This is a genomic window from Deinococcus roseus, from assembly GCF_014646895.1.
Classification (GTDB): Bacteria; Deinococcota; Deinococci; order Deinococcales; family Deinococcaceae; genus Deinococcus_C; species Deinococcus_C roseus.
On the sequence record NZ_BMOD01000016.1, the window covers coordinates 1 to 56,017 of the forward strand.

Below are 56,017 nucleotides of genomic sequence, written 5' to 3' on the forward strand. Positions count from 1 at the left end.
CGTTCGGTTGTCAAACAACTCCGCCTTCGTTTCTGCGTTTCCGCTTCCTCTCGGGCGAAGAAAAGAATACTACCAATAGGCACTTATGTCAACACTCTCCATACGCCACCCAGACGAACCCTCTAAGCTTTTCGTCCTAGACGGGAAAAAAGCACCTCAAAACGCCCAGACAAAACCCCAGTTGTCTATACGGATTCTGGAGAAAAACCCCCGGCAAAGAAACCAAAAAGCAGAAGGAGGCGAAAGCCTCCTTCTGTGTGCTTGCTGTGAATTTGCTTCCCTTATATATATGTCAGTCGGTTCTGAACTGACCACTTTGCCTGCGAATGGCTTCCAGCACGTCAGAATCTCTGGTGATCTCCCGCAGCAAGTGCGAGAGCTGGCTGTTCATTTCTGCAGGGGACTGGGCCAGGTGCTGGAAAATGCCCTGCAGGTAACGGGTGCGTTCTGCCTGAACTTCCTGCAGCACGGTTTTTCCACGGGAAGTCAGGCTGACCTGGATGCGGCGGGCATCCATGGCATCCCGGTAACGCTCTGCCAGACCCCGATCACACAGGCGGTCCACAGCCTTGGTGGCAGCAGGATAAGAGATGCCCAGCCCTGCCGCAATGTCCCCCACCAGGGCAAATTCCACACTGTCCAGAAACCTCAGGGTGCGAAGCTGGGCTCCGGTCACCTCTTCTTCTTCCCCCAGCACAGTGGCCAGAGGACGGGCAATCAAAACCACCTCTAAAGCAGTCAAAAGCTGCAAGAGGGTCTGGTCCAGTGCCTTGAAGGGGTCGTCGGAGGGAAGTGGGCGTGTCATCTTTGCTGGGTCATCTCTCGATGGTGACGGTCTCCTGAACAATCAGGCCCTGGTCCAGCACTTTCCTGGCCACTTCTCTGGCATGTTGCAGGTCGTGGTCCCGGTAATTGCCGCATTCCAGTTCACTGACGCCAGGAATGGTTTCTCCGTGGGAAGCCACATTCTGCAGGGATTTTTCAAAAGCCAGACGCACCTCTTCAGGAGCAGGCTCAGCAATGACCGCCATGTACATGCCCGTGCGACAGCCCATGGGGGAGACATCCAGCACATCTTGCAGGTGGTCCCTCAGGTAGCCTGCCAGCAGGTGTTCCAGGGTGTGGAGGGTGGCAGAATCAATGGCTTCCTGATTGGGTTGCGTTAAACGCAGGTCATATTTGGTGATGGTGTCCCCTTTCGGGGTGTGTTTCACGCCAGCAATTCGGACATAAGGAGCGCGAACTTTGGTGTGGTCTAAATCGAAGGACTCCACTTTCGCCATGCGTTTAATCTAACATTTTTGTTCTGACGGAAAGTTGCTTTGTACGGAATTGCCAAAAACCCTCTCTGTGCACAGGAACAGGAATCTCCCCTACCTGTTTCATTTTTGGCTCCGTTATACTTCTAGGGATGCCTTTAGCTCTGATTGTCTTCGCTGTGCTGATGGGTCTGGACCAGTGGCTCAAAGCCTGGTCGGTGACCCATCTGCAACCTTACGTGCTGAAACCCCTGATTGAAAATGTGCTGTCCCTGACGCTGGTTTACAATACCGGAGCTGCCTGGGGCATGCTGGGTGGAGCCACCAAAATTCTGGCGGTGCTGCGGATCGTGGTGGGTCTGGGCATTCTGGTGTACCTGTGGCGTGAAAAGCCCAGAGGCATCACCTTCTGGTCTCTGGTTTTGATTTCTGCTGGTGCTGTGGGCAATGCAATTGATGGCATCCGGGCAGGCAAGGTGGTGGACATGTTTTATTCCCACCAGCTGTCCTGGATCACCCAGAAGATCCAGCATCAGGACTTCCCCATCTTCAACATTGCGGATTCCTGCGTGGTGGTCGGAACCATCTTGCTGATTGCCTCCAGCCTGTTCACCAAAAAGCCTGAGCCCAAGAAGCAAAGCACTCCTGAAGCCTGAAGCCTGTTTCAGACCTTTCAAACAGCAGCTGGAGGGAAACCTCCGGTTTTTTTATCTCATTTAAATCTTGGTTACCATGCAGCATGCCGATTGCAATTGTGATCTTTGCTGTGCTTGTTGGTCTGGACCAGTGGCTGAAAGTCTGGTCTCTGGGCCACCTGCAAACCGACACCTATTTGCCTGTCATTCAAAATGTGCTCTCTCTGGTGCTGACCTTCAACACGGGAGCAGCTTGGAACACGTTTGCTGGAGCAACCACCCTGCTTGCTGTTTTGAGGGCAGGGGTTGGACTTGGAATTCTGGTTTACCTCTGGAAACAGAAGCCCAGAGGCCTGGATTTCTGGCCCCTCCTGCTGATCTCTGTGGGGGCCATGGGCAACGCCATCGACATTGCGTGGTATGGCAAGGTCATCGACATGTTTTATTCCCACCAATTGTCCTGGCTGACGCAGAAGATCTACCATCAGGAATTTCCCATCTTCAACATTGCCGATTCCTGTGTGGTGGTCGGGACCATCCTGCTGATTGCTTCCAACCTGTTCAGCAAAAAACCCGAAACCAACAAGCAAGGGCTTCAGGTATGAAGCCTGTTTGTGCCTGCTGCTCAACTCTGGCTGGAGGGAGACCTTCAGCTTTTTGTGTTCATGCCTGAGATGCAGCCCTCTGAAACAGCCGATCCACCTTGCGGTAAATTCTGCGCCAGATGCGAATAATCCTCTCCACATGGATTTCCCGGGGTTTCTGATCAAAAAACACGTCCATGATGGTGCTTCGCATGTACCCATCATCTTTCACAGTGCTGTTGCAGAACAGCAAAATATCATCACACAGGTTGCAAAGGTCCATCAGGCGGGCCTGTTCTTTGCGGTCCAGTTGATCCACCTGGGTGACCAGATGAGAGGCCTCTTCCATGTTCAGGATGAAGATGTCCTCCTCGCTGAAGTCATAAAAGTCCACATCGATGGCCTGAAATTCAAAGATTTTCTGGGTCAGGTGGGAAGCAGAGTGATGCAGCGCCGCATGTTCACTTGCATACAGCAGGATTCTGTTCTGGTCGATGAATTGAAAATTGTCTTTCTATTCTTCATTGAAAAGCACCCCATAACCCTGCTTGCCGAGAGAGATGTACCTGAAAATCCAGCATCCCACAGCTTCCAGAGGGGTTTTTTTGATGGTCATGGTTGATCCTTTCCACATCACAATCAAAAAAGCTGCCCCGAATCGTAGCCTGATTCGGGGCCAAAGTTTGCTGCTCATTTGCGCACGTCAACACGTTTAAACTTCTGGTTCATTCTTGAGGTTGCTGTGCCTTACCGTTAGGCGACCGGCCCAGGATTGGCGGGCCAGATGAGATTTGAACCCATATGCAGCAGGTTTCGACCATCAGCGTTTGATTTGACGTTCAGCAGCGAATGCCAAGTCTGGAGCAAGAGCTTGAACTTGGTTTTGGAGTCGGGTGCGCCTCTGCCTTTGGGCCACCCTGCCATCGTGGCAGGGGCAGGACTCGAACCTGCACTGGACACCACGCTCCGGTCAGACTGAAGCTCAGATTGAGCCTGGTACTCCGGAAAGCATTATAAAGCGCTGCTGAATTTCAGGCATCCACCAAAGGGCCTAGTTCAGCAGCAACAGATCAGCCAAACAGATAATTGAAGAATTTCTCTCCGACTTTCTGCTCTTTTGCTTCTACATTGTTGGCTTCCTCGCGGGCAAACTTCACAGCCTGCTGGAGTTTTTGAATGCGGCCCAGGAGTTCATGCACCCGCTGGGCAGGGAGTGCCCCCGAGAATTTGAGGGTGCGCCAGTAACCCACGGTCACATCTTCGTAGTAGACCTCCACCTGGGCAGGGTGTTTTTCGGTGGCCTCTGCCTTGACGTGGTTGCGGGGGATTTTCTTGGTGCGCACGGTCTGGATGGGTTCGGTGGCGTAGCAGTCCGCACCCGGATCAAAAGACCAGCTTTCTGAGGCGTCCAGAACAGGCAACTTGCGCACAAAGGTGTTCAGATCCACCAGTTGCTTTTCCAGGAACAGCAGGTAGCTGACCGGTACGTCTTTCAAAAGCACCTGCTCACCCACCACCACATCTGCACGGGCCTCGCAGTTGGTCCAGTCTTTGGTGGCGGTCACATCAAAGAGGTTCGAGAGGATGCGGGCGGTGTTCTGCACGATCTCCTCTGCCTTGACCTGCACCCGGGTGGATTCGGGAGGCAGTTGCTCGCCTTCTTCGTCTTTGGGACGGTAGGTGCGGGTGATCCCGGAAAGCAGGGCAGGTTTCTGCAGGGCGTGGTGCGCCTCGGTGAGCTCCTGAAAAGAGCGGCTTTTGACAGATTTTTCCACGGCAATGATTTGGTTGAGTTTTGGCATGTTCCATTTTCCTTTGCTGAATTTTCCATTTCAAGCATAAAAAAAACCGCAGACTTGCACATCTGCGTTTTCATTTATTTCTGGGTAGGCCCAAAAGTTTAAGCCTCACTCCAGGGATCTGAAAGTGAGGCTTTTAAGATGACCGCACCCTTAGAGGGTGTGGGCGTTCTTCAGGCACTTGGTGCAGACGCGCAGGCGCAGCACAGCTTCACCGCGACGCAGGGTCACGCGTTGCAGGTTGGGCAACTGACGGGTTTTGGTGATGCCGGTGGTCTTTTTACCTACCCCGCCATCTTTTTTTGCTCTACCGCGACGGATGACACTGTTCACCACGACGGGTCCTTTTCCGCAAAGTTCGCAGACTTTAGACATGTTCGTAAGCCTCCTTGGAGTCCTGAGCTTTTTTGGCCCAGAATAAGCCTTGCAATTATAGCACAGAATCTAGGAAATGGAGGGAAGCCGAGGGCTCTGCGCCCAGAGCCGGGGGCAAGGTGCCCAGGACGGAGGTTTTCTCTGTACAGTCTCAGATTTTCAAACCTCAGAAAGACGTGCTGAACAGTCCTCATGGTCTCAAGCCATCCCATCACAGATGCTTTTTGCTCTCAGGCCTCGGCACAAAAAGTCTTAACCCCACTTTGACCCCTGACCCCTTATACTGACCCAAACGTCATGAAACGCTCTCCTCTCCTGCTGCCTTCCCTGCTGTCCGTCCTGATGTCTACTGCTGCTGCTGCACCACTGCGGGGTTTGTGGGTGGATGCTTTCGGCTCCGGGTTCAAAAACGAAACCGAAATCAAGAAACTGGTGCAGGATGCCCGCACCCTGGGCCTCAATGCCCTGTTTGCACAGGTGGTCCGGCGGGCAGATTGTTACTGCCTGAAAAGCACCTTCCCGGTGACCGAGGACATCAATGTTCCAAAAGGCTTTGATCCTCTGGAGGTGCTGATCCGGGAAGCGCACAGTGCAGGACTGCAGGTGCACGCCTGGGTGATTGTTCATGCCATGACAAGCAGCGAGGTGGCCCTGCCCAGAAATCCGCTGCATCCCATCAATGCCCACGGACTGGATGAATTTGCTGACACCTGGCTGACCTTCAACAATGCAGGGGAAGCCCTGGTCAGCAAGGATTATTATTTTGATCTGGCCCATCCCGGGGTGGTGAAGTTCTTTGCCGATGGCCTGAGGAGCCTGGCCCAGAATTATGCGCTGGACGGCATCATGCTGGACCGCATCCGCTACCCGGACCCGGTGAAGATCAGTGCGCCCATCTGGGGGTACAACCCTTATTCCCTGTCCCGCTATTTCCGGGAAACCGGAGCCACCCGCATTCCCCTTCCGCAGGATCGCAAATGGATGGATTGGCGCAGGGATCAGGTGTCTTTGCTGGTCAAGCACCTGTACCTGGAAGTCAAGAATGCAAAACCCAGCATTTGGTTCAGTGCAGCCACCATCACTTATGGGCCACCCCCAAAGACGCAGGAAGGCTTCAAAACCACCCGCACATATGCAGAAGTGTTGCAAAACTGGCCCCAGTGGCTGAAAGAAGGCTTTCTGGAGCTGAATGTGATGATGAATTACAAGCGCCAGAGCAAAGCCCCCCAGGACCAGTGGTATGCAGGCTGGGTGGATTTTGCAGCAAAGCAGGCAGGGGTGAATGCTTCTGGCATTGCCTGGTACCTGAATGATTTTGCTGGCATTCAGGCCCAGACCCAGAAAGCTGTGAACACACACATGGGCTGGGCAGGTTACTCCTACCGGTTTCCCAACCTGGGGAATTACACCTCCAACCCTACCGTCACCACAGAATATGAAGCCCTGAAAAACCTGTTGCCTTCAGGTGAAGCCTTCGATGGGGCTCCTCTTCCCAGCACTTCTTTAAAAGGCCAGCTGAAAGGGAAAGAGGTTTCTGGGATTGCTGTGGAGCTCTGGAAATCCGGGAAATTGTTGGCCCGCACCGTCACGGATGCCACCGGGTATTTCGGGTTCACCCAGTTGCCTGTGGGCAGTGTGGAACTGCGGGTTCTGAAGGTGCGAAAGACCCTGAATGTGCAAGAACGACGGGTCAATGATGCTGGAGTATATTGACCCTCACCTCGCTTGTTTCACTTTGCTTTCCTCTCCCTGAGGGAGAGGACCGAGCGCAGCTCGTGGTGAGGGTCAGAACCCCAGTCCAATCAGCAAAAGTCCCAGCAGCCCAAACAGCACCTTCCAGCCGGTTCTGGCCCGTCCAAACAGGGTCAGGAGCAGCAGCGCACCTGCAATCCACCAGAAATAACCCAGGGCTCTGGCAGGATTCTGAATGTCCTTGCCGTCTATCACGGCTTGCAGGGCTTCTTCAAAAGGCCGCAACGGGTGAGGAGGCACCGTGCTTTCTGAAAGGGTGAGGTCTGCGTAGATGGCTCCAGACTGGTACTGGTTTTCCATGGGATCTTTTGAACCTGCTTTGAGCTTCTCTCCCAGTTGCCTCAGGGTTTCAGGAGAACCGTCCTCCACCCAGGGCATCAGAGCGAGAAAGCCCGCTCTGGGCTCGGTCATGATGTAAGACTGCTGCTGTTTGAAGGTGTCTGCTTTGCCCACAATGGCACTCTGTCCATCAAAGCTGACCTCAAACAGGTTGCCCACCACCATGGGATTGACCGCATACTGGATCACCTTGCTGTTTTGCACCACGGCCCAGCTGCTGTCCAGCCAGGCTTCGGGCTGGGGTCGCCGGGTGGAGGTGCCGTGTTCGGTGCCAGTCCATTCGGTGGCGTTGGCATCAGGCTGCAGGAAAACGGTGGTTCCAGTGCGTTCCAGCTGCGCAATCACGTCGGGTTTGAAGGCGTCCAGGCTGGTGGCCACCCCAATGTCTCCCACAGGGGTGGGAACGGTGATGAGGTCTTGCAGTTTGCCATCCACCATGCCCAGCGGGTATTCATCTGCAGTGAGGTGCACCTTGTCCCAGGCCCCCAGCACCTTGCCTTCCGGGCTGAGCAAAACCGCCTGATTGTAAAGCTCAGGAGAAGCCATCATGACCCGGTTGTTCTCTTGCTTCAGGTGAACATGCACACTGCTGCCGCACAGCAGATACACCCCATGTTCTTTTGCCAGTTCAGCACAGGTCCTGAGGTACAGCGGCATGTTGTCCGGGGCCAGAGAGAGCATCAGGCCCTGCACGATGTTGACTTTCTGGGTCAGGGCAAAATAGGCGCTTTCCGGGAGGTGTTTGATCAGGCTGGCCACCAGAGCAAGCTGCAAACTGGGGGCTTTCTGGGCCAGCACAGACCCGCGCACAGCCAGGGGCAAACCATTGAGTTCGGTGAGCACCACCAGATTGGGATGCTGGGGATCAAAGTTGGTCCGGGCCAGCACCAGTTGCGAATGCATCCACTTCTGGAAGGTTTCTGCGGACTGGTACACCGGGACATCCCAACTGGGTTGCAGGGCATGAACCCTGAATTCTCTGGCCTGAGCTGTGCCCATGAAAACCCCCAGGGTCAATAAGATTTGAATTGCACGCACACCTTCAACATAACAAAAAACCCACCCCGAAGGGTGGGCAAAGTTTCCAAAGAAACTGAATTTTTAGACTGACTTGACCCGGTTGACTTGACCCGGCTTACTTGACCTGGGTGTGACCGCGGCGGATGCCCAGTTTGTCGGTGAGTTCAATGTAACCATTGAAGTCACTGCGCTCCAGGTAACGCAGCAGGCGGCGGCGCTGGCCGACCATCATCTGCAGGCCGCGCTGGCCGTGCTTGTCTTTCTGGTTGACGTTCAGGTGGCCAGAAAGGTTGTTGATGCGGGCGGTGAGGATGGCGATCTGCACTGCGGTGCTGCCGGTGTCGCCTTCTTTGGTTGCGTACTGCTGGATCACTTCGGTTTTGTTGATGCTCATGGTTGTTTCTCCATATTGTGAAGTCTCGACATGCAAAGCCCGCCAATTGGCACCCTGCAAGCGACAGGAACAAAGGTAACATGAATCCGATGTGCTGTAAAGGGTTCTGTCCGGCAAAACACTTAGACAAAAAACTGTCACCCCCAGGGTACCGGTACCCTTCAAGCAGCGAAAAAGCCCTCCTCAGGGCTTTTTAATTCGTCTCGACAGATTCCCTGATCTGGTGACAGATGTAACTCAGGTGTAACCCAAAGCTTCAGAAAAATGCGTGCCTTGCTGCTGATCGATCAGGCGGATGAGCAACGGATTGGGAGCAGCCTGTTTGCGCACCTTCCTGAGGATCTGCACCAGTTCACGTTCGGGTTTCTGGGGATCCAGCAGGTGCATCACCAGCAAAGCCACCGCAGTGGAACGGCTGGTGCCCACCTGACAGTGCACATGCACCTTGCGAATCCTGGTTTTTTCTTCTTCCAGAAAAGCTTTTACTGCTTCAAGGTGCTGCACAGTGGGTGGGTCACTGCCCGCCAGATTTTCAAAAGTGTCCGAAAATTTCAGAACCATCACTTCTGCATTGCTTTGCAATACTGCTCTGGGGGGCGCATGGTCTGGATCATTGATGGAGATGATGTGGCTCACCCCCCTGAGTTGCAGGTCATGGATGCCTGAAACACTGATCTTTTTTGAAATGGGCAGGGCTGAACGTTTCCAGAACATGGCCTTCCTTGTCCATCAAATGAAGCTGTGATTTTCTGCAATTTCACTGTCATGGTGCAGAAATAACCCGTATTGCTTACAGCTTGACAAAAAAGCAATTTGTACATATCATACTTCTTGCCCTGCCGAGGTGGCGGAATTGGTAGACGCACTACTTTGAGGGGGTAGCGCCCGTTTGGGTGTAGGGGTTCAAGTCCCCTCCTCGGCACCAGAAATTTCAGGCTCCTGCAAAGGGGCCTTTTTCTTTTTATGTTCTTTCAGCAAGCTTTCTCAGACAGAAAGCGGACCGATTCGGCCAAAGCAGCAAAGCCTGAAAAACCAGCACCTACACTGTGTTCATGAAAACCGTGGGCATCTACATTTTTGACGAAGCCGAAGTGATGGATTTCAGCGCCCCCTTCGAGGCTTTCAGTGTAGCCAACCGCCTGAAAAATCGCCTGGGAGAACCTGAACCCTATCAGGTGTTGCTGGTTGCTGAAAAACCCGAAACCATTAAAGCCAGAAACCTCTTTCAGGTGTTGCCTCACTTTGATTTTGCCAACCATCCCAGACTGGATGTGCTGGTTGTGTCTGGTGGGGTGGTCACATCTGAATTGCAAAAACCCAGGGTGATCCAGTGGATCCAGGAGCAACACCAGCACACCGAAACCACGGCTTCCATTTGCACAGGCGCTTTCCTGCTGGCAGAAGCAGGCCTGCTGGACGGTAAACCTGCCACCACCCACTGGGAAGACCTGGCAGATTTGCAGGCCGCTTACCCCCAGGTGCAGGTCCAAGCAGAGGTGAACTTCACCCAGGAAGGCAAGGTGTTCACCTCTGCTGGAGTTTCAGCAGGCATGCTGCTCAGCCTGCACCTGATTGGACTGGACCACGGGATGGATTTTGCTGTTCGGGTGGCAAAACAGATTGAATTTCCTTTTGAACCTCAAAGGGAAACCGCTTAAAGCCGGGCCAGTTCGTCCATCAGTTTCAGGCCAAATTCGATGCCCTTTTCAAAGTGGGCAATCACGATGTTCTCGTTGGGGGCATGCACCCGGGAAGCGTGGTTGCCAATTCCAGCAGCAATCACCGGCAGCCCAATCGCCTCAATAAAAGGATGCATTGGGCCGCTGCCTGCACTGCTGGGGTGCAGCACCGCTTCCTTGCCATGCACCTCTGCAGCCACTTTCAAGGCCAGTTGCACAAAAGGATGGGCCACATCGCTGCGGGCGGGGTGCTCATGGCTTTCCAGCTCAATGACCTCAATGTCTGCCAGATTGTGATGTGCCAGATGGGCTTTTAAAAGTTCCAGCACCCGCTCTGGGGTCTGGTCGGGCACCAGGCGGAAATCGATTTTGGCAAATCCCTCTGCAGGAAGCACCGTCTTGCTGCCTGCCTCGCCGTAACCCCCATGGAAGCCGTTGACATTCAAGCAGGGCTCGAAGACCAGACGCTGGTAGTAACCTGCGCCAGACACCTCTTGCAGAAAGCCTTTGATGCCATAAGCCTGCTGGACAGCTTTGCTTTCATCGGGGATGCGCTGGACCGCGTCAAGATCTGCTGCTGAAGGTGCCCTCACATCGTCATAAAAGCCGTCGATGGTGACTTTGCCGGTTTCATCCCGCAGGCTGGCAATCGCTTTTGAAAGTTTGTAGAGGGGGTTGTCCACCACTGCACCCAGACTGGAGTGCAAATCTGAATCAGAGACTTTTGCCCTCAGTTCCAGGCAGATGATGCCCTTCAGGCCTGCATAAATCACAGGTCTGCCCTGTGGGTCAATGCTGCCAAATTCCCACCAGCACCCATCGGCCCCCAGTTCCTCTGCATGGGCATGCACGAAAGGAGACAGGCTGGGGCTGCCAATTTCCTCTTCGCCTTCCAGAAGCCATTTGATCTTGAGGGGGAGTGTGCCCCCATGCTGGGCTTTCAAGGCCCGCACTGCAGCCAGACGGGAAATGAATTCTCCCTTGTCGTCGCTGATGCCCCGACCATACAGCCGTCCATCCCGCTCGGTGGCTTCAAAAGGAGGGGAATCCCAGAGTTCCAGCGGGGTTTCGGGCTGCACATCGTAATGGTTGTAAATCAGCAGGGTTCTGGGGCCTTCTCCGGCCTCTGCCACCAGAATGGGAGCCACCTCTCCTGGGTAAGACTGCACAGTGAAGCCTTCTGCTTGCAGCAGTTCACCAACATGGTGGGCCGTTTCGGCCAGCATGCGGCCCTGGGCTGAAACGGATTCCAGACGGACCAGATCCGCCAGATCCTGGCGGGCCTGATCGATGAACGGTTGCAGGTCTGGCCTGCTGTCTTGATGGTGTGGGTTTTGCATGGCCGTAGCATAACCCCGTGCAGCAAGCTGCACACATGAGCTAAAAAACCTATGGACGGCAGGCGTGATCGGGTGGTAGCAAATTCACCGGGTTGCTTTTTGCTCTGGCTTTCAGTTCCTCGGTGGCCTGGTCTGCCCGTTCGCTGCCCAGCCAGGGCACCCAGTAGGCATGCATGGTGTCCAGCACCCACTCCAGCGGAAAAACCTCATGCAGATTGGGGGCGTAGATCAGCAGGTCCATGCTGGTGACAGGGCCTCCGTCCGGGCCACCCACAGGCTGGTGGTATTCGATGTCCAGTTGTTTGAACCCCATCTGGGTGAACACCTTGCGCCGCCCGCAGGGATCAAAACCGTAAGCTTTCTCCTGGGCCAGTTCTTCTTCTGTCAGGCGCTCAGGGGCCACAACATCAATGAAAACCGCTCTGGGTGGGGCCTTTGCCACTTCGGTGAGGGTGTCCCAGCGGGCCTGGTGCAGGGCTTTTGCCACCCCTTTGCCACGGGCCTCTGCATCCACGGCCATGATGCTGGAAAAACCAGCGTGCGCTGGCGGCAAGTAATGAAAGACCGATCCTCCCAGCACTTTGTCATCTTCCACGGCCACCAGCAAAACATCGTTGCGGTGGGGACTGGGGTTTTGCATCATCTGTTTGATCACCCACATGGGAATCAGCATGTCCGGGTCAAAGTAAGCTCGGGTTTGCAGTTCACCAAATTCGTCAATTCTCGGATCGTTCCAGTCAGTGATTCTGACAATTTCCAACATGCTCTAAAAGTACCTGAAAGGCTTCAGGAAGATTAAAGGAAAAACCCCAATCGAAGGAGTACCGTAAAGACCAGGTGAACAAATGAAGCAAGATTCCCCACAATTACTGGTCGGTTTACTCTTACTCAGCATTGCCCTGGTCGTGTGTGCTTACATCGGGGTGTCGGGCTTCAGGGACATCAAAAAAGCAGACGACATCATCACGGTGACCGGCTCCACCAAAAAAGACATCACCTCAAATTATGTGATCTGGGATTTTTCAATCAGCAACCAGGGCACGGACCTGCAGGCCCTCTACAGCGAACTGTCCACCAGCATCAAGGCCGTGGACGCTTTCCTGAAAACCCAGAACTTGCCCACCGAAGAACTGGTGCAGGATGCCGTGTCCACCGAACCCACCACCTTCTACAACAAAGATGCCAATGGTCAGGACATCAGCGTTGCCGGGTACATCCTGCACAAACACTACCAGTTGCGCTCTTCTGATGTGAAAAAAATCGTGTCCATCAACCAGGCGGCCAGCAGCCTGATTTCCAGAGGCATTCCTCTGGTCTCCAGTCCTTTGCAGTACCTGTACACGGACCTGCCCACCCTGCGCATGAACCTGCTTGAGGAAGCCACCAAAGATGCCAAAGAGCGGGCCATGGCCATGGTGAAAAGCACCGGGAGCCAGCTTGGGGCCATGAAAAGCGCCCGCATGGGGGTCTTTCAGATCACCCCCCGGTTCACCACCCAGGTGGACGATTACGGTTCTTACGACACCACCAGCCTGGAAAAAGACGTGACTGCAGTGGTCACGGTCAGCTTCGCTGTGCAGTGATTGCAGAGCGGTCAGCAATCAGCCGTCAGTAAAAAGCACAAAAGCACAAAAGCACAAAAGCATTCTGAAACAGACCATTCAAAAAGAAGGAGGGAAGCATCCCTCCTTTTCTCTGCTGGGCAGTTTCAGGTTGTGCAGCAGCAATCACTGCAGTTCTTGCCACAGGAAGCTGTAGACCAGGGCCTGCCAGTGGGCCGTCTGCTGGTTGTTGGCCGAGCCTGCGTGTCCTCCCTCGGTGTTCTCGTAGTACAACACATCATGGCCTGCTTCTTTCAGGCGGGCCACCATCTTGCGGGCATGGGCAGGATGCACCCGGTCATCGCGGGTGGAACTCAGGTAAAAGGTGCGAGGGTAAGGCTGCTCTGCAGCCGTTTTGACGTTGTGGTAGGGACTGTACTGGCTCAGGAAGTTCCAGTCCTCGGTTTCAGGGTCGCCGTATTCTGCCACCCAGCTTGCCCCGGCCAGCAGCTTGTGGTACCTGAACATGTCCGTCAGGGGCACCTCCGACACCACCGCTTTGAAGAGTTCCGGGCGCTGGGTCAGCATCACGCTGGTCAAGAGGCCTCCGTTGCTGCCTCCCCGAATGCCCAGGTGCTCAGGTGAAGTCACTCCACGCCGGATCAGGTCTTCTGCAATGGCAATGAAATCTTCATAGGCTTTCTGGCGGTTTTCCCGCAGGACAGCCTGGTGCCACATGGGGCCATATTCGCTGCCTCCACGGATGTTGGACAGCACATACACTCCGCCTTTGCTGAGCCATCCCAGGCCCAGTCCTGAGCTGTAACTGGGCATCAGGGCGTGTTCAAATCCGCCATAGCCATACAGCAAGGTGGGATGCTGACCCGTAAGGGGCAAGTGGGCTGGAGCCACCTGAAAATAAGGAATCTGGGTGCCATCCTTGCTGGTCGCGAAGTGCTGTTCCACCACCAGACCCTGGGTGTCAAAACGGTGCGGGTTGGATTTCAACACTTCAGCATCCCCCTCCGGGGTCATTCTGAGCAGGGTGGTGGGGGTGAGGAAACCCGTCACGGTCATGAAAAAAGCATCGCTGCTGTCTGGATCCTCTGCCCAGAGGTTGATTCTGGCGAGGGCGGGCACCTCGATCTGCTGTCTGTTCCAGCCTTGCAGGGTTCTGGAGAAAGCATGAACCTCGCTGCGCACATGGTGCAATGCCGTGATCAGGATGTGGGTGCTGGTGGCGGTCAGGCTTTGCAGAGACATGCCTGCAGGTGGAGCAAAAAGCAGATCATAAGCAGGGTCGGGCTGCAGGGCTTCTTGCAAAGGGGTAATGATCAGGCTGCCTGCCGTGAACGTCTGGTCCTGCTGGGTCCAGTCTTCTCGCAACCAGCACACCACCAGGTCATGAAAAAAGATGGACTCTGAACGGGGGGGTTTGTGGATGCGGTGCACCTGATTTTGCCAGTTGATGTGTAGTTCTGCATCAAAAAAGTTCACCAGTTGCCGGATCACCTGGTACTGGTGGCCTCCGGTTTGCTCGGTGTAGGTCCAGATCCCTGCATCGGTGGGCTGGCCAGTGTGCACTGCTGTGGCTTCCTGCAGGGGCTGTCCCCTGTGCCACACTCTGGTGATGTAGGGATACCCGGCCAGGGTTTTTTCCTGTTCATTCAGGGCACAGGTGATCCACAGGGTGTCTCTGTCCTTCCAGCTGGCAGATTGCTTGTTTTCGGGGGCAAAGAAACCTTCTGCAAGAAAAGTTTTGCTTTGCAAATCAAATTCCCGCATCACAGTGGCATCTGCTCCACCCCTGGAAAGAAAGACCAGCGCACGGTCTGGATCATCGGGACAGATCACGCTTTCTTGCCACACCCAGCTTTCCTGTTCCTGATTGGCCAGCACATCCACATCCAGCAACACTTCCCAGTCGGGTTGCTCCTGACGGTAAGACTGTGGGGTGGTTCTGCGCCAGATGCCTCTGGGGTGCTGGGCATCTTTCCAGAAGTTGTAGAACCACCCGTGGTGACAGTTCGGAATGGCAATGTTGTCGTTGCCATTCAAGGCTGTTTCAATCCTCTGCTGCAGGTTTTGAACCTCAGGCTGTTGTTCCAGCCAGGCAAGCTGCTGCCTCTGGGCATTCACCCACTGCTGGGCATTGGGGTCTTCAATCTCTTCCAACCATAGATAAGGATCGTGCAATTCATTCATCAAAACCTCGGGGACAGGGAGTGGCTTTCAACATACCGTTTTTCTGAAGGTTATCAACGACCCACGACCAACCTTTCACAAGGTCTGATCGGGGTTTGCAACTGCACTCCACCGCAGTCCGGCGTACCTCAAGAGGCGTACCGTTTTGGCTTCAGCGTGCGTCACGTCAGGGGTGGTCGATAAGCACCCCGTAGCCTCCCAGTCCTGCCGGGAAACCAGCGCTCTCAAAGCAATGTTTCTGGAACCCAAGAGGTCAGAATGCACTTCGTATCCGCAGTTCTCACACACAAACATCAGCCCAGCTTTCGGTCTGTTTCCCTTGCTGGTATGGCCGCAGCAAGTACACGCTTGGCTGGTGTAGTTCGCATCCACTTTCACCGTCATCGACCCATTCAGCGGTGCTTTGTAAGCCAGAAAGCTTTGCAGTTCCGCAAAGCTCCACTGACTTCTACGGCGTTTGTGGGTACGCACTTTTTTCGTGGCTTTGGGGTTGTTTCTCCCCTCAGTACGGTCACGGATGTTCGTCAAATCCTCAAGCCCAATGAAAGCATGAGGGAAACGTCGAAGAATGCGTTGGCTTAACTTGTGGTTCCAATCAGCGATAAACCGTCTTTCTCGCCCACTGATTTCCGTCAAACGACGGGTGGCGGAGCGAGTGCCTTTACGCTGAAGGTGTTGACGCAAGCGGGCAAAATGGTCTTTCCTTTGGCGGGCCTGCTTGCCGCTCTGGAAAAGAGCATGGTTGCGGGTGTTCGAGACCACAGCATGGTAGCGTTGTCCCACATCCACACCGATGACCTGTTTGTGGTGCTCTGGTCTGGGTTCGGCAATGTCAACGTCCAGAGAGACCAGGAGGTAGTACTGTTTTTTGGACTTCTGGTAATAGAGCTTTGCGGCCCCGACTTCACAGCCTTGCTGGATGTAGGCAAGGTGTTTGGAGTAACCGTCGTAGGGGATGACTTGACGGCCTTCGAGGGTTTGCACACTGACCTGTTGGTTTTTCTTCCAGGAGTAGTCACGCCCAAAGTTGTAGGTCAGGGTGCGACTGACGAACTTGCAGGGGTGATCCAGTCCCTTGTAACGGCGTTTGGTGTGACCCAAATCTCTGGCTGCCTGATTCTGGCGGAACTTGGTCCACTGAACCTTGTAGCTACTCGCCACCTGGCGAGGTGCATTACAGGCCATTTGAGAGGGCAAGCCAAACTTTTCCCGCAAGTCCTCGTAGACCATCTTCTGAAGTTTTGCTGCCTGAGACATTTTATTTTCGCCATGGGCAACTTCAGAGGCGAAGTTCAACGCATCACGGTAGGCCAACGTCACGGCATCCAGAGCGGCTTTCTGCTCTGGGGTGTGCCGCAACTTCAGCTTGGCAGTGAGGGTGATCTTCACACGAAAAATATACTACATCTCTGTGTGAATAAATAGGAGGCATAAACTTATGGATCAGGCTTGAGTACCCCGCCTGAACGGGCGGGTGAGCTACCCCTCCCCCACCAAACCGCAAAGGGCGCGGTTAGGGTAGGGGACTCCCGCCCAGACCCTTCAGTTGAAAGATTTGCCAGTGCTCACCCCTCTGGTGAAACCAGGCCAGCATCCGGACACCAGTCTTGCAGATTTTGCCCTGATCTCAGGTTTTCAATCAGCACAAAGAGGGGCCTGCAGCCTGGTGCACCACTGCCTCTTGTCAAAACAGCTGCAAAAGCCTAAGATTTGAACATGTTCAAATCAGATGCCACAGACCCCCTTCCCACCCGCGACAGGATCCTCCGTGTTGCCCTGGACATGTTCAGAGAACGTGGTGTAGATGCCGTCACCATGCGGGAAATCAGCAAGGTCGCAGAGGTAGCACTGGGATCTGCTTACTATTACTTCCCCAGCAAAGAAGCCATTGTCTCGGCCTATTATGAACACGTTCAGGATGCCCACCATGCCCTGGTGCTGTCCCAGGCCCTCAAAACGCCAGTGCTGGCAGAACGCATGAAGATCCTCTTTCACAGCAAATTCGATGTGATCCAGCAGGACAAAAAACTGCTGGGTACCATCTTCAAATATGCAGGTGAACCCGAACATCCCCTCAGCGTTCTGGGACCAGGCACCCGAAATTTACAGGAACGGGGCCTGGACACCATCCGCCTGATCCTCAAAGACCAGAAAATCCCTGCAGACACCGAAAAACTGCTGGTGCTGGGGTTGTGGGCCTTGCAGATGGTCTTCATCATGCACTTCATTTACGACGAAACCGAAAACCAGCAGGTCACCCGTGAGATGATCGACCAGACCCTGGATCTGGTGGCCCAGGTGCTGAACCTCAGCACCTTTCCCATGCTGAAACCCATGATCCAGCCTTTCCTGGAGCAGGTGATGGCCATTGTGCAAAAAACCCAGGTGGGACCCAGCGTGAACGGATGATTTCAGCCCTCAGGGGTTGTGAAACGTAAGTGTGAACTTAAAGGAGGTTTGTATGACCGAAACCGTGACGTACCTGATCTACCTTGCTGTGAGCCTGTCCCTGACCATCTGGGTGGCAGGCACCCTGCACAGAAACGGCAGGATCTTCCTGCTGGATGCCTTTAACGGCAATGAACAGATGGCAGATTCCGTGAACCAGCTCCTCAAAGTGGGGTTTTACCTGGTCAACATCGGATTTGTGGCGCTGTTCCTGAACTTCAGAACCCCACCCGAAGCCCTCCCAGACACCATCAAATACCTTTCTGCCCAGCTTGGGGTGGTGATGCTGGTGCTGGGGGGCATGCACTTCTTCAACATGAAAAACATCGCTGGCATGCGTTCCAGAGCCCTGCACCGCCAGCAGGCCAACCGTGGCCCAGATCAACTTCCGCAGTTTCCCCATTAAGAAGGAGCTTTATGCCTGCACTCAAATGGATTGGACGCAAATTGATCGCGCTGCTGGGGGCGGCCCTGGTGGTGTCGCTGTTTTTCGCTGGCTCCGAGTTGTGGAATGGCCGCAACAATGAATTCACTGCTGTTCCCAGGTTTTTTGAAGGGCTGCTGACTTTCGCTTTTTTCGCTGTGTATTTTGGGGCTTTGCCTGCCCTGATCACCACCGGAATTTCCGACCTGATCAGCCCCAGGCTGGGTTCCCTCAGAAAACCAGCCGCCCTGGTGATCCATTTGCTGGGCAGTTTGATCCTGATTTTCATGCTGTTTGGAGGCAACCTGCGCATTTCATCCAGCGACTGGCTTTTTGTGTGGCTTTCGGTGGGAGCAGCACTGGTGTTCTTTCTGCTGGATGAGTTTTTAAAAACCCGGTTTTACCGCCAGAGCTCAACCCAGAGGATCTGAAACCACAGGACCTGAGCCAGCAAAACCTGACGGGACATTTTTCCTTAGAAACATACCATACCGTATGGTATGTTTTTTTCATGAAGAAGACCCGTGACGACTGGTTCATGGCTGGCCTGCACCTGATGGCCAGAAACGGGGCCAGCAGTCTGAAAATCGACACCCTCTGCAAAGACCTGCAGGTCACCAAGGGGTCGTTCTACCACCATTTTTCGCACCTGGAAGATTACCAGCAGCAACTGCTGGACCATTACGAACAGATCTCTACGCTGGACATCATTGAACACCTGAAAAGCATTGCAGATCCCAGAGAGCGCCTGCGCACCCTGGTGAAAACCATCACGGCTTATGATCCATCCCTGGAAATCGCGTTGAGGGCCTGGGCCAGAACCGACCCCCGGGCCAGGGACCTGCAAAAACGCCTGGACACCATCCGTGAAGCGTATGTGCTGGACCTCGTTTCACAGATCATTGCTGAACCCGAAACGGCAGCACAACTGGCCAGAGGGCTGTACTGGCTTTTTGTGGGCAGTCAGCAAAGCACCTTTGAACACGATGGAGAACAAAAAGCCCAGATCAACCTGCTGATGCTGGACCGCCTGGGCCTTTGACCAGCTGAACTTTGACCGCTTGACCTTACAGGAGGCATGAAATGATTCGCACCCAGTACAGCCCCGGCCAGTATCCCCAGGGACTTCTCCCCTTCACCCGGAAGGCGCATTACATCGAGGTCAAAAGGGTTCAGACCCGCAAACCCCTCAGGGATTTCATTGCAGGATGTTTTTCTTATTCCCCCTCCTGGCTGTCCTTTCTGTACTGGTTGAGGGGAAAACTGGTGCCTCTGATTGGCCTGAAAGGCCATGGGGTTCTGGAAATGCAGCGCCTGACCGCCAGAGACATTCCTTTTGTCAAAGGCAAAAAAGCGGCTTTCTTCACGGTGCACCATGCAGAAGGGAATTTGTGGGTGGCCGGGGCCAGCGAGAAGCACCTCACCGCTTACCTGGCCATTGAAAAACAACAGGACCACATCCAGTTTTACACCCTGATTGAGTACCACCACTGGACCGGACGGCTGTATTACGCCATCATTGCGCCCTTTCACCATCTGGTGGTCAACAACATGATCCGGGCAGGTTTGCTGTGAACGTGGCTGCCCTGATCACCGGAATCTGGTTTTTGCTGGTTCTGGGGGTGCACCTGTTCATGGGAGGGCCAGCAGCCCTCAAACACCGTCCTGAGCCTGCAGATTTGCACCGCCTGTGGTTGATGAAGCTGGGTGCCTTTCACCTGATCACCGTGGACCTGGCCGTGCTGGGTGCAGGTCTGGTGTACCTGGCCCTGGTCTTTCCTGCAGCCCAGTCTGTGTATCAGGGCATTGCTGCGCTCTGTCTGCTGTATGCGCTGGTGTGGCTGTCCCAGGTGCTCAGGTGGGGCAAAACCAGCAGGGCCGTGCTTGAACAGGGGCAGTGGATGCTGTTTCTGATTGCTGCACTGGGCAGTTTTGTGGCCGGTCAACTGGCCTGACCTTGATCCATGCACCAGCCGTCCAAAAAAATCCCCCGAGGGCCATTTGCTCTCGGGGTCATTGCTGATCTGTTCATGAATTGTGCATGTTCAAGGAGGAGGGGATTTTGAAGGGAAAGTCAGTGCAGGTCTCTTCTTCTGAAGTCCAGCACGCTGAGGATCACGATCAAGAGGGTCACACCCCCAGCGAGAATCAGGGCCATGTCATGGGTCTTGGCGGCGTGCACAGCGGAGGTGTAGGTCCAGGGCACGTAGTACCAGAACTTGCTTCCTGCAGCGAATCCAGCAGCCATCACACCCAGCACGGCCAGACTGATGTTGAGGGTGATGGCCTTGACGCGCATGCTGATCCACAGGTGCAGGGTCACCAGGGGCAAAGCCACCAGACTGCTCAGGCCGATGTTTTTCAGCAAATCCAGCACCTGCTGGCCTTCACCAAAACCGCGAATGGTTCCAATGCCCAGGTAGACCAGACCCATCATGGCAATGCCAAGGGCAATCAGGGCAATCAGGGCAATCAGTTTGGTGAAGTACACCTGGGTGCGGGTGATGGGCTGCACCAGCAGGTGTTTGAGGTGGTTGTCCTGGGTTTCCAGACCCCACACCTGTGAGCTGATGATGGCGGCACCAAAAGGCAGCACCATCTGAATCCACATCTGGGAGAGGAACTGTCCCAGCATCTTCCAGCCTGCAGCGCCTTTCAGACCATGCAAACCACTGCCAAAGGTCAGGGCAGCCCAGATCAGCAGGCCCAGTCCGATGGGCACGCCGATGGAGAGCAGCAGGGTGGGGGTGCGGCGGTATTTCAGGGCTTCAGCTTGCAACAGTCCGATCATTTTGCACCTTCTCTGGTGATGTTCATGAAGAGGTCTTCCAGGGTGGCCTGGTGGGAGGTGATGCTGTACACATCGAAGTTCTGTCCAACCAGGTCACGCACGATGGCGGGAGCCGCTTCTGCAGGGGCAGGAATTTCCAGCAGTTGTTCATGCAGGCTGGCCTGGGGGTGAAGTTGCTGCACTTTGCCCAGGGCCACCGTGGGATCGCTGACCTTCAGGCGCAGCACGGGTTTGGAGCGGTTCTGCAGGTCTTTTAAAGCGCCTTCGTAGCGCATCATGCCCTGGTGGATGATGCCCACATGGGTGGCCATCTGTTCCACTTCGGAGAGGATGTGGCTGGAGACCATCACGGTGATGCCACGCTGGGGCAGGGACTGGATCAGTTCGCGCACTTCCCGGATGCCGTTGGGGTCAAGTCCGTTGGTGGGTTCGTCCAGCACCAGAAACTCGGGGGATCCCATCAGGGCCGCGGCAATGGAGAGGCGGCCTTTCATGCCCAGGGAGTACCCGCGCACCACCCGGTTCTGGGCATCTTTGAGGCCCACATAGTCCAGCAGTTCGCTGATGTTGCGCTCGTTCATGCCCCGCAGTTTGGCCACCACCTGCAGGTTTTCTTTGCCGGTCAGGTGTCCGTAGGCACTGGGGGCTTCCACAATGGCTCCCACTTTGGTGAGGGCACGGCGGTTGAGGTGCTGCTGGAACAGTTCGATGTTGCCTCTGGAGGGGCGGATCAGGCCCAGCAGCATGCGGATGGTGGTGGTTTTGCCTGCTCCGTTGGGTCCCAGAAATCCGTAGATCTGTCCGGTTCCGATGTTCATGTTGACGCCCTGGACGGCAGGGCGGGCTCCGTAATTTTTGTACAGGTCTTGAATGGCAAGGATGCTCATGTGTCCTCCTTCTTTCTATGGCCTTAGTGTACTAGTAGACTAGTGCACTGTCAACACCCCTCACTGGAAGTTAATTTTTGACTCGGTACAGAAATCTGGGTTACACTGAAACCACAAACCGAAAAGACAAAGGAGCACACATGTTTCAAAACGATTTGCTGGCAGGAAAGCACGTCCTGGTCACAGGTGGCGGCAGTGGACTGGGAAAAAGCATGGTCAAAAGGTTTCTGGAACTGGGCGCAGAAGTCACCATTCTGGGCCGCCGGGAAAACGTTCTGCAGGAAACCGTGCAGGAATTTGAAAGCCTGGGCAGCATCTTCTACCAGACCTGCGACGTGAAAAACCCCGAACAGGTCACAGAAGTGCTGAACACCATCGAACAGCGAAGACCCATTGATGCACTGGTCAACAACGCAGCAGGGAACTTCATCTCCCCCACCCAGATGCTGTCCCACCGTGCCGTGGACGCGGTGCTGGGCATTGTTTTGCACGGCACTTTCTATTGCACCCTGGAAATGGGCAAACGCTGGATTGCTCGCAAAAGCGGTGGCGTGGTCCTGAACATCGCCACCACCTACGCCCAGAGTGGCAGTGGATATGTGGTGCCCAGTGCAGTGGCCAAAGCTGGAGTGGTCACCCTCACCAAATCCCTGGCCGCCGAATGGGGCAAATACGGCATCCGGTTGAACGCTGTGGCACCCGGTCCTTTTCCCACCGAAGGGGCCTGGGAAAGGCTCTTGCCTTCTGAAGAATTCGGAGAAAAGCTGAAAAGCCGGGTTCCTTTGCGGCGCTACGGAGAGCACATTGAACTGGCAAATCTGGCCAGCTTCCTGCTCAGTGACCTTTCAGGCTTCATCACCGGAGATTTGATTCACATCGATGGTGGAGAAAGCGTGTGGAATGCTGGAGAATTCAACATTCTGGATGAGCTTTCTGCCCAGGACTGGATGAAAATGGCCGAAAGCCGCAAAAAAGGCTGAACCCGGTTAAACCCTGTCTGGCTTAGCAAAATGTGACAAAATTGTAATCCAACTCATCCATGGGGGCGTACACTGTCCCCATGGACATACAGGGACGCATTGGCGGAAGCAGCCTGGGGTATGACATCCAGGCCACCTACACCCCCCCTCTGGTGCGTGGGCGCATTGGCGGGACACAAATTGGAAAAAACATTTTGCTGAACATTGAAAAGCAACTGGTCCGTGGGCGCATTGGTGGAACCACCGATGGATTCGATGTGAACGTCACCCTGGGCCACCACACCGAGGGCCGTCTGGGTGGAAATTTCGTTGGACAGGACATTGTGTTTGATGTGCAAGGCAGAGAACTGACAGGACGGTTTGGAGGTTCCTCGCTGGGATACGACCTCCATTTCAGGATCGAAAACACCCATCTGGCCGGTCGCATTGGTGGAAACTTCGATGGCAAGGACCTTGAAATCCAGGGCCATGCTCCTGCCGAAGTGCTGGCCCTGCTGGGCATCATTGCCTTTAAAGTGTTGCAGGACGACCAGCAAAACAGCTCCGCAGGCAGCCACTCTGCCTCTTACTGATCAGCACTGTTGATTCAGAACTGGTGCCAGCGCCGCACATTCAGTGTGCCCTGCTCCATCCCCACCACAATGATGGGTTCTCCCACCTGCAACACGTCTGAAGAGTGGGCATGGAATTCGGTCATCTGGCCTGAAACCGTCAGCATCACCTTGCCGGGACGTTCTGCCGCCGGGGGAATGAGCACCTTGCCGGTTCTGCCCACCAGATCCCCCACCTGACCGCTGAATTCCTGCTGTCTGGCATAACGGAACAACCAAGCGGTGGTGATCCCCACACTGAGACCTGTGATCAGGGCAAACACCCACTGGCCTCCCATGCTGAGACCCAGTCGGGAGGCAATCACCCCCCCCAGACCAAAAAACGCCACAGCAAAAACAATGGCCCTGAGGTTCAGCCAGGAAAAAACGTCATGCAAATCCGGGTGGCCCACATCCAGCGTTCCATCGTGCTGGAACAGCAGTGAAACCAGGATCAATGCTCCTCCAATCAACAAGCAAAGCCAGAAGATCATGAAAGCCTCCACTTCAGGGTACGAGGGGACAGGGGAAAATGTTCCGCAAGGGTCAGAGGAGGTGCTCCATCTGCCTCTGCATTTTGACGGACTTTTATAGAATAAAACCACATGAACATCCTCGAAACCTGCCTGTATGTGCATGACCTGCTGGAGGCAGAAAATTTCTACTGTGGTCTGCTGGGGTTTGAGCTGCATTCCCGTCGCCTGCCCAGGCATGTCTTCCTCAAAGCAGGCAATGGGATGCTGTTGCTGTTCAACCCGGAAGAATCCCTGCGGCCAGGCACCCTGCCCACCCACGGTGTGCGTCCCGGAGGCCACGTGTGTTTCGAGATGGCCCAGGAGCGTCTGGACTTGTGGGAGGCCCGGCTGGAACTGGCAGGATTTCCAGTCACCCGCTACAACTGGGGTGGCATCAAAGGGGATTCCCTGCTGTTCCATGACCCCAGTGGCAACCTGGTGGAAATGGCCTCCCGGAGTTTGTGGGGGATTTGACCCCCTGCTTCCCCCCCTGCCTTTCGCTAACGCTTCAAGGCTGTCCCCCCTTAACAAAGGGGGATTGGTGTAGGATGACAGAAATCCCCCAACGCTGACGGGGGAACCAACGAGCAAAGCGAGTTGCAGGGGGATCTGGCCCCAGCACCCTCAGACAAAAAGCTGTCCCCCCGTGTAGGGGAACAGCTTCAAGCTTTAGGGAGAAGCAGGGGTTTACTTGGGTTCGTTCACGATGGTGACCCTGCCCTCCACCTGGGGGTTGGCAGACTTCACGAAAGCGAAGTAGTCGTTGACCACCACGTAATCGGTGAGGTAGGTGTCCAGACGGAACCCCTTGGCGTTCTTCAGCACAGTGAAGTTGTCGCCGCCTGCGGCCACAAAGCTGTTGGTGACGGTGTGGTAGGTGGCATTCAGGTCCAGAGGCTTGAAGGTGCCGTCGGGCTGTTTGACTTCTGCACTGAGGATGCGGCTTCCGACGGCTTTGGTGGGATCAAAGCTGTAGCGCATTCCTCCCACCTGCAGAAAACGGCCTGCACCGTTGGCCCAGTCGCTGACCCCGTTTTCCAGGGCGTCCCAGACTTCTTTGCCGGTCAGGTCCATCACGTAAACGGTGTTGCCGAAGGGCTGCACAGTGATGGTATCTCCGTTGGTGACGGTTCCGGCGGCGATGCTGGCCCGGATGCCCCCGCCGTTCATCAGGGCAATCTGGGTGTTGTACTTCTGCGTGGCCCACAGGTAGGCGTCGCTGATGAAGTTGCCGAGGTTGGTTTCGCGCTTGCGCACATCGGCGCGGTCACCGTTCAGTTTGACGGCAGCGGTGCCCACCGGGGTTTTGCGGAAGGCATCCAGGGGCAACTGGAAGGCACGCAGGGTGGCAGACAGACGGATGTCGTTTTTGTAGTCTGCAGTGACCGGGTAGACTTTGCCCACCCAGGTCTGGGGCACGCCCTCTTCGTTGAAGGCCACGCGCAACTGGCCGTAGAATTTGGCCCATTCCCATGCCTGAACCACCAGGATGGTGTTGCCTGCTGCGTCTTGCAGCACGGTGGGGTAAGGACCTTCAGATTTGGGCAGACCCAGACCCTCGTATTTGCCGAGGGGGGTGTGGGTGTGCCCACCGATGATCACGCCCACGCCTTTGAGTCTGGGAGCCAGTTCCAGGTCGATGTTGTACCCAAGGTGCGAGAGCAGCACGATGTTCTTGATGCCCTGGGCACGCAGGTCATCGGCGGCTTTCTGCACGGTGGTGTAGGGGTCCAGGAATTTGACGGTGTCTCCGGGGCTGGAGGTGATGGGGGTGTCCGGGGTGGTCACGCCAATCACACCCAGAGGACCGTTGTCGGTGTCCAGGATGGTGTAGGGCTTGATCAGGCCCTTGAGTTTTTCGTCACCCGAGGCATCAATGTTGGCAGAAACCACTGGGAAACTGGCGTTTTTGATGTAATCGGCGAGCTGACCAGGACCGTTGTCGAACTCGTGGTTGCCGATGGTCTGGGCCTGGGTGCCGAAGGCTTCCATGTAGGCGAGGTCTGCCAGACCTTTGTACACCTGACCGTAGAGGGTGCCGGTGAACACGTCTCCAGCATCCAGAATCACAGGGTTGATGGAACGGCGCTTGAGGTCATCAATCAGGGTCTTGACCCGTGCCACCCCACCATACTGCACGCTGAAGGCCTTGCCGTCTGCACCGGTTCCGGTGACAACAGTGGGCTCCAGGTGGTCGTGGGTGTCGTTGGTGTGCAGGAAAGTGACCAGCGTAAGGCCACCACTGGTCTGTGCTTTGGCTGCACTGCCCGTGACGGTGATGGCGCTTCCCAGACCCAGGATCTTCAGCAGGTTACGGCGTGAAATCTTGCTCATGTTTCCCCCTAATCATTTGATGTGCAGCACAGACAAAAACAGTGCCATTCAGTTTGGTGGACTTGCGTCAGATCAGTATCATACAACTTTGGAGCCAGTGCAAGTTTTATGGTTTGGAGTGGGTTCAATGTTTGTGGGCATCTTGCCTTTTCAGGCCCTCCCAGACATCAGAAAGGGCGTCGAGACTGTCAGAAAAGACACAAAAATCAGGCAGGTCCCAGGCAGCCCTTGACTTTGCAGGCAGAGGGGTTTGTGAGACCAGCTGACAGTTGCCTGACCCTCAATAGAGAAATTCCCGGATGTCGTAACGGGCAGCTTTCAGGCCCCTGGAACGCAGGATTTTTGCCAGACGGGACAGTTCTGCTTCCACTTCCAGTTCAGACATGGGGGTGAGGCCCAGGCTTTGCCTTTTTTCGGAATAGGTGAAACCAGGGTGTTCAACAAAAGGCGACAGGTAAATCAGGTCTTCCCGGTCCAGGGGCATCTGTTCCAGGGCATCCAGGGAGGCCTGTGCATGGGGCTCACGGAACTCCTGCCCGCCCACCCCCACCATCAGAATCAGGCCCACCTGCAAACCTGCGGCTTTGAGGTCAGAGACAAATTCTTGCAGGTCTTGCTGGGAACCGGGTTTGTTGATGAAAGACAGCACCTCGTCCAGACCGCTTTCCATCCCGATGAACACCCGCTGCAAACCCAGTTCTTTCAGGGCTTTCCATTCTTCGCGGGTGTGTTTGTTTCCGGTGAACACATCGATGAAACTGGAGATGGGCAAGCCTGGAAAAGCTTCACGGGTGGTTTTCAGCATGTCCTGAAGGCGGCTGAACCCCAGGGCCAGGGCATTGCCATCAGCCAGGAACACACTGCGCCGCAGCAAAACCCCCTGTCCCAGAAAATTTTTTACATCCTGAACATGCGCCTGAAACTCCAGAGGGGTTTTGACCTTGAACGGACGGTCTGCATAGAAATTGCAGAAGGTGCATTTGTTCCAGGTGCATCCCTCGGTGGCCTGCAAGACCACGGCCAGATACTGGTCGGGGGGCAAAATGGAAATGGGGCGGTACACATGCAAAAAACGCTCTTTTTCCTGCATCAACTGTTCCGGGCCGTAAACGCTTTTCAATCTGGCTGACAGCTCTGCTGGAAAATCATCCTGATGCCGCAACAGCAGGTCCTGCACCTTGCTGTAAAACTGCCGGGCTTCCTCACCAGAGAGCTTTTCCCGTTGCCTGCCCTGCTGCTGGTACCGCACATGCACCCCGCTGGAAAGGTCCCGCTTGTACACTGTTCCCTGCAGAAACACCGAGATCAGGCGGCCTTCGAGATCGAAAGACAGCACCGTCTGGGGGTCAGGACTGAAGGTGGTGCTGTGGGGGTACAGGTGGTGCTTCATGCCCAGAGTGTAACGATTTCCGGCCCACAAAGACAAAAAGATGTCTTGCTCTGGATAGAAAGCCCTTAACATGAGGATGACAGAACCTTTATAATTCAATATGGTTCGCAGCCTCTACAAAGTCAGGGTTCCAAAGGAAGACCATGCCAATCTGGGATGAATTGAGTGATGCAATTGAAAGTGGCGTGATTGTGACCAACCCCCAGGGGTACTGCATTTACAGCAACGCTTACGCCCGCAACCTGCTGCCGCTCGATCAGCCGGACCTTCCTTTTGAGAGTTTTTTCAGTGACCCTGAGCTGTCCAGCCTGTTTCGCGGAGAGCAGTTGCCCACCCAGGGCCAGCACCTGACCGCCCACCTGAAAACCCACCTGCAGCAGCAGAATTCCGAAATGCACCTGTTTGTGAAAAGGCGCCCGGAAGGTGGAGCCGTGGTGTTTGTGAATCCCGCGCATCCAGAATTCATGCAGGTGAAGCAAAGCGAAGAACGCTTCCGTTCGCTGGTGGAGATTTCCCCCGATGCCATCTGCATGCTGGGAGAGCGCCTGGACATCGTGTACACCAATGCCAGCATGGCGGCCCTGCTGGGGGTTTCTGAACAGCAGGCTGTGCGCCTGAATCTGTGGCACCTTGTACACCCGGAAGACCAGACCTTCCTGCTGCAATTGATCCAGGCCCTCCCCTCTGAAAAACAGGTTCTGCCCCCCACCGAGCAGCGCTGGATCAACAACGCAGGAGAACTGCTGGAGGTCGAGGTGGTCTGCCGCTCCTGGATCGAACCGGACACCTCCGAGCGCATCACCGTGCTGATTGCCCGCGACATCCGGGGGCGCAAAGAGGCAGAGCGGCAACTGCGGGAAAGCGAAGCCCGACACCGCACCATGCTGAATGCCATCCCTGACACGGTTTTCCTGCTGGACCAGCAAGGCGCATGCAAAGATGTGCATTCTCCGAACCCCGAACTGCTGGCTGCTCCCATCGAGGTTTTTCTGGGGAAAAAAATTTATGACCTTTTTCCAGAAAGCCTGGCGGAAACCTTTGAACATGTGATCCAGAAAGCCCTGGACACCGCAGAGTTGCAGACCATCGAATATGGTCTGGACCTGGGAGACCGGGTGCAGTTCTTCGAGGCCCGGGTGATGCGCCACAGCAACCAGGATGTGCTGGCCGTGGTGCGGGACATCACCGCCCAGAAAGACTCGCTGGAACGTCTGGAGTACCTCAACCAGTCCGACCAGTTGACCGGCCTCTACAACCGGGCCTTCCTGCAGGAAACGGCGGACCAGTTGATCTTCACGGCAGACCCACACAACGTGGTGGGGGTGATGCTGTGGGACGTCAACCGCTTCAAGGACATCAACGACTCGCTGGGTTTTGCCACCGGAGATGAACTGCTCAAAGCGGTGGCACGCAAACTCCGCAAGCACATCGCCCATCCGGATTTGCTGGGCAGGCTGGACGGCGATGAGTTTGCCATGGTGCTCAGGCGCTCCTCGATTTCTGAACTGATGCAGGTGGCCTACAACGTGCAGAACAGCTTTGAGCAACCCCTGCATTTTGGAGGGCAACAGCACACCCTCTCACTGGCGATGGGACTGGCCATTTATCCCCAGCAGGGCCAGACCTACCATGACCTGCTCAGGGAGGCCAATTCTGCCCTCAGGTACGCCAAACTCAACCGTCAGGGCATTGCAGTGTACCGACCCGAATTTGATTTGCCTTCCAGCGAACGCATGCTGATCGAGCAGGAACTCCGGGATGCCATCCAGACCCGCAATCTGGTGCTGCAATACCAGCCATTGTGGGACATCCACCAGCAGAAACTGTGGGGGGTGGAGTGCCTGGTGCGCCTGCACAACCGCTCAGGCCGCTTCATTCCTCCCGAGGAATTCATTGAACTGGCCGAGGAAACCGGACTCATCCGCCGCCTGGACCAGCGGGTGATTGAACTGGCCATGGAAGAACTGCAGGACAGCCATTTCGTGTGCTCGGTGAATTTGTCTCCCAGCACCATCCGGGATTCCGAATTCTTTGAATGGATGCATGATTTTGCCCGCAAACTGGGAGATCGGGCTTCCAAACTGCAAATTGAAGTGACCGAAGGAACCCTGATGCAAGAACGTGATGTGGTGGTGGCCCGGCTGGAAGACATGCGCAAATGGGGGGTCAAAGTGGCCCTGGACGATTTCGGGGTGGGGTACTCCTCGATGGGCTACCTGCGGCATTTGCCACTGGACGTGCTGAAACTGGACCGCAGCTTCACCACCTACCTGGGCGAATCGGAAACCGACAACCGCCTGATGGAAAGCCTGATCCAGCTCGGACATGGCCTGGGCTTCACGGTGATTGCTGAGGGGGTGGAAACCGCAGAACAGGTGGAGTGGCTGCGCGAACACCACTGCGATCTGATTCAGGGCTACCACATCTCCAGACCCCTGGGACACCAGGATCTGCTGCGCTGGATGGGTGCATTGCGGTGAATGTGATGATCCTGCCCCGTTTTCCCTGGAGCCGCATGGCTTTGCCTTTGCTGGCCGCTGGAGGGGTGTTGCTGTTGGTGCACCTTTACCCGGCCCACCTGATTGGCCTGCTGGTGGCCGGCGTGATTGCCGCAACCCTGCTGCTTTATCCCCTGCCTGCTGGCCCCGTGGGGGCCCTGGTGCTGGTGATGCTGATTGTGCTGGGCTGGAATGCCCCGCTGGGCAACCAGACCCTGCTGGTCGCAGGCCTGCTGATGCTGGCCAACCTGATTGGCCTGGCCTACCGCAAACCCAGAAATGCCCCTCCTGCCACCACCACCCAGTCCCTCCTGATCGGGCTGTGGAGCGAACTGGAAGACAGCCCCACCGTGGACAGCGTGCTGAACTACACCCGTGAGTTTTTGCTCAACTCCGGGGTCAAGTCGGTGGAATACCACCACAGTGTGATGCAAACGCTGCCCAACACCTACGCCATTTACGCCCTCAACCAGCGGGTCACCCAGATGGAAATCCGGGGGGTGCCTGCCCACATTCAATTGGATGATTTGTTGAAAGTGATTGAGGCCCGCCTGTCGCAGATTGCCCGCAACCAGGAAAACGCCTTCCTGAACTACATCACCCTGGAACTGCAGGACGCCCACAACCTCAAAGAAGGGGCGCAGCAGGTGTGTTACGCACTGCTTTCCCACCGCAACTACACCCGTTGCGGGGTGTACGTGTACAGCAAGAATTTGTTTCAGCCTTACGCCCACACCCTGATGGAAGCCCAGACCATTGATTTTGGGCACAACCTGCTGTGGAAAGCCTACCTGGAACAGCGGGCGCTGTTCACCCACGATGAAGACACTGCCCGTGGACACGGCCTGAAAGACTTTGAAAAATCTGCAGTGGCCATCATTCCCCTGCCCTCCCTGAGCCGCTCACGGGCTTTCCTGGTGGTGGGGCGCAAAGAGTACGAACGCTGGGACAGCGAAGAACAGGAATTTTTAAGCAACCTGGGCAGGCAGCTGGGCATGCTGATCCAGAAGCAAACCCTGCTGGAACGGCTGGGCAAAAGCGAGGCCATCCTGAGTGCGCTCAGGTCCCTCAGCCTGGATGAACTCAACTCCCTCCTGATGACCGCAGCTGCAGACCTGCTGCCTGGAGCACAATACGGAGCCCTCTTGATCCGTGAAGACCAGCATTACCGCATGGTGGCCAGCCAGGGTCTGGACCTCGGACCCCTGGCCCACGTGCGCATTCCCGAAGCCGATGTGCTGGTGTGGTACGGCGGCTCCCAGGAAGACTGCCTGAAAGGCATCCCACGCATCCGCCGTCTGGGACACAACGATCCCGAAGTGCAGCGCATCCAGACCGAGGTGCTGCAAGACCTGGTGCCCCTCTCCAGACTGCAGGCCGATCTGTGTGTGCCCATCGTGCATGATGGGCAGATGCTGGCTTTTCTGTCTCTGAACAACATGCTGGACAGACACGCCTTCGATCAGGATGCACTGGAAGTGGCCGGGTTGCTGGGCAGCCAGCTTGCCGTGATCGTGCAGGAAGCCCGATTGCGCCAGGAGCTCTCCGAGGCCGCCGCCACCGATCCCCTGACCGGGCTTCCCAACCGCCGCGCCCTGGACAACCTGATTCCGCTGGGCCTCGCCAGCCTCAAACGCAGCGGACAGCCCGCCAGTTTTCTGCTGATGGACCTCAACGGCTTCAAGGCCATCAACGACCATTTCGGGCACAAGTTTGGAGACGACATCCTCAAACAGGTGGGACTGGCCCTCAAAAGCGTGCAGCGCTCCACCGATCTGATTTTCCGGCTGGGCGGAGATGAGTTTCTGGCTTACCTCCCCTCCACCAGTCCCCTGGAAGCCCGGCAGGCTGCAGAACGCTTCCAGACCGCCATCCAGGAACTCAGTTTGCGGGGTTTCCCCCTGGGGGCCAGCATCGGCATGTCCCTGTTCCCGGAAGATGCTGAACTGCTGCAGGATCTGGTCCGTCTGGCCGATGAACGCATGTACGAAGAGAAACAGGCCTATTACGAACTGCGCTCTGGACGAAACCCTTGAAAGCAGCCTCAAAACCCCTTAGTCTGACAGCGAATGTCCGATTACCGCCCTCCACCTGAACACCAGCGCCTTTTTCTGGAAGTGCAGTACCTGGGCACCCATTTTCAGGGCTGGCAGATGCAGGCCAGGGGGGAACGCACCGTGCAGGAGGTGCTGCATCAGGCCATTTCGCGCTTCGCTGAAGCCCAGATGCCCGTGGCCTGTGGACGCACCGACAGTGGCGTGCACGCAGAGAACATGCCCATTCACATCGACGTGAAAAACCTGAAGCTGCCCCTCCATAAACTGGTCCGCGCACTCAATGCCCACCTGCCCGACGATGTCAGCGTGCTGAACGCACAGGAAGCCCCGGCAGGCTTTCACGCCCGTTTCAGTTGCCTGTGGCGGGCTTACCGTTATGACCTGCTGCTTTCTGAACAGCGCCTGCCCCTTCATGAAACCCGTGCGCTGAGGGTGCCTTATGTTTTAAACTTAAGTCAGATGGAACAGGCCGCCCAGCTCCTGATTGGCGAACATGACTTCCGGGCTTTCGCCACCCAGGAAGAGCGGCAGACCCGGCGCATCCTCTATGACTGCCACCTGCAACACACCGGCATCCATCTTTCGATTCATGTGCGTGGAGAAAGTTTCCTCAGACACCAGATTCGGGCCATCATTGGCACTTTGCTGCTGGTGGGCCAGCACAAGATGTCCCTGTCCGACCTGCACCACCTCTTGCAAGGCCAGGACCGCGCCGAAGCAGGACCCAACGTCAAACCCCACGGCCTGCACTTTCTGGGCGCAGGCTATCCGCCATCCGGTGGCTGACCCGAATGCACAACCCAGCCATGAAGCCTGCCTCCCACCGCAAAGCGAGACACTGAACCCAAAATGTACGACATCATAGGTGACATCCATGGATGCTCTGCAGAACTGCAGCGCCTCCTCAAACAACTCGGGTATTCGGCCCGCTACCGGCACCCCGATGAACGTCAGCTGGTTTTTGTCGGCGACATTGCAGACCGGGGACCCCAGGTGGTGGAAGCCTACCAGCTTGTCATGCGGCTGGTGCGTGAAGGGGTGGCCCAGTGCGTGATGGGCAACCATGACCTGCGCATCCTCAACCACCTGTCCGGGCAGGGCAAAATCGATTCTCCCAACACCCGCCAATCCATCCAGCAGATTGAAGCTGCCCCCAGAGCATTCCAGGCCGACCTGCTGAGTTTCCTCAGTGGCCTGCCTTCGCAGCTGATGCTGGACCACGGCATGCTGATGGTGGCCCACGCCGGACTGCCCGCCGAATTCCATGGGGTCAACACCCAGATGGCCCGCGACATTGCCATTCACGGCGAGCGGGTGATGCACAACGGCAAACTCACCCGGGTGGACTGGACCAAGGATTACCACGGCCTTTCTCTGGTGGTGTACGGCCACACCCCGGTGCGCAAGGTTCGCTGGGTCAACAACACCGTCAACATCGACACCGGCTGTGTGTTCGGAGGCAAACTGACCGCCCTGCTCTACCCGGAGCGCACCACCGTCAGTGTGCCCGCCTCAAGGGTGTACAACATCAAATCCGGGGTGTGGGACCAGTTCGGGATCTAACCCCTGTATTCCCTCCTGAGCAACCCATAAATGCAGAAATTGATGTATTTTTCCGGGTCCAGGTGGTGCCTGCGTTCTTCTCGCAGTACAGCCTCCAGGGTGAAACCCAGTTTTTCTGGGATGCGTCTGGAGGGCAGGTTTTCTTCATCAGTGCAGACTTCAATGCGGTGGAGGCCCATTTCTTTGAAACCATAATCCAGCATGGCTTTCACGGCTTCTTGCATGTATCCCTGGTGGCAAAATTCCTCTCCCAGCCAGTAACCGATTTCGGCCTTGGGGGTGTCCCAGTCCAGAAAATTGAAGATGGAAGTGCCCATGAGGGCGCCATCTGAACGGCGCACAATCATGAAGCGCAGGTGCTCCTTGCGGTCCAGAAAATTCTGGATGCTCTGCTGCATGCGTTCACGGGTGATCTGCAGGTCCGGGAGGGTTTTGGCCCAGGGCATCCAGCGCTGCAGGTGTTCAAAAGAAGATTCCATCAGGGCATGAAAAACATCGGCGTCCTGCATGCTGGGAATGCGCAGCAGCAGGCGTTCGGTGCGCATTTCTGTGGGAAGATCGAGCGGGGCAAGGTCAAACATGTCCGCAGCATACGGGGTGGGTTTTGGGCAGATCAATGGGCAAATGGCGGATCCTGCAGACCTCGGAAACAAAAAAATCCCGGTTGCCCGGGATCTGCTGATGTGCTGCTGTTTTGGAGCCTGTTCACCTGAGGAACAGCTTGTAGGCAGGGTTGTTCTCCTGGCTCTGGTATTCATAGCCCAGGCGGTCCAGAAAAGTCTGGAAGGCGTGGAGGTCTTCATCTGGAACCTGAATGCCGCACAGCACCCGACCATGCGAGCTGCCGTGGTTGCGGTAATGGAACAGGCTGATGTTCCAGGTGGCCTGCATGGCGTCCAGAAAGTCCGAAAGGGCACCGGGACGCTCCGGGAACACAAAGCTGTAAATGCGCTCGTTCTCGGCTTCGGGGGCACGGCCACCCACCATGTGACGCACGTGCACCACGGCCAGTTCGTCCTGGCTGAGGTCTGTAACGGCATAATCCAGAGCCCGCAGGTCTTCCAGAATCTGCTGTTTGTCTCTGGGCTGCTCCATCTGCACGCCCACAAAAATGTGGGCTTCCTGGCTGGGGGCATAGCGGTAATTGAACTCGGTGATGTTGCGTTTGCCCATCGCCTGAATGAAGCCCTTAAACGCACCCGGAAGCTCTGGGATGGTCACGGCAATGATGGCTTCTTTCTGCTCACCGACATTGGCCCGCTCTGCCACATGGCGCAAACGGTTGAAGTTGATGTTTGCCCCGCAGGTGAGGGCCACCAGGGTTTCTCCCTGAATGCCTCTTTCCTGCACGTAACGGGTGAGTCCTGCTGTGGCCAGTGCACCCGCAGGTTCCTGCACGGCACGGGTGTCATCGAAGATGTCCTTGATGGCCGCGCACACCTCGTCGGTGGAGACCCGCACGTACTCATCCACATACTGGCGCACCAGGTTGAAGGTGTGTTCCCCCACACGCTTCACAGCGACCCCATCCACGAAAATGCCCACCTGGGACAGGGTGACCCGTTCCCCGGCTTCCACACTGCGGATCATGGCATCGGAATCCTCGGGCTCTACAGCCACAATTTTGATGTCTGGGTTGACGCTTTTCAGTAAAACGGCAATGCCTGCAGCCAGTCCGCCCCCCCCAATCGGCACGAACACGGTGTACTTCTGGGCACGGCACTGCTGCAAGATCTCCAGACCGATGGTTCCCTGTCCTGCAATCACGTAAGGGTCATCGTAAGGATGCACGAAAGTCATGCCCTGCTCTGCTTGCAACTGGTAAGCGTAAACCTCAGCATCGCTGTAGCTGTCACCATGCAAAACCACCTCTGCACCGTAACCCCGCACTGCCTTCACCTTGATGTCTGGAGTCGTGGCAGGCATCACAATGGTGGCCCGGATGCCCATTTTCTGGGCACTGAAAGCCACCCCCTGCGCATGGTTTCCGGCAGAGGCACAAATCACCCCTCTGGCCCGTTCTTCTTCGGTCAGAGAAGCCATCTTGTTGTAGGCACCCCTCAGCTTGAAAGAATGCACAGGCTGGGTGTCTTCACGTTTGAAGTAAACGGTGTTCCCCAGCCGCTCCGAAAGACTGCGGGCATGGTCAAGCGCGGTCTCTTTCGCAACATCGTAAACGCGGCTCCCGAGGATTCTCTGTACGTACTCCAGATTCATGGGTTCATGCTAAGGGTTTGGGGGTGGGATTTCACGTCATTTGTACGGAAAGCCAAGAGCCGAGGGCCGAGAGCCGAGGGCCAAGAGCTGGGAAAGCACAGGCCAATGCACAAAAAACACCTCAAAGCCCTGAGCTGATTGCAAAAGCAACGGGTCAAGAAACTTGCAGGAAATGCCGACCTTCAACACCATCCAGATGTCTTTTTGCCCTCGGCCCTTGGCCCTCGGCTTTCTGCCAAACCATGTGAAGAATGCAAACCAGAATAACGTTATCCAGTCACACCCCTCGTCCATTTCACTGAGAACGGCAAACCCCCTGCGGGTTATGATGCGCCCATGGATCCTCTCAGCCTGACCGCCATTCTGGTGACCATTCTTTTCTGGGCTTCTTCTTTTGCTGGAATCAAGGCAGGTCTGGACCACTTCACCCCTGCCCACCTGACCGTTTACCGCTTTCTGGTGGCCAGTGGGGTGCTGCTCATTTATGCCTGGATCAGCAAAATTCCCTTTCCAGAATGGAAAGATGTGCCCCGCATTTTTGGGGTCTCGCTGCTGGGCATCACCATTTACCATTACGCCCTGAATTTCGGGGAGATCACGGTGCCTGCAGGGGTGGCCAGCCTGATCATTGCCGCAGGTCCGGTGTTCACGGCGCTGATGGCGACCCTGTGGCTGGGAGAGCGGCTGAATGTGCTGGGTTGGCTCGGAATTGCAGTCAGCATTTCGGGGGTCACTTTGATTGTGCTGGGGAGAGGCGGAGACCTGAATTTCACGCAGGGAGCTTTGCTGATCCTGCTTTCGGCTTTTGTGACCTCGCTGTATTTCGTGCTGCAGAAACCCCTGTTAAAAAAATACCCTTCCAGACAGTTCACAGTGTGGTCGCTGGTGTTCGGGACGGTGCCGATGCTCATCTCTCTGCCCGGTCTGCCCCAGGAAATTCAGGCCGCACCTGCCAGTGCCAACTGGGCCGTGATTTACATCGGGATCTTCCCTGCTGCCCTGGCTTACCTGACCTGGACTTTTGCGCTCAGCCGGGTGCCAGCCAGCATCACCACCAGCTTTCTGTACGTCTCTCCCGTGCTGGCCATTCTGATTTCTTATTTCTGGGTGCATGAGGTGCCAAGCCACATCACCCTGATTGGTGGGGCCATTGCGCTGGTGGGGGTGGTCCTTGTGAACACGCTGGGGAAACCGAGGGTTGGAATCAGCAGAAGGCAGAAAGCTGAAGGCTGAAAGCCGAAAGCCGAGGGCGCAGAGCCGAGAGCCGAGGGCCGAGGGCAAAAAGATTAAAGGCAGAAGGCGGCGGCCCACTGCGTGTGCAAAACCGCTTTTGCACACGCAGTGGGGTCAAGAAGCGACCCGGCCGATCAAATCGGGTTGATCGGCGCGAGTCAAGGTCAAGAAGAAGGCTGAAAGCGACAACAGCTCTGGCAGAAGCTTTCCATGCCCTCGGCCCTCGGCCCTCGGCATGATCTGCCAAATGTGATTTGCCCCTAGACCCCACCCCTCCACTCTCATACACTGCTTAGCATGACTGCTGCCATTGAGCTGAAAGACATCACCATCGAACTCAATGGACGGGATGTGCTGAGAAATGTGGACCTGAGCATTGAATCTGGCGAATTCATTGCCATCATCGGGGCATCAGGTGGGGGCAAGAGCACGTTGCTGAGGGTGATTGCGGGTTTACTGAAACCCAAACAGGGCAGCGTGAAGGTGTGCTCCCAGCCTGCTTTTGTGTTTCAGGATTACCGCCTTTTGCCCTGGCGCACGGTGCTGAAAAACGTGAATTTGCCCCGTGAAGTGCAGGGCAAAGGCATGGAGCCCCATGAGGCCCTCAAGCAGGTGGGGATGGACCAGTACCACGGCCTTTACCCTTCTGAGCTTTCTGGCGGCATGCGGGCCAGGGTGGCGGTGGCCCGTGCGCTTGCCCAGGACAGCGAGATCATCCTGATGGATGAGCCTTTTGCTGCACTGGACGCGCTGGTCCGGGAGCGGTTCAATGCAGAGCTGAAGCGACTGCACCGCAAGGAGCGGCGCACCATCCTGTTTGTGACCCACTCGATCCGCGAGGCGGTGTATCTGGCAGACCGGGTGGTGGTGGTGAAAAACGGTGGGGTTGCCGACATCATCGACACCAAGCTGGAAGGGCGGGTCAGTGCCTACACCTCTGGCATCGAGGCGCAGCTCCGGGAACTGCTGGGAGAGGGAAATTCCACGCTGCTCAGCAACACCCCGCCCCTCAAAAAAATGCGTGTTGAAGGCTGGCTGGCGTTGCTGGCCCTGACGGTATTTTTGCTGCTCTGGCACCTCCTGAGCTTCACCCAGAATGCTTTTTCGCTGCCCAGTCCGGTCAAGGTGATTCTCGAACTGCAGGTGGCCTGGGGGGAACTCTACAGCCAGATGCTGCTGACCCTCAGAACCACCTTGCTGGGCATTGTGTGTGGCATGGTGATGGGGGTGACCCTGGGATATCCACTGGGCCGCTTCCCCATGCTGGAAAGGGTTTTTTCGCCTTTTCTGGTGGCCAGCCAGAGCACACCCATCATTGCAGTTGCGCCCCTCCTGATCATCTGGCTGGGGTTTGGCACCGCTCCAGCCATTGTGGCCGCCACCCTGACGGCTTTCTATCCGGTGATGATTGCCACCATGACCGGGGTGCGGGAAGTGGAAAACACCTACCATGAATACTTTGACACTTTGAATGCCTCTTTCTGGCAGAGGTTGTGGCTTTTGGAAGCTCCGGGTGCCCTGCCCGTATTGCTGGGGGGCCTGAAACTCACGGCCAGCCTGGCTTTGATTGGTGCAGTGGTCTGGGAGTTTGTCAGCAATGCACCCGGACTGGGAGCCGCCATCAATCAGGCAAGGGCTTACTACAACACACCACGCATGTTTGCAGCGATTTTTTTGCTGACCACCCTGGGTGCAGCACTTTATTTGCTGGTCACACTGCTGGAACGGGCGGTTTTAAAATACCGCCGCAAGGCAAAATAGAAAAAACATTTGCATGTTTAGCCCAGAGTGTTTGTTTCTGATCTCTGCACTCAGAACATGATCTGCTGTTGTGATGCAGCAGCTCCAAAAAGCAAATTCATCCCTACAATGAAGCCATGCAATCGTGGTTTAAAGATTCAAGGTGGCATTTAACGCTTGGTTTCAAAGTCAAAGAAAACCTTCCGCAGTTTATGGAAGCCGCCCTCAGGACCCTGGAGTGTTATGGTCAGGTCAAACTGAAGAAATTGCAGGGTGTGGCCCGCATTTCCCGGGAGCACCAGTGTCCTCTGGATGTCCCGGAGCAGATCCGTCTGGTGGTGTGGGAGCAAAAGTGGGGGGCAGTGGTGCAGGTGACCATCCACCACGCCCTGATGGACGGGTTTTCCATTGTGCTGATGATCAGGCAATTCAAAATGCTGTTGCAGGGCCAGTCCATCACGCCTTACCCCCAGATGCGCAAGAGCGCCCACCCTTCTCCGGTGCTGAAACAACCCCAGAAGCAACACCTGAAACTGCTGAAACTTCCAGATGGCCGCAGGTTGCGTCCCATTGTGGCCGAACTGTTTTCGGAATGGCTGAAAGAGCAGTTTCCCAGAAGCCACTGGGCGTTTGGCCGTCTGGCCCACGGGCGCACCGGCCAGGAGAGGCGCAGCATCGGGGTGTTCTGCAAGATCGAAACCCCTGCAGCGAGCCCCTGGGTGCGTTCCATCCTCAATGAACTTCCAGAGTTTGATTTTGCCGTTCCGGGCAGCAGCCGGATTTTGCATCCCTGGCTCAATCCCCTCTCTGAAATTGAATTGCAGAGCACCCTGCGGGGAGACACCCTGTACCTAACTTTTCGGGTGGACACCGAACTGCTGTCCAGGGCAGAGTTTGAACAGAAGGTGGAAACTTTTCGCAGCGAACTGAAAAGCCAGCAAACGCCAGACCCCCTTCAGCCCTCACCTGAAATCCAGCAGCTTTCCCTGAAGGCAGCCCTGCAGCACCATGCTCTTCACCATCCAGAGGTGCTGGCCCTGGACACACCAGACATCAAGCTCAGCTACGCACAGCTCTGGAAGCACCTGGAGGATGTGCCCTCCTCAGGAACTTCCTTCCGAAAAGTTGGCCACGTTCTGCAGGCTGTGGAAACCCTGTTTTCTGGGGAAGGCTACACCTTTGGCTCCCTCCCGGTGCCTGCCTGCCCCGATCCCTGCTGTGTGGTGTACACCTCTGGAACCACTGGCCCACAAAAGCCCATCCGACTGCAACTTGCTGCTGTAGAACGCTACCTGTCTGCCCTGAGTGCACACGTGCACATTCGGACGGGTGAACGGGTGCTGCAGGCCCATGCCTGGACGTTTGATGGGCATCTGGAAAACCTGTTTCTGGCCCTGCTGCATGGGGCCACCCTGGTGGTGCCAGAAGCCACCATCACAGATCCCAGAAGCTGGGTGAACGTGGACCATGCCAGCGTGCCCACTGCACTTTTTCACCTGTGGAGCCGCACTTCCACTTTTCCCAGTCAACTCAAAACCCTGATTGTGGGAGGGGAAGCCCTGCAGCCCTCTGCACTGCAAGCCAGACCCAGCGAACTGCAGCTCATCAACACCTATGGTCCTGCAGAAGCCACCATCAGCGTCAGCATTGCTGAGGACCACAGCCTGGGGATCCCTGTGGATCCGCAGCATTTTCAACTGGTGGATGCAGCCGGAAAACCTGTGTCCTCAGGAGAGGTGGGAGAAATCCAGCTTTCTGGTCCTCAGCTTTCTCCCGATGTGGAAAGCCCTTACCTGACTGGAGATCTGGCCTTCCAGCAGAACGGCAAGTTCTGGTTTGCAGGCCGCAAGGAAGGCTGGGTGAAAGTGCGGGGTCACCGGGTGTTCCTGCAGGAAATCGGCGAAGAACTGTGTGGTGTTGCTGGGGTCCAGCATGCCCAGGCCGTGCAAAACCGGGACCGGGTGCAGGTGTTCTTTTTTCCTGCCGATGCTGCACAAAACCTGCATGATTTCACACGGGAGTGGAGGCTTCCCCTGTCCCTCATTCCCCTGAACAGCCTGCCCATGACCCTGCACGGCAAGGTGGACGTGCAGAATCTTGCCAGTCACGTTTTGCCAAAAGACGCTGCACAGAACAATCTGGAGACCCTGCTGATGCAGGTGGCTGCTGAAGTGCTGGAATGCCCCATTGGACCAGAAGATGACCTGTTCTCTCTGGGTGCAGATTCTCTGGACGCGGTGCAGATCAGCGCAACTTTTGGACGAAAAACCGGAAGAAGCCTTCCCACAGATGAGATGTACAGGCACAGGACCCTGCGCAGGATGCTTTCGGCCCTGTCAGAATACCCCGGGACTTTTCAGCCTGCAGTGTCCCAGTCAAAAACGGGAACCCTGCAGTCTCAGATTGCGGTGACTGGTGCAAATGGGTTTCTGGGGGTGCATCTGCTGGCTGCATTGCAGGCCCAGGAAAAAGAGGTGCTGGCGGTGGTGCGGGCATCTTCTGCAGAAAGTGCCCGAATCCGTCTGCAAAACGCTGCTGTGAAATGGCAGGTGCACCTGGACGGGGAAAAACTGCAGGTGGTGTCATTGCAGGATTTTCTGGCCCAGGACAGCCTGCATCCTCATTTGATCAATGCTGCTGGTCATACCGCCCTGAATGCTTCCCAGGACGCCCTCAGGGCAGCCAATGTGGAGCTGGTTGCCCATCTGGCAGCAAAAACCCTGCACCTGCACCAGTGCTCCAGCCTGAGTGTGCTGGACTGGCATTGGCAGGGCACAACACCTCCTCTGCCCTCAGATGTCCCTGCTCCACAAGATCCTTACTCGCTGAGCAAGTGGCAGGCCGAGCAGTGGCTGGAACAGCAAACCACCCCTTCCAGCATTTACCGCATCACCCGCTGCTGGGGGTCTGCAAAGGGCGGCCCTGTGCCGGAAGACGATCTGGCCGTTCAAATGCTCAAACGCCATCCTGAATGGGTGCAGCACCTGGATGTGCTGCCTGTGGATGTGGTGGCCCGCAGCATCGTGCAGCATCTGGAACTGCCTGCAGGCATCGTGCACCTCAGAAGCCCCATCACCATGCAGCAGCAGCCCAACCTGGACGCCCTGAACCTGCCAGACCACCCGAGTTTGAACCATCAAGATTACCTGAAAGGCATGCTGGACAGGCTGAACCTGCAGAAGAAGGCAACTTCCATTTGACAAGTTTGTCAAACCGTACAATGTAACCCATGAAACGTGCCCTGCTTTTAACATTGCTGTTCACAGGTGTGGCCGCGGCCAAACCCCTCACCATCGGTCTGGGTTACATCCCCAACGTGCAATTCACGCCTTTTTATGCTGCAGATGCCATGGGTTACTACAAAGCCGAGGGGTTTGATGTGGAGTTCAAACACGGCTTTGTCTCTGAACTGATGCCCCTCTTGCTGCAGGGCAAACTGGACGCCGTGGTTGGAGATGCCGAAGATGCCATCTTTGCCCAGGCCCAGGGGGCCAAAGTCAAATACGTGCTGGCCATGTACCAGAAACTGCCCGTCACCATCTTCAGCCTTGCCGAGAAAGACATCACCAAAGTGAATGACCTGAAAGGCAAAACCCTGGGGATTCCCGGCGCGTTCGGGGCCTCTTACATTGCCCTGCAGGCTTTGCTGGCCAAAAACAAAATCAAGGAAACCGACCTGCAGATTGCCCCCATCGGGTTCACGCAGCTTGAGGCGGTCAAAGCAGGCCGGGTGGATGCTGCCCTGGGCTTCATCAACAACGAACCCCTGATTTTGCGCCAGCAGAACGCCAAAGTGAACACCCTGGACCTCACCTCCGCTTACCCCATGGTGGGCAACGGGGTGATCGTCTCGGACAAACTGCTCAAAGACCGGGCCACCCTGCAGAAAATCCTCAGGGCCACCCAGAAAGGTCTGGCCTACACCGTTTCCAACCCCCAGAAAGCCTTTGAAGTGGGCAAGAAATACTTCGGCAGTGCAGGAGGCGACATCGGAGTGCTGAACGCCTCGGTGAACCTGATGCGCAGCAGTTACACCAGCAAGACCGGACTGGGCTACAGCGATCCCAGTTCCTGGGCCAGAGCCATCAACGTGCTGAAAAGCCTGGGGAAAGTGCCCTCTGCTGCCAAAGCCAGCGATTTTTACAGCAACTCTTACCTGACCAGAGGCATCAAATAATCCCCCAGTTCATTGCTGACGCTCTGAACTGTCCGCCTTCTTGACCCTACAGCGCGGTCCAAAGCGGTTTGTGACCGCTGGGTCGCTCAGCGTTGGGGGACCATTTCTGGCAACAGCCGCATGTCGTGAAACACCAGCTTTGCACCCACGTCCAGCAGGTTCTGGGCGTGGTTTTTGCTGCAGTGTCCTCCTCCGGTGAAGCCCAGCACGGGCATCCCTGCAGCAACTGCGGCCTGCACTCCGGTGATGCTGTCTTCAATGACCAGACAGTTTTCTGGGCGGTAACCCAGGGTTTCTGCGGCCAGCAAGAACAGATCTGGGGCGGGTTTCCCGTGCTTCACCTGATCAATGCTGAAGATGTGCTGGAAAAATTCGGTCAGGCCCGTGAGCTGCAGGGACTGCTGGATGCGGGTCAGGTGACTGCCTGAGGCCACACATTTTGCTCCGGGCAGGTTCTGCAGGGCCTGATCAATGCCCGCAATGGCCTGCAGCTCCTGCTCAAAAATCTCTGCAGTGCGCTGGATTTTCAGCTGGGAGTAGTTCTCAGGGAGGAGGCGTCCCAGCAGGGCGGTCAGTTCTTTTTCCACATCTGCTGCACTGCGGCCCACAAATTTGTCGATGTGCTCTTCCAGGCTGATCTGCAGTCCCAGTTCGCTCAGCTGTTCCACACCTGCCCGGTTGGAGAGGATTTCGCTGTCCACCAGCACGCCATCGCAATCAAAAATCAGTAAGGGAGCCATGGCTGGATTCTGGCACAGGCTGCCGGAACAGGGACAGGCCATGTCCAGAAAGCGGTCTTCAATCCTGGATTTGCTACACCCGAAACTCCAGCGTGAACGTGGTTCCCTCGCCTGGCACACTTTCCACCGAAATCTTGCCTCCCATGCTTTCGGTGATCTCGCGGGCAATGGCCAGACCCAGGCCCATCTGACGCTCTGCATTGTTGCGGGTTCGGCTGGCATCTGCACGGTAAAAACGCTCGAAGATGTGGGAGAGGTGCTCGGGCAGGATGCCCTCTCCGGTGTCCGTCACCCCGATGCGCACCTCTGATCCTGCCCTGCTGCTCCAGACCTCCACCACACCGCCTTCGGGCGTGTGCCTGACAGCGTTGGTGATCAGGTTGCGCAGCACCCGTTCCAGCTTCCGGGCGTCCAGCAGCAAAGAAGTGCGGGCTTCCAGACGGGATTGCAGCACAATGCCTGCATTCCAGGCCGGAACCTTCATGCTGGACACCACAGCGGACAGCAGCACATCAGGGTCCAGGAGGGTCAGGTCCAGCTTTGCTTCCTCCTGCACCTGATGCAACGCCAGCACATCCTCGATCATGCGGGCAATGGAGTGGGCTTCCTGCTGCAGAATCGGCAGGAATTCCAGGCGCTCTGGGTCCTGTTGCAGGGCTTCCACATGCACCAGCAAGGTAGAAAGGGGGGTTCTGAGGTCATGGGAGAGGTTCCCCATCAGGCGACGTTCCCGTTCCAGCACCTCTCGGGTCTGCTGGTGGGCGGTTTTCAGGGCATGAATGGATGAAGAAAGCTGCGCTCCAATGCCATTCACGTTGCGGATGAGTTGCCGCAGTTCCAGAGGACCTTTTTCGGGCAGGCGCTGCTCAAACTGTCCAGCACCATAAGCATTCAAAACCCCTGCCAGTTCCTCCAGAGGTTTCACAATCTTTCTGGATTGCCGGTGGGCCATGAATCCTCCGAAAGCCAGGGTGCCCAGCACCACCAGCAGGAGCATCCCCCAGGTGCTTCTGAACAGGTCCAGCAGAAACCACCAGAACCGGGTCCAGCCCTGCACTGCAGGGGTGTTGAGGCCACTGAGCCCCAGGTACCCACCTGGTGTTTTGAACAGCACCACACTGCGTTCCCCCACTTCAATCAAAACGGAAGCCTGACCGGTCAGGCTTTTTTTCCAGAAGGCGGGCACCGCCCCCACCGGGTAAGCCCCCCCTTCGCTCACCCAGCTGATTTTGCCGTCTGCAATCCACAGGAGGGTGTCAAAATCCTGATCGCTGAGGGGCACCGTCTGGATCAGGTTGCTGTGGCCCAGAGCGTCCAGCAGTTCATAGCGCTGGGGGGCAGGAATCCGGTCCAGTGCAGTGATGAGCCTTTGCACTTCTTTTTCCAGTTCTGGACGCAGTTGCACATAGGCTTCCCTCAGGCTGCTGGGAAGGGCCGTCAGGTTGACCTTCACGGTGACGCGCGACCGCTGAAAGTAAAAAGAACCCAGCAACAACAGCAGCAGCAGTGGTGTAAAAACCGTGAGCAGCAGCACCCAGAAGTGCGACTGCATCATCCAGGCCCTGAGGGTCAGGCCCCGTTTCAGGATTGCGCCTCCAGCCGGTATCCCAGACCCCTCACCGAAACAATCTTCTCTGCCAGCAGGCTGCCTGCAAGTTTCTGCCTGAGCCGGGTGATGTGGGTGTCGATGGTGCGGTCCATGCCCTGGTAGTCCTCATCCCACACCTGCCGGATCAGCCATTCCCGGCTGAACACCCGTCCAGGGTGCCGCACCAGATACAAGAGCAAATCAAATTCCCTGCGGGTGAGTTCAATGGGTTGCTGCTGCACCCTCACCTGTCTGGAGGCCAGATCCAGCGTGCAGCCAGCATATTCCAGCATTCCCAGATCCAGCGGTTCCTCCTGCATGGGTTTGCCCCTCCTGAGGAGTGCCCTGACCCGGGCCTCCAGTTCCAGCAAGGAAAAAGGCTTGGGCACATAATCGTCTGCCCCCACCTCGAAGCCCAGCACCCGTTCCAGTTCTCCAGTGCGGGCCGTCAGCATCAGGATGGGCACAAAACTGAAAGCCCGGATGCGCCGACACACGCTCAGGCCGTCCAGACCGGGCAGCATCACATCCAGAATCAACAGGTCGGGGGCAAACCCCTCGAATTTCTGCAAAGCCTGCAGGCCATCAAAGACCTGCAGCACCTGATGTCCTTGCAGTTTCAGGCGTTCAGCAATGCGTTCACTGAGGTCTTTTTCATCTTCCACCAGCAGGATGCGGGCCACAGATCCAACTCCTTGTGATCCATGCTAACAGGGTTTTGCACACAGCCGGTTTCTGACACATTCCCGACACAAAACCCGCAATCTTCTGCAACCCTGCAACGCTACACTGCCCCCAGATGGATCCGAGGTGCCCCATGAAACCCGCAAAACAAAAAACTTTAAAAACCCTGAAACCCATGCACGCCCTGATGTTCGTCTCTGTGCTGGCTTCCTGCTCTGGAGCAACCCCTGTCACCCCTGAACAGCAACTGTCCAGCCTCACGCAAGAAGCCATAGAACGGCGCAACTGGGTGCCTTCTGCCGTGGCATCTGTGCAGTGGGGCGACAAACACTGGTCGGGCGCTGCAGGGGTGGTGGACCGGGCCAGCAAGACCCCCCTGCCTGCCCAGGCCAGCTTCCGCATTGCTTCTGTCACCAAGACCTTTGTGGCCGCCAGCATCTTCAAACTGGCCGAGGAAGGCAAACTGAACATTTCGGATGCACTGGAAACCCAGCTGTCCCCGGCTTTTGTTCAGGTCCTGAAAGAGCATGGCTACCAGACCGACCAGATCACCCTGGACCAGGTGCTGACCCACACCTCTGGAATTCCCGATTACGCCGAAACCGAACCTTACTTTGAAGCGGTGATGAAAGCACCCACCCACCGATGGACCCGCATGGAACAGCTCAAATTTGCCATGGAACATGCCGAAAAAGTGGGCCAGCCTGGAGAAAAATACGCCTACTCTGACACAGGATACATCCTGCTCGGTGAAATCATCGAACAGAAAACCGGGTTGTCTCTGGGAGCAGCAATTCAGACATTGCTGGGGCTTGGACAGCTCGGACTGACCTCCACCTGGCAGGAAAGCGTGGATCCCGTGCCCGCCAGTGCTGGACCCTTCGCGCACCCTTATTTTGGAGAGCTGGACGCGGCAGGCCTCGATCCCAGCTCTGACCTGTGGGGAGGCGGGGGACTGGTGTCCAGCACCACAGATCTGGTGAAGTTCTTCAGGGGGCTGTTTCAGGGCAAAGTGCTTTCCAGAACCAGCCTGCAGCAGATGCTGACCCTTCCAGAGAAAAACCCTTACGCCCACGGGATTTATCCCCAGAGGCTCGGACACCAGCAATGCTGGGGCCACAACGGATTCTGGGGCTCAGCCGCCTTTTACTGCCCCGATCAGGACATCACCGTGGCGGTCAGCATCAATGCTTTTCCACCCACCCTGGCCTCGCAGCTGGGCCTGTTCAACCAGACGGTGTTTGCAGACCAGCTGGTGCGGGTCATCGAAAAACCCTGAGTTTCCTCAGGGATCACCCCAGGAACTTTTCAGAAGATCCGTCCGTAAACTGTTGTCGAGGTACATGAAAATGATTGTCACCACCACATCCACCCTTGAAGGACACCAGATCAGAGAATACAGAGGCATCGTCAACGGTGAGGCCATCCTGGGCGCAAACATCGTGCGCGACTTCTTCGCCAACATCACCGACGTGATCGGGGGCCGCAGTGGCGCATACGAGGAAAAACTCGCTGAAGCCCGCACCATCGCCCTGCGTGAAATGGAAGAAAACGCCCGCCGACTCGGAGCCAATGCCATCATTGGTGTGGACCTGGACTACGAAACCGTGGGGGCCAATGGCAGCATGCTGATGGTCACGGCGAGCGGGACGGCTGTTTTGATTTAAAAATTTTGCTTCTGTGCTTGCTTTGCTCAGGACTGTCCTTCATGGATTTTGGGGGATGTTTTTGTCTGAGGTTACGGCCACGTCAGATCCCCCCTGCCTTGTTGGGTGCTGCGCACCTGCAAGGCTGTCCCCCTTAAGGAAAGGGGGTTGGTGGGAAACTGAACTGGAAACCATCCCAGACAAAGAAAAATCCCCCTTCGTCAAGGGGGACAGCTTCGAGCAATGCGAGAAGCAGGGGGATTTACTCAGGCTTGTAGGTCTTCTCGATGGGCACACCCACGGAGTTGCCCCACTCGGTCCAGCTGCCGTCATAGTTGGACACCCTGGGGTAGCCCAGCAGTTTGGTCAGCACGAACCAGCTGTGGCTGGAACGCTCTGCAATGCGGCAGTAGGCAATGACTTCCTTGTCGGGGGTCACGCCAAGGGGCTCGTAGAGGGCCTTGAGTTCATCGGCGCTCTTGAAGGTTCCGTCTTCGTTGACGGTTTTGGCCCAGGGGATGCTCTGTGCTCCAGGGATGTGACCGCCACGCAGCACGCCTTCCTGGGGGTAGGTGGGCATGTGGGTGACTTTGCCAGAGAATTCATCGGGGCTGCGCACGTCCACGAGGGCACCCGTTCCAGCTTTGACTTTCTCGATGTGGGCACGCACTTCATCGCGGTAGGCGCGGATGGATTCGTCGCGCTGGCCCACGGGGTAGGTGACGGCCTGCACTTCGGGGGCGTCGGTGGTGAGGGGACGGCCTTCCTCGATCCACTTCTGGCGGCCACCGTTGATCAGTTTGGCGTTGGTGTGGCCGTTGTACTGGAAGAACCAGAAGGCGTAGGCAGCCCACCAGTTGCTCTTGTCGCCGTACAGGATGACGGTGGTTTCAGGGGTGATGCCCAGACGGCCCAGCAGGGCAGCAAATTCATCGGGTTTGATGAATTCACGCTCAACGGGATCCCACAGGTCATTCTGCCAGTCGATTTTGACGGCACCGGGGGCATGTCCGACTTCGTACAGCAGGATGTCTTCATCAACTTCGACCAGACGGATGTCGGGGTTGTTCAGGTTGTCCACGACCCACTGGGTGGAAACCAGCACTTCAGGGTTTGCGTAACTCATGTGATTCCTCCTTTTGCGTGTGTGCTACAAATATTCAACACCACTATAATTGATAAGTCCAGTAAACTACTAGACACATCACAAAAGCCCGTCTAGAACTTGCAGTACATTGGTAAGCATGACTGCTTTGCCTCCCAAATTGGAAGCCGTGGTGAACATGTTCCAGAAAAGCCCCAAAGCCTTCCGGCTGCAGGCCCTGCTGGACTTCTCCAAACGGGTTCCTGCCCTCCCTGAGCGCCTGAAAGCCAACCACGACCAGATGGAACAGGTCCACGAGTGCCAGAGCCCTTTCTTCCTGTTCTCCGAAGTGCAAGACGGCCAGGTTCACTTGTTCTTCGATGCCCCCCAGGAAGCCCCCACCGTGCGCGGTTTTGCAGGCATCCTGCTGGAAGGTCTGGAAGGGGCCACCCCCGAAGAGATCCTGAATGTCCCGGATGACTTTTACTTCAACATGGGCCTCACCGAACTGATCACCCCCATGCGTCTGCGCGGGATGGGTGCGATTTTGACGCGGTTGAAGAAGCAGCTTTCGGCGTAAGAAGGCTGAGGACCGAGAGCACAGGGCTAAAAGCTGAACGCAACAAGTCGCAAGCCAGCGTCCTTCAGACTGTGCTGGAACATCATTAAGAACCAGAGGAAGCAGAAGGTCAGCATGCAGAACTTGCATCTCAGCCTTCTGCTTTTCTTGCTGCATTTTTGTTACGTAAACTACAGCATGAGGATTTCAGAAAATTTCAGAATGCTGTTGATCTGAAATGTTTTTCTGCGTTTAATTCGACAATTTTACAGAAGATACCTGTCTAGACTTCTCTTGAAAATGCATTGTGTTTATGTAACAGTGATTCCATCACGAAAACAACACCATTGTCCTCTGTCCTCGCTGCATCCTGAAACGGAGGTCTGATCCTTGCACTGTTCCTCTTCCCTGGCAGTGGTGGTTCGTGATTTCATTGTCCAGGAGAGAAAACATGAAGCCATCACTGAAAACCTGTTCCCTGCTCCTCACCACCGCCCTGCTGGCTGCTTGCAGTCAACTTTCTGGCACCCCTCAGGTTCCCCAGAAGAATGCTGCCAGCGGATTTTACGTGTCCAATGGCAAATTGCTGGATGCCAACGGCTCTGTGTTCATCTTTCAGGGGGTCAACCATCCCCATGCGTGGTACACCAGCACCACCAGTGCAGCCCTGCCCGCCATTCGGGGCAAGAATGCCAACAGCGTGCGCATCGTGCTGAGCAGCGGTTGTCGGGGCTGGTACAAGAGCCCGGTGAATGAACTGAAAAGCCTGATCCAGCAGGCGAAAGACAACAAAATGGTGGCTGTGGTTGAGGTGCATGACACCACCGGATACGGTGAAGATGGAGCCGCCTGCAGCCTGGACAATGCCGCCAATTACTGGCTGGAAGTCAAAGACGCCCTCATCGGGCAGGAAGCTTTTGTCATTGTGAACATCGGCAATGAACCCTGGGGCAACAACAATGTGGGAGGCTGGTCTCCTGCCATCAAAGCCGCCATCCAGAAACTGAGAACCGCAGGCATTCACAACACCCTGATGGTCGATGCCCCCAACTGGGGCCAGGACTGGTCAGGCACCATGCGCTCTGCGGCCACCGACATCTTCAACAGCGACACCGATAAAAACCTGATTTTCTCGGTGCACATGTACGAGGTGTACAATACCGCCCAGAAGGTCACCGATTACCTGAATGCCTTTGCTGCTGCCAGAATGCCACTGGTGGTCGGGGAATTCGCCAGCAGCCACAAAGGGGCTTATGTGGAGGCAAGCACCATCATGTCTGCCAGCAAAAGCACCGTGAACGGCTACATGGGCTGGTCCTGGTCCGGGAATGGCTCGGGGCTGGAGGCCCTGGACATGGTGAATGGTTTCAATGCCTCCTCTCCCACCGCCTGGGGAAGCATGATCTTTGCTGATCTGGGGAGTGCAAAGATTGCCACGGTCTTTGGAACACCCCCCAATCCAGCGCCCACGGTCAGCTTCACCTCGCCCACAGAGGGCCAGGTTTTTGCAGCAGGCAGCACGATCAATGTGGCCGTAAGCGCCAGTGACAGCAATGGCACGGTCAGCAAAGTGGATCTGTATGTGGATGGGGTCCTGAAAGGCACCGACACCACCGCTCCCTACACCTTCTCTGTGCCTGGACTTGCCAGTGGAGGCCACACCCTGAAAGCCACCGCCACCGACAATGGAGGAGCCAGCAACAGTGCCACCCGCAACATCACCCTGGGCAGCACCAGCACGGAAACCCTGCTCTACAGCTTTGAAGGCAGCACCCAGGGCTGGACAGGGTACAACGTGAAAGCAGGTCCCTGGTCGGTGACAGAGTGGGCCACGGTGGGCAGTGCCTCCCTCAAGGCCGATGTGGATTTTGGCAGCAAATCCCATGAACTGCGCCTCACCCAGACCCGCAACCTGACCGGAAAAACCACCCTCAGGGCACGGGTGAAACACGCCTCCTGGGGCAATGCAGGCAGCGGGATCACCGCAAAAATTTTCGTCAAAACGGGCTCAGGCTGGACGTGGTTCTCTGGAGCAGCAACCCCCATCAACAGCAGCAGTGCCACCACGCTGTCTCTGCCTCTCTCCGGGGTCTCCAACCTTGCAGATGTGCGGGAAATCGGGGTGGAATTCACCTCTCCGGGCAACAGTTCGGGGCAGTCCTCCATTTATCTGGATCAGGTGACGGTGCAGTAACCAGCAATCCACCCCTGCCCCGGTTTTGACCGGGGACTTTTCACACCCGCCTGTAGCGCTTGGTGGGCCTCCCCACCGCCCCATACTGCAACCCCACCCCGAGTTCTCCAAGTTCCAGCAAATACTCCAGATAACGCCACGCGGTGACGCGGTTGATGGTGAGTTTCTCGCTGACCTCATCTGCAGTGAGGCCATCTGGGATGGATTCCAAGAGGCCCTTGATCTCCCGGAGGGTGTGGGCGTGGATGCCTTTGGGCAGGTGTCCTTCCTGTCTGAGGCCCAGCATGCGGTCCAGTCTGGCCTGGGTGAGTTTCTGCCCGGAAGCCCGGTGGCGCTCTACAAAGCGCTCCAGGGTTTGCAGCAGCCTGCTTTCCTGCACGGGTTTGATCAGGTAATCCAGAATGCCGTCCCTCAAAGCCTGCTGCACGCTGTCCAGGTCCGAAGCAGCAGTGAGCATGATGGCATCTGTGGAGATGTTCTCCTGCCGGATGGTCTTTAAAAGTTCCAGACCGCTGCCATCCGGGAGGTAGGTGTCAATCACGATCAGGTCGGGGTCCAGGCTGCGGATCAGTTTCAGACCGGTCTGCACCCCATCGGCATGCCCGATCACATGAAAGCTGGGGTTTTTTTCGATGGTTTCCCGGTTGATCTTGGCCACCAGATAATCGTCTTCGATCAGGATCACTTTATACTGCATGGCTGGACCTCTGCGTGCGGGGGATGCTCACCAGAAAATGGGTGTGCTGGTCTTTGCGGTAGGTTTTGATGGTGCCGCCCCGGGCATTCAGGTGCTGCTGCACCAGCGACAGACCCAGTCCTCTGCCCTCCCCTTTGGTGGAGAAACCACGCTGGAAGATGGTTTGCGCAAGTTCTGGAGGGACGCCCCTGCCGTTGTCCGTCACCTCGATCTGCAGGCCTTCCGGGTCCTCCCCGATGAACACCCGCACCTCTGCCTTTTCCTGCCCGGCCACGGCTTCCAGGGCATTCTCGATCAGGTTTCCGGTGACCAGCAGGATTTCATCTGCGTGGGTCTGTTCCCAGTCTGACGTGAGCACACTGCCCGGTTCCAGCACAAAACGCACATTCTTCTCTCTGGCATAGGCGTATTTCCCGAGCAGCAGGGCTTTCAGCTTGGAGAACTGCACATCCCCTAGCGCGTTCTGAATTTCGCCGTGCTGGGTGCTCTGCTGCTGGATCAGTTGCAGGGCCTCGTCATGGTGCCTGAGTTGAATCAGACCCGCCAGAATGTGCAGCAGGTTCTGAAATTCATGGGTCTGTGCCCTGAGGAGGTCGGTGTAACGCTGAACGCTGGTGAGTTCTGCAGCCACCTGCATGATCTCCCGCTGGTCCCGAAAGGTGATCACCTGCTGGCCTGCAATGGGATAAATGGTCACCAGCACAGGCAATCCTGACAGACCCACCGGGGCATTCTGCACCCTTTCTCTTTTGTCCTGCAGCAGATCACCGATCTCGGGCCAGATCTGCTCCAGAGGCACAGGCAGTTCCTTTGCCTGAGGGAAATGCTCCTGGGCTTTCGGGTTCATCAGGACCACCCCTCCGCCCTCCTGAACCACCAGCACAGCATCCTCAATGGCGTCCAGCACGGTGCGGTGCTGGTCCACCAGGGAAGCGATCTGCTCGGGCTCCAGGTCGTGCATGGCTGCTTTGATGCGCCCGCCCACCCACAAACTCCCGATCAGCGCGGTCAGCAAAGACACCCCAAACCAGGGCAGCAAACTCAGGGTCACCTGCAAGGCCAGACTGCGCAAATTGGGCAGCAGATACCCCGTGGACACCACCCCGATCACCTGATTTCTGACCCCAAACACCGGGACTTTCCCCCGAATGCTGTCTCCCAGGCTGCCTTTTGCGGTGTTGATGATCTCTTTTCCAGCAAAGGGTTCATCGTTGTCTCCACCCACCATCGGCTGACCAATGCGGTCTGGCAGGGGGTGGGCCACCCGGATGCCCTGGCGGTTTCCCACCACGATGAAATCGGCATCCACCTGCTTCTGCAAGGCGTTCACCAGTGGGTTGATCACCTGCACGGCATCCCTCTGGGTCAGGTGCTCTTTCACCTGCGGCAAAGTCGCCACCATGCGGGAGATCGCCAGGGCCTTCTGACCGTAATCGGTGAGGGCCTGCTGGTACAGAAGGCGCACCTCTGCCCCACCCAGCACCAGAAACCCCAGGCTGAACAGCACAAACAGGAGCCGAAAAAAGCGCCACCGGATCCCCGGCATCTTCCCCCTTTGCAGGACAGGGATGTAATCTCGGGTCTGGGTGGCGTTTTGCATGGGTGTCCTTATTTTATTCTGCCGAGAGCCGAGAGCCGAGAGCCGAGAGCCGAGAGCGTAGGGTGCTAAAGCTCTGACCAAATGTCAAATCTACAGTGTTCTGGCAAAAGCATTCTTTTGCCCTCGGCCCTGCGCTCTCGGCCTCAAGCCGGAAACACCAGCGCACTCTGCGGCGTGAAATTGATGCTGACCTGACCGAATCCCACTGGAGTGGGGGTGTGGACCCTCAGGCGTTCGTCTCCGACCTGGAACCAGTGTTCGTAGTAGGCCCCGAGGTACAGGGAGTGTTCCTTGTTGCCCTGCAGGCTGTTTCCGGTTTTTTCTCCCAGAGAGAGGCGTTCGGGGCGCAAAACCACCTTGCAGGTTTCGCCTTTCTGCACGGGGGCATTCATGCGGGCTTTGACCACGCTGTCCCCGAGTTTGATGGTGGCTTCCTGGTGCTCGACCTGCAAGACCTGTCCTGTGAGGATGTTGGGGCTTCCCATGAAGTCTGCAATGAACAGCGAGTTGGGGTTCTCGTAGAGTTCCTGGGGGGTGGCAATCTGGGCGAGCTGACCATTGTGCAGCACGGCAATGCGGTCTGCGATGGCCATGGCTTCGGCCTGGTCGTGGGTCACGAAAACAGCAGTCATGTTGGCAGCTTTGAGGGCTTCACGCAGCCACACACGGGCGTATTCCCTGAGTTTGGCATCTAAATTGGAGAGGGGTTCGTCCAGCAGCAGCAAAACAGGGTCGGTCACGAAGGCACGGGCCAGCGAAACCCGCTGTTGCTGCCCACCGGAAAGCTGTCCGGGGAAGCGGTCTGAGAGGCCTTGCAGGCCAATGCGGTTCAGGGTGGTTTCGACCCTGGTTCTGGCCTGATCTCTGGGGGTTTTTCGGAGTTCCAGCCCGAAAGCCACGTTCTGCTCGACGGTTTTGTGGGGCCACAGGGCGTAGGACTGGAACACCAGACCGATGTTGCGTTTCTCGGGGGGAACGATGGTGCCGTTTGCAGAGTTGAAGAGGTCTTTTCCTGCCAGGGTGATGCTGCCACTGTCAGGGGTTTCCAGACCGGACAGGCACCTGAGCAGGGTGGTCTTGCCACTCCCAGATGGGCCAAGCAAAGCAATGATTTCCCCCTCCTGCACGTCAATATTAAGGTCTTTGAGGATCTGGTTCTGGCCCAGTTTCTTGCTGAGGTTTTTGATGCTTAAAGTGGCCATGTCATTCTCCTGCTTTCACGCCAAGGCGGTTGGCAATCAGGTACACGATGCTGATGATCACGATCTGGATGCTGGAAAGGGCGGCAATGGAATCCACCGCTCCGGTGGCCCACAGGGACACGATCAGCGAGCCGAGGACTTCGGTTCCGGGGGTCAGCAGGTACACCCCGGTGGAGTATTCCCGCACGAACTGCATGAACATCAGGAGCCATGCAGAGAGCAGACCGCTTTGCAGCAGAGGCAAAGTCACCTTCTGGAAGGCTTTTAAAGGGCTGGCCCCCACCATGCGGGCGGCTTCTTCCAGGTCCTTGCTGATCTGCATCAGGGTGGCGGTCAGCAGGCGCACGCCGTAAGGCAGCCACACGATGGTGTAAGCAATGATCAGGCTGGCCAGGGTGGTCCTGAGAAACCCGATGGGCTTGAAGAACAGGAACAGCCACAGAAACGCCAGACCCATGATCAGACCGGGCACCGAGCGGGGCAGGCCCGAGATGTAATCCAGGGTGCGGCGAAGGTTAGGGGTGCTGCGCAGAATCCCGGAGGCGATGGTCAGATACACCCCGACGGCCACAAATCCGCCGACTGCAGCCACAATGAAGGTGTTGACCACACCGCGGCTCAGGTCAGGCAGGGTGAAGATCGCGCTGTAGTTTTTCAGGGTCAGTACGTCCAGCAGGTTCACCCCTGCACCCCAGCTGGTCACAAAGCTTCTTAAAACCACCCCGAATACCGGTAAAATCACCGTGACCAGCAGGTAAAGGGCGGTGATCAGCACCATCCACCATCTGGCCTTGCCCAGTTTGAAGCGGGCAGAACGGTAACCTTTGGCCCCCACGGAGGTGTATTTGGTTCCGGTTTCACCCAGCACCTTGCGCTGGATGCCCACAATGACCAGGGCCAGCAAAATCAGCATCACGGCCACCACAGCCATGGGTCCGTAGGCAGGAACGCCCGTCACTCCGGTCAGGCGGTACAGGTAGGTGGTGATCACATCGATGCCCTTGGAGTCTCCGAGCACGAGCGGCAACCCGAAAATCTCGAAGCCCAGCAGCAGCATCAGCATGGCGCTGTACACCACAGACGGACGCACCAGGGGGATGGTGACGTTCAAAGCCACCGTCCAGATGCCTGCACCGCTGATCCGGGCGGCCTCTTCCAGAGAGGCGTCCAGGTTGCGGATGGTGCTGGACACATACAGGTACACGTAAGGGACGTGCAGCAGACCCGCAATGATGGCGATGGCTGGCAGGGAATAGA

53 protein-coding genes and 1 tRNA gene (1 of these 54 cut by a window edge) are annotated in these 56,017 nt (G+C 56.5%); 28 read left to right on the forward strand and 26 right to left on the reverse strand.

The annotated features are described in order from the left end of the window. Positions 1-292: 292 nt before the first annotated feature. Together IEY52_RS17490 and IEY52_RS17495 are read right to left on the reverse strand one after the other, a co-directional pair. Positions 293-805, reverse strand: a complete 513-nt coding sequence (locus IEY52_RS17490; protein WP_189004774.1) for a MarR family winged helix-turn-helix transcriptional regulator — start codon at positions 803-805, stop codon at positions 293-295. A gap of 10 nt (positions 806-815) precedes the next feature. Next, positions 816-1,283 (reverse strand): S-ribosylhomocysteine lyase, encoded by a 468-nt coding sequence (locus IEY52_RS17495; protein ID WP_189004775.1) that lies wholly within the window; start codon positions 1,281-1,283, stop codon positions 816-818. Between the two features lie 128 nt (positions 1,284-1,411). Between IEY52_RS17495 and lspA (IEY52_RS17500) the strand changes: the two genes are divergently transcribed. The 3 genes from lspA (IEY52_RS17500) (at position 1,412) to IEY52_RS17510 (ending at position 3,100) form a co-directional block, all read left to right on the forward strand. After that, positions 1,412-1,915 carry a signal peptidase II gene (gene lspA / locus IEY52_RS17500; protein ID WP_189004778.1) on the forward strand — a complete coding sequence of 168 codons (504 nt, stop codon included), beginning with the start codon at positions 1,412-1,414 and terminating at the stop codon, positions 1,913-1,915. A gap of 83 nt (positions 1,916-1,998) precedes the next feature. After that, positions 1,999-2,499 (forward strand): signal peptidase II, encoded by a 501-nt coding sequence (lspA, locus tag IEY52_RS17505; protein WP_189004780.1) that lies wholly within the window; start codon positions 1,999-2,001, stop codon positions 2,497-2,499. A gap of 139 nt (positions 2,500-2,638) precedes the next feature. Then, positions 2,639-3,100: a hypothetical protein gene (locus tag IEY52_RS17510; RefSeq protein ID WP_189004782.1), complete on the forward strand. Its 462-nt coding sequence runs from the start codon at positions 2,639-2,641 to the stop codon at positions 3,098-3,100. 448 nt (positions 3,101-3,548) lie between these two features. Here IEY52_RS17510 and IEY52_RS17515 read toward each other — a convergent pair whose 3' ends face one another. Both IEY52_RS17515 and rpmB read right to left on the reverse strand, forming a co-directional pair. Next, positions 3,549-4,280 carry a DUF7873 family protein gene (locus tag IEY52_RS17515; RefSeq protein ID WP_189004784.1) on the reverse strand — a complete coding sequence of 244 codons (732 nt, stop codon included), beginning with the start codon at positions 4,278-4,280 and terminating at the stop codon, positions 3,549-3,551. 150 nt (positions 4,281-4,430) lie between these two features. Beyond that, positions 4,431-4,652, reverse strand: coding sequence for a 50S ribosomal protein L28 (rpmB, locus tag IEY52_RS17520; protein WP_189004786.1), 222 nt, complete (start codon positions 4,650-4,652; stop codon positions 4,431-4,433). A gap of 297 nt (positions 4,653-4,949) precedes the next feature. On the opposite strand from rpmB, the gene IEY52_RS17525 reads away from it, so the two are divergent. Beyond that, the gene (locus tag IEY52_RS17525) at positions 4,950-6,365 is read left to right on the forward strand and encodes a glycoside hydrolase family 10-like protein (protein ID WP_189004788.1); all 1,416 of its coding nucleotides are present in this window, start codon (positions 4,950-4,952) and stop codon (positions 6,363-6,365) included. 72 nt (positions 6,366-6,437) lie between these two features. On the opposite strand, the gene IEY52_RS17530 is transcribed toward IEY52_RS17525, so the two are convergent. The 3 genes from IEY52_RS17530 to IEY52_RS17540 form a co-directional block, all read right to left on the reverse strand. Then, positions 6,438-7,742, reverse strand: a complete 1,305-nt coding sequence (locus tag IEY52_RS17530) for a nitrilase-related carbon-nitrogen hydrolase (RefSeq protein ID WP_189004791.1) — start codon at positions 7,740-7,742, stop codon at positions 6,438-6,440. A gap of 136 nt (positions 7,743-7,878) precedes the next feature. After that, positions 7,879-8,157, reverse strand: a complete 279-nt coding sequence (rpsO, locus tag IEY52_RS17535) for a 30S ribosomal protein S15 (RefSeq protein WP_189004792.1) — start codon at positions 8,155-8,157, stop codon at positions 7,879-7,881. Positions 8,158-8,394: 237 nt separating this feature from the next. Continuing rightward, the gene (locus IEY52_RS17540; protein ID WP_189004793.1) at positions 8,395-8,871 is read right to left on the reverse strand and encodes a dual specificity protein phosphatase family protein; all 477 of its coding nucleotides are present in this window, start codon (positions 8,869-8,871) and stop codon (positions 8,395-8,397) included. A 124-nt stretch (positions 8,872-8,995) separates the two neighbouring features. Between IEY52_RS17540 and IEY52_RS17545 the strand changes: the two genes are divergently transcribed. Both IEY52_RS17545 and IEY52_RS17550 read left to right on the forward strand, forming a co-directional pair. After that, positions 8,996-9,082: transfer RNA gene (locus tag IEY52_RS17545), tRNA-Leu, on the forward strand. 127 nt (positions 9,083-9,209) lie between these two features. Then, positions 9,210-9,815, forward strand: coding sequence for a DJ-1/PfpI family protein (locus IEY52_RS17550; RefSeq protein WP_189004794.1), 606 nt, complete (start codon positions 9,210-9,212; stop codon positions 9,813-9,815). On the opposite strand, the gene IEY52_RS17555 is transcribed toward IEY52_RS17550, so the two are convergent. Continuing rightward, the gene (locus IEY52_RS17555; RefSeq protein ID WP_189004795.1) at positions 9,812-11,176 is read right to left on the reverse strand and encodes a M20/M25/M40 family metallo-hydrolase; all 1,365 of its coding nucleotides are present in this window, start codon (positions 11,174-11,176) and stop codon (positions 9,812-9,814) included. The two genes, IEY52_RS17550 and IEY52_RS17555, sit on opposite strands and share 4 nt — an antisense overlap. A 49-nt stretch (positions 11,177-11,225) precedes the next feature. After that, positions 11,226-11,939 (reverse strand): GNAT family N-acetyltransferase, encoded by a 714-nt coding sequence (locus tag IEY52_RS17560; protein ID WP_189004796.1) that lies wholly within the window; start codon positions 11,937-11,939, stop codon positions 11,226-11,228. An 82-nt stretch (positions 11,940-12,021) separates the two neighbouring features. On the opposite strand from IEY52_RS17560, the gene IEY52_RS17565 reads away from it, so the two are divergent. After that, positions 12,022-12,759 carry an SIMPL domain-containing protein gene (locus tag IEY52_RS17565; RefSeq protein ID WP_189004797.1) on the forward strand — a complete coding sequence of 246 codons (738 nt, stop codon included), beginning with the start codon at positions 12,022-12,024 and terminating at the stop codon, positions 12,757-12,759. 144 nt (positions 12,760-12,903) lie between these two features. On the opposite strand, the gene IEY52_RS17570 is transcribed toward IEY52_RS17565, so the two are convergent. Together IEY52_RS17570 and IEY52_RS17575 are read right to left on the reverse strand one after the other, a co-directional pair. After that, complete coding sequence (locus IEY52_RS17570; RefSeq protein WP_189004798.1) at positions 12,904-14,922, reverse strand: prolyl oligopeptidase family serine peptidase; 2,019 nt, start codon at positions 14,920-14,922, stop codon at positions 12,904-12,906. Positions 14,923-14,997: 75 nt separating this feature from the next. Further along, entirely contained in the window at positions 14,998-16,311 is a 1,314-nt protein-coding gene (locus IEY52_RS17575) for an RNA-guided endonuclease InsQ/TnpB family protein (protein ID WP_189004800.1), read from the reverse strand. Between the two features lie 327 nt (positions 16,312-16,638). On the opposite strand from IEY52_RS17575, the gene IEY52_RS17580 reads away from it, so the two are divergent. The 6 genes from IEY52_RS17580 to IEY52_RS17605 all read left to right on the forward strand — a co-directional run bounded on the left by IEY52_RS17580 (position 16,639) and on the right by IEY52_RS17605 (position 19,749). Then, positions 16,639-17,331, forward strand: a complete 693-nt coding sequence (locus IEY52_RS17580; protein ID WP_189004803.1) for a TetR/AcrR family transcriptional regulator — start codon at positions 16,639-16,641, stop codon at positions 17,329-17,331. A gap of 52 nt (positions 17,332-17,383) precedes the next feature. Next, a complete protein-coding gene (locus tag IEY52_RS17585) occupies positions 17,384-17,776 on the forward strand; it encodes a hypothetical protein (protein WP_189004805.1) in 393 nt (130 codons plus the stop codon). An 11-nt stretch (positions 17,777-17,787) separates the two neighbouring features. After that, on the forward strand, positions 17,788-18,225 hold the full coding sequence (locus IEY52_RS17590) for a hypothetical protein (protein WP_189004807.1): 438 nt from the start codon (positions 17,788-17,790) through the stop codon (positions 18,223-18,225). An 80-nt stretch (positions 18,226-18,305) separates the two neighbouring features. Next, positions 18,306-18,836 carry a TetR/AcrR family transcriptional regulator gene (locus IEY52_RS17595; protein ID WP_189004809.1) on the forward strand — a complete coding sequence of 177 codons (531 nt, stop codon included), beginning with the start codon at positions 18,306-18,308 and terminating at the stop codon, positions 18,834-18,836. 41 nt (positions 18,837-18,877) lie between these two features. Next, entirely contained in the window at positions 18,878-19,369 is a 492-nt protein-coding gene (locus IEY52_RS17600) for a DUF2867 domain-containing protein (protein ID WP_189004811.1), read from the forward strand. A gap of 2 nt (positions 19,370-19,371) precedes the next feature. Continuing rightward, on the forward strand, positions 19,372-19,749 hold the full coding sequence (locus tag IEY52_RS17605; RefSeq protein ID WP_189004813.1) for a hypothetical protein: 378 nt from the start codon (positions 19,372-19,374) through the stop codon (positions 19,747-19,749). A gap of 119 nt (positions 19,750-19,868) precedes the next feature. Here the strand turns inward: IEY52_RS17605 and IEY52_RS17610 are convergent, their stop codons facing one another. Then, a complete protein-coding gene (locus tag IEY52_RS17610) occupies positions 19,869-20,585 on the reverse strand; it encodes an ABC transporter permease (RefSeq protein WP_189004815.1) in 717 nt (238 codons plus the stop codon). Continuing rightward, complete coding sequence (locus IEY52_RS17615) at positions 20,582-21,472, reverse strand: ABC transporter ATP-binding protein (RefSeq protein ID WP_189004817.1); 891 nt, start codon at positions 21,470-21,472, stop codon at positions 20,582-20,584. Before IEY52_RS17615 ends, IEY52_RS17610 begins: the two co-directional genes overlap by 4 nt. A gap of 140 nt (positions 21,473-21,612) precedes the next feature. On the opposite strand from IEY52_RS17615, the gene IEY52_RS17620 reads away from it, so the two are divergent. Beyond that, entirely contained in the window at positions 21,613-22,452 is an 840-nt protein-coding gene (locus IEY52_RS17620) for an SDR family oxidoreductase (RefSeq protein WP_189004819.1), read from the forward strand. 80 nt (positions 22,453-22,532) lie between these two features. After that, a complete protein-coding gene (locus IEY52_RS17625; RefSeq protein ID WP_189004821.1) occupies positions 22,533-23,024 on the forward strand; it encodes a hypothetical protein in 492 nt (163 codons plus the stop codon). A 14-nt stretch (positions 23,025-23,038) separates the two neighbouring features. Here the strand turns inward: IEY52_RS17625 and IEY52_RS17630 are convergent, their stop codons facing one another. Continuing rightward, on the reverse strand, positions 23,039-23,536 hold the full coding sequence (locus IEY52_RS17630) for an NfeD C-terminal domain-containing protein (protein ID WP_189004823.1): 498 nt from the start codon (positions 23,534-23,536) through the stop codon (positions 23,039-23,041). 111 nt (positions 23,537-23,647) lie between these two features. Here IEY52_RS17630 and IEY52_RS17635 point away from each other — a divergent pair, with 111 nt between their 5' ends. Further along, complete coding sequence (locus tag IEY52_RS17635) at positions 23,648-24,031, forward strand: VOC family protein (RefSeq protein ID WP_189004825.1); 384 nt, start codon at positions 23,648-23,650, stop codon at positions 24,029-24,031. Between the two features lie 213 nt (positions 24,032-24,244). On the opposite strand, the gene IEY52_RS17640 is transcribed toward IEY52_RS17635, so the two are convergent. Next, the gene (locus tag IEY52_RS17640; RefSeq protein ID WP_189004827.1) at positions 24,245-25,891 is read right to left on the reverse strand and encodes a bifunctional metallophosphatase/5'-nucleotidase; all 1,647 of its coding nucleotides are present in this window, start codon (positions 25,889-25,891) and stop codon (positions 24,245-24,247) included. Positions 25,892-26,171: 280 nt separating this feature from the next. After that, entirely contained in the window at positions 26,172-27,281 is a 1,110-nt protein-coding gene (locus IEY52_RS17645; RefSeq protein WP_189004829.1) for a radical SAM protein, read from the reverse strand. A gap of 143 nt (positions 27,282-27,424) precedes the next feature. On the opposite strand from IEY52_RS17645, the gene IEY52_RS17650 reads away from it, so the two are divergent. From IEY52_RS17650 to prpE, 4 genes are all read left to right on the forward strand, one after another. After that, positions 27,425-29,761, forward strand: a complete 2,337-nt coding sequence (locus IEY52_RS17650; protein ID WP_189004831.1) for a putative bifunctional diguanylate cyclase/phosphodiesterase — start codon at positions 27,425-27,427, stop codon at positions 29,759-29,761. 5 nt (positions 29,762-29,766) lie between these two features. After that, positions 29,767-31,815: a GGDEF domain-containing protein gene (locus IEY52_RS17655; RefSeq protein WP_189004841.1), complete on the forward strand. Its 2,049-nt coding sequence runs from the start codon at positions 29,767-29,769 to the stop codon at positions 31,813-31,815. A gap of 33 nt (positions 31,816-31,848) precedes the next feature. Next, positions 31,849-32,622, forward strand: a complete 774-nt coding sequence (gene truA / locus IEY52_RS17660) for a tRNA pseudouridine(38-40) synthase TruA (RefSeq protein WP_189004843.1) — start codon at positions 31,849-31,851, stop codon at positions 32,620-32,622. A 63-nt stretch (positions 32,623-32,685) separates the two neighbouring features. Further along, on the forward strand, positions 32,686-33,399 hold the full coding sequence (prpE, locus tag IEY52_RS17665; RefSeq protein ID WP_189004844.1) for a bis(5'-nucleosyl)-tetraphosphatase PrpE: 714 nt from the start codon (positions 32,686-32,688) through the stop codon (positions 33,397-33,399). Here prpE and IEY52_RS17670 read toward each other — a convergent pair. Then, positions 33,396-33,980 carry a GNAT family N-acetyltransferase gene (locus IEY52_RS17670; RefSeq protein WP_189004846.1) on the reverse strand — a complete coding sequence of 195 codons (585 nt, stop codon included), beginning with the start codon at positions 33,978-33,980 and terminating at the stop codon, positions 33,396-33,398. The genes prpE and IEY52_RS17670 overlap by 4 nt on opposite strands. 124 nt (positions 33,981-34,104) lie before the next feature. Continuing rightward, positions 34,105-35,616, reverse strand: a complete 1,512-nt coding sequence (gene ilvA, locus IEY52_RS17675; RefSeq protein ID WP_189004848.1) for a threonine ammonia-lyase, biosynthetic — start codon at positions 35,614-35,616, stop codon at positions 34,105-34,107. A 336-nt stretch (positions 35,617-35,952) separates the two neighbouring features. Here ilvA and IEY52_RS17680 point away from each other — a divergent pair, with 336 nt between their 5' ends. The 4 genes from IEY52_RS17680 to IEY52_RS17695 all read left to right on the forward strand — a co-directional run bounded on the left by IEY52_RS17680 (position 35,953) and on the right by IEY52_RS17695 (position 42,766). Continuing rightward, positions 35,953-36,849, forward strand: coding sequence for a DMT family transporter (locus IEY52_RS17680; protein ID WP_189004850.1), 897 nt, complete (start codon positions 35,953-35,955; stop codon positions 36,847-36,849). A gap of 297 nt (positions 36,850-37,146) precedes the next feature. Beyond that, positions 37,147-38,610 (forward strand): ABC transporter permease subunit, encoded by a 1,464-nt coding sequence (locus tag IEY52_RS17685; protein ID WP_189004859.1) that lies wholly within the window; start codon positions 37,147-37,149, stop codon positions 38,608-38,610. A gap of 116 nt (positions 38,611-38,726) precedes the next feature. Next, complete coding sequence (locus tag IEY52_RS17690) at positions 38,727-41,789, forward strand: AMP-binding protein (protein ID WP_189004862.1); 3,063 nt, start codon at positions 38,727-38,729, stop codon at positions 41,787-41,789. Positions 41,790-41,818: 29 nt separating this feature from the next. Next, complete coding sequence (locus IEY52_RS17695) at positions 41,819-42,766, forward strand: ABC transporter substrate-binding protein (RefSeq protein WP_189004864.1); 948 nt, start codon at positions 41,819-41,821, stop codon at positions 42,764-42,766. A gap of 86 nt (positions 42,767-42,852) precedes the next feature. Here the strand turns inward: IEY52_RS17695 and IEY52_RS17700 are convergent, their stop codons facing one another. From IEY52_RS17700 to IEY52_RS17710, 3 genes are all read right to left on the reverse strand, one after another. Continuing rightward, entirely contained in the window at positions 42,853-43,506 is a 654-nt protein-coding gene (locus IEY52_RS17700; protein WP_189004866.1) for an HAD family hydrolase, read from the reverse strand. A 73-nt stretch (positions 43,507-43,579) separates the two neighbouring features. Continuing rightward, the gene (locus IEY52_RS17705; protein ID WP_189004868.1) at positions 43,580-45,061 is read right to left on the reverse strand and encodes a sensor histidine kinase; all 1,482 of its coding nucleotides are present in this window, start codon (positions 45,059-45,061) and stop codon (positions 43,580-43,582) included. Positions 45,062-45,087: 26 nt separating this feature from the next. Continuing rightward, the gene (locus tag IEY52_RS17710; RefSeq protein WP_189004870.1) at positions 45,088-45,777 is read right to left on the reverse strand and encodes a response regulator transcription factor; all 690 of its coding nucleotides are present in this window, start codon (positions 45,775-45,777) and stop codon (positions 45,088-45,090) included. 134 nt (positions 45,778-45,911) lie between these two features. Here IEY52_RS17710 and IEY52_RS17715 point away from each other — a divergent pair, with 134 nt between their 5' ends. Together IEY52_RS17715 and IEY52_RS17720 are read left to right on the forward strand one after the other, a co-directional pair. Further along, positions 45,912-47,057, forward strand: a complete 1,146-nt coding sequence (locus IEY52_RS17715; protein WP_189004872.1) for a serine hydrolase domain-containing protein — start codon at positions 45,912-45,914, stop codon at positions 47,055-47,057. 64 nt (positions 47,058-47,121) lie between these two features. After that, positions 47,122-47,445, forward strand: coding sequence for a heavy metal-binding domain-containing protein (locus tag IEY52_RS17720; protein ID WP_373289889.1), 324 nt, complete (start codon positions 47,122-47,124; stop codon positions 47,443-47,445). A 241-nt stretch (positions 47,446-47,686) separates the two neighbouring features. Here IEY52_RS17720 and IEY52_RS17725 read toward each other — a convergent pair whose 3' ends face one another. Then, positions 47,687-48,550 (reverse strand): sulfurtransferase, encoded by an 864-nt coding sequence (locus IEY52_RS17725; RefSeq protein ID WP_189004874.1) that lies wholly within the window; start codon positions 48,548-48,550, stop codon positions 47,687-47,689. 118 nt (positions 48,551-48,668) lie between these two features. Between IEY52_RS17725 and IEY52_RS17730 the strand changes: the two genes are divergently transcribed. After that, complete coding sequence (locus IEY52_RS17730; RefSeq protein ID WP_189004876.1) at positions 48,669-49,088, forward strand: SufE family protein; 420 nt, start codon at positions 48,669-48,671, stop codon at positions 49,086-49,088. A 430-nt stretch (positions 49,089-49,518) separates the two neighbouring features. Beyond that, entirely contained in the window at positions 49,519-51,261 is a 1,743-nt protein-coding gene (locus tag IEY52_RS17735; protein ID WP_189004877.1) for a cellulase family glycosylhydrolase, read from the forward strand. 40 nt (positions 51,262-51,301) lie between these two features. On the opposite strand, the gene IEY52_RS17740 is transcribed toward IEY52_RS17735, so the two are convergent. The 4 genes from IEY52_RS17740 to IEY52_RS17755 form a co-directional block, all read right to left on the reverse strand. Further along, positions 51,302-51,958 (reverse strand): response regulator, encoded by a 657-nt coding sequence (locus IEY52_RS17740; RefSeq protein WP_189004879.1) that lies wholly within the window; start codon positions 51,956-51,958, stop codon positions 51,302-51,304. Continuing rightward, the gene (locus IEY52_RS17745; RefSeq protein ID WP_189004881.1) at positions 51,948-53,558 is read right to left on the reverse strand and encodes an ATP-binding protein; all 1,611 of its coding nucleotides are present in this window, start codon (positions 53,556-53,558) and stop codon (positions 51,948-51,950) included. Before IEY52_RS17745 ends, IEY52_RS17740 begins: the two co-directional genes overlap by 11 nt. Positions 53,559-53,701: 143 nt before the next feature. Beyond that, positions 53,702-54,760 carry an ABC transporter ATP-binding protein gene (locus IEY52_RS17750; RefSeq protein WP_189004883.1) on the reverse strand — a complete coding sequence of 353 codons (1,059 nt, stop codon included), beginning with the start codon at positions 54,758-54,760 and terminating at the stop codon, positions 53,702-53,704. 1 nt (position 54,761) lies between these two features. Next, positions 54,762-56,017, reverse strand: the 3' portion of a protein-coding gene (locus IEY52_RS17755; RefSeq protein ID WP_229684857.1) for an ABC transporter permease. The gene runs 478 nt beyond the window's last position; only the last 1,256 of its 1,734 coding nucleotides appear in the window; its start codon lies off the right edge, out of view; the stop codon is at positions 54,762-54,764.

Excerpts from the sequence above, each read along its gene's own strand:
- IEY52_RS17490 (WP_189004774.1), bottom strand. The coding sequence starts at position 805 with ATGACACGCCCACTTCCCTCCGACGACCCCTTCAAGGCACTGGACCAG.
- IEY52_RS17495 (WP_189004775.1), bottom strand. The coding sequence starts at position 1,283 with ATGGCGAAAGTGGAGTCCTTCGATTTAGACCACACCAAAGTTCGCGCT.
- lspA (WP_189004778.1), top strand. The coding sequence starts at position 1,412 with ATGCCTTTAGCTCTGATTGTCTTCGCTGTGCTGATGGGTCTGGACCAG.
- lspA (WP_189004780.1), top strand. The coding sequence starts at position 1,999 with ATGCCGATTGCAATTGTGATCTTTGCTGTGCTTGTTGGTCTGGACCAG.
- IEY52_RS17510 (WP_189004782.1), top strand. The coding sequence starts at position 2,639 with ATGGATTTCCCGGGGTTTCTGATCAAAAAACACGTCCATGATGGTGCT.
- IEY52_RS17515 (WP_189004784.1), bottom strand. The coding sequence starts at position 4,280 with ATGCCAAAACTCAACCAAATCATTGCCGTGGAAAAATCTGTCAAAAGC.
- rpmB (WP_189004786.1), bottom strand. The coding sequence starts at position 4,652 with ATGTCTAAAGTCTGCGAACTTTGCGGAAAAGGACCCGTCGTGGTGAAC.
- IEY52_RS17525 (WP_189004788.1), top strand. The coding sequence starts at position 4,950 with ATGAAACGCTCTCCTCTCCTGCTGCCTTCCCTGCTGTCCGTCCTGATG.
- IEY52_RS17530 (WP_189004791.1), bottom strand. The coding sequence starts at position 7,742 with ATGGGCACAGCTCAGGCCAGAGAATTCAGGGTTCATGCCCTGCAACCC.
- rpsO (WP_189004792.1), bottom strand. The coding sequence starts at position 8,157 with ATGAGCATCAACAAAACCGAAGTGATCCAGCAGTACGCAACCAAAGAA.
- IEY52_RS17540 (WP_189004793.1), bottom strand. The coding sequence starts at position 8,871 with ATGTTCTGGAAACGTTCAGCCCTGCCCATTTCAAAAAAGATCAGTGTT.
- IEY52_RS17550 (WP_189004794.1), top strand. The coding sequence starts at position 9,210 with ATGAAAACCGTGGGCATCTACATTTTTGACGAAGCCGAAGTGATGGAT.
- IEY52_RS17555 (WP_189004795.1), bottom strand. The coding sequence starts at position 11,176 with ATGCAAAACCCACACCATCAAGACAGCAGGCCAGACCTGCAACCGTTC.
- IEY52_RS17560 (WP_189004796.1), bottom strand. The coding sequence starts at position 11,939 with ATGTTGGAAATTGTCAGAATCACTGACTGGAACGATCCGAGAATTGAC.
- IEY52_RS17565 (WP_189004797.1), top strand. The coding sequence starts at position 12,022 with ATGAAGCAAGATTCCCCACAATTACTGGTCGGTTTACTCTTACTCAGC.
- IEY52_RS17570 (WP_189004798.1), bottom strand. The coding sequence starts at position 14,922 with ATGAATGAATTGCACGATCCTTATCTATGGTTGGAAGAGATTGAAGAC.
- IEY52_RS17580 (WP_189004803.1), top strand. The coding sequence starts at position 16,639 with ATGTTCAAATCAGATGCCACAGACCCCCTTCCCACCCGCGACAGGATC.
- IEY52_RS17585 (WP_189004805.1), top strand. The coding sequence starts at position 17,384 with ATGACCGAAACCGTGACGTACCTGATCTACCTTGCTGTGAGCCTGTCC.
- IEY52_RS17590 (WP_189004807.1), top strand. The coding sequence starts at position 17,788 with ATGCCTGCACTCAAATGGATTGGACGCAAATTGATCGCGCTGCTGGGG.
- IEY52_RS17595 (WP_189004809.1), top strand. The coding sequence starts at position 18,306 with ATGAAGAAGACCCGTGACGACTGGTTCATGGCTGGCCTGCACCTGATG.
- IEY52_RS17600 (WP_189004811.1), top strand. The coding sequence starts at position 18,878 with ATGATTCGCACCCAGTACAGCCCCGGCCAGTATCCCCAGGGACTTCTC.
- IEY52_RS17610 (WP_189004815.1), bottom strand. The coding sequence starts at position 20,585 with ATGATCGGACTGTTGCAAGCTGAAGCCCTGAAATACCGCCGCACCCCC.
- IEY52_RS17615 (WP_189004817.1), bottom strand. The coding sequence starts at position 21,472 with ATGAGCATCCTTGCCATTCAAGACCTGTACAAAAATTACGGAGCCCGC.
- IEY52_RS17620 (WP_189004819.1), top strand. The coding sequence starts at position 21,613 with ATGTTTCAAAACGATTTGCTGGCAGGAAAGCACGTCCTGGTCACAGGT.
- IEY52_RS17625 (WP_189004821.1), top strand. The coding sequence starts at position 22,533 with ATGGACATACAGGGACGCATTGGCGGAAGCAGCCTGGGGTATGACATC.
- IEY52_RS17630 (WP_189004823.1), bottom strand. The coding sequence starts at position 23,536 with ATGATCTTCTGGCTTTGCTTGTTGATTGGAGGAGCATTGATCCTGGTT.
- IEY52_RS17635 (WP_189004825.1), top strand. The coding sequence starts at position 23,648 with ATGAACATCCTCGAAACCTGCCTGTATGTGCATGACCTGCTGGAGGCA.
- IEY52_RS17640 (WP_189004827.1), bottom strand. The coding sequence starts at position 25,891 with ATGAGCAAGATTTCACGCCGTAACCTGCTGAAGATCCTGGGTCTGGGA.
- IEY52_RS17645 (WP_189004829.1), bottom strand. The coding sequence starts at position 27,281 with ATGAAGCACCACCTGTACCCCCACAGCACCACCTTCAGTCCTGACCCC.
- IEY52_RS17650 (WP_189004831.1), top strand. The coding sequence starts at position 27,425 with ATGCCAATCTGGGATGAATTGAGTGATGCAATTGAAAGTGGCGTGATT.
- IEY52_RS17655 (WP_189004841.1), top strand. The coding sequence starts at position 29,767 with ATGATCCTGCCCCGTTTTCCCTGGAGCCGCATGGCTTTGCCTTTGCTG.
- truA (WP_189004843.1), top strand. The coding sequence starts at position 31,849 with ATGTCCGATTACCGCCCTCCACCTGAACACCAGCGCCTTTTTCTGGAA.
- prpE (WP_189004844.1), top strand. The coding sequence starts at position 32,686 with ATGTACGACATCATAGGTGACATCCATGGATGCTCTGCAGAACTGCAG.
- IEY52_RS17670 (WP_189004846.1), bottom strand. The coding sequence starts at position 33,980 with ATGTTTGACCTTGCCCCGCTCGATCTTCCCACAGAAATGCGCACCGAA.
- ilvA (WP_189004848.1), bottom strand. The coding sequence starts at position 35,616 with ATGAATCTGGAGTACGTACAGAGAATCCTCGGGAGCCGCGTTTACGAT.
- IEY52_RS17680 (WP_189004850.1), top strand. The coding sequence starts at position 35,953 with ATGGATCCTCTCAGCCTGACCGCCATTCTGGTGACCATTCTTTTCTGG.
- IEY52_RS17685 (WP_189004859.1), top strand. The coding sequence starts at position 37,147 with ATGACTGCTGCCATTGAGCTGAAAGACATCACCATCGAACTCAATGGA.
- IEY52_RS17690 (WP_189004862.1), top strand. The coding sequence starts at position 38,727 with ATGCAATCGTGGTTTAAAGATTCAAGGTGGCATTTAACGCTTGGTTTC.
- IEY52_RS17695 (WP_189004864.1), top strand. The coding sequence starts at position 41,819 with ATGAAACGTGCCCTGCTTTTAACATTGCTGTTCACAGGTGTGGCCGCG.
- IEY52_RS17700 (WP_189004866.1), bottom strand. The coding sequence starts at position 43,506 with ATGGCTCCCTTACTGATTTTTGATTGCGATGGCGTGCTGGTGGACAGC.
- IEY52_RS17705 (WP_189004868.1), bottom strand. The coding sequence starts at position 45,061 with ATGATGCAGTCGCACTTCTGGGTGCTGCTGCTCACGGTTTTTACACCA.
- IEY52_RS17715 (WP_189004872.1), top strand. The coding sequence starts at position 45,912 with ATGAAACCCGCAAAACAAAAAACTTTAAAAACCCTGAAACCCATGCAC.
- IEY52_RS17720 (WP_373289889.1), top strand. The coding sequence starts at position 47,122 with ATGAAAATGATTGTCACCACCACATCCACCCTTGAAGGACACCAGATC.
- IEY52_RS17725 (WP_189004874.1), bottom strand. The coding sequence starts at position 48,550 with ATGAGTTACGCAAACCCTGAAGTGCTGGTTTCCACCCAGTGGGTCGTG.
- IEY52_RS17730 (WP_189004876.1), top strand. The coding sequence starts at position 48,669 with ATGACTGCTTTGCCTCCCAAATTGGAAGCCGTGGTGAACATGTTCCAG.
- IEY52_RS17735 (WP_189004877.1), top strand. The coding sequence starts at position 49,519 with ATGAAGCCATCACTGAAAACCTGTTCCCTGCTCCTCACCACCGCCCTG.
- IEY52_RS17740 (WP_189004879.1), bottom strand. The coding sequence starts at position 51,958 with ATGCAGTATAAAGTGATCCTGATCGAAGACGATTATCTGGTGGCCAAG.
- IEY52_RS17745 (WP_189004881.1), bottom strand. The coding sequence starts at position 53,558 with ATGCAAAACGCCACCCAGACCCGAGATTACATCCCTGTCCTGCAAAGG.
- IEY52_RS17750 (WP_189004883.1), bottom strand. The coding sequence starts at position 54,760 with ATGGCCACTTTAAGCATCAAAAACCTCAGCAAGAAACTGGGCCAGAAC.